Annotated in this window: 39 protein-coding genes and 3 tRNA genes; 12 read left to right on the top strand and 30 right to left on the bottom strand. The window is 73.8% G+C overall.

The features are described 5' to 3' along the window. Positions 1–520: 520 nt before the first annotated feature. A complete protein-coding gene (locus ACLIBK_RS15165) occupies positions 521–793 on the bottom strand; it encodes a hypothetical protein (RefSeq protein ID WP_415388115.1) in 273 nt (90 codons plus the stop codon). A gap of 453 nt (positions 794–1,246) precedes the next feature. Between ACLIBK_RS15165 and ACLIBK_RS15160 the strand changes: the two genes are divergently transcribed. After that, complete coding sequence (locus tag ACLIBK_RS15160) at positions 1,247–1,987, top strand: class II aldolase/adducin family protein (protein WP_415388114.1); 741 nt, start codon at positions 1,247–1,249, stop codon at positions 1,985–1,987. A 106-nt stretch (positions 1,988–2,093) separates the two neighbouring features. Here the strand turns inward: ACLIBK_RS15160 and ACLIBK_RS15155 are convergent, their stop codons facing one another. The 5 genes from ACLIBK_RS15155 to ACLIBK_RS15135 form a co-directional block, all read right to left on the bottom strand. Then, positions 2,094–3,062 (bottom strand): Bug family tripartite tricarboxylate transporter substrate binding protein, encoded by a 969-nt coding sequence (locus ACLIBK_RS15155; RefSeq protein WP_415388113.1) that lies wholly within the window; start codon positions 3,060–3,062, stop codon positions 2,094–2,096. 417 nt (positions 3,063–3,479) lie between these two features. Then, positions 3,480–3,570, bottom strand: a tRNA-Ser gene (locus ACLIBK_RS15150). A 115-nt stretch (positions 3,571–3,685) separates the two neighbouring features. Further along, a complete protein-coding gene (locus ACLIBK_RS15145; protein ID WP_415388112.1) occupies positions 3,686–4,246 on the bottom strand; it encodes a nucleoside 2-deoxyribosyltransferase in 561 nt (186 codons plus the stop codon). Between the two features lie 143 nt (positions 4,247–4,389). After that, positions 4,390–6,042, bottom strand: a complete 1,653-nt coding sequence (locus ACLIBK_RS15140) for an ABC transporter permease (protein ID WP_415388111.1) — start codon at positions 6,040–6,042, stop codon at positions 4,390–4,392. Positions 6,043–6,143: 101 nt separating this feature from the next. Further along, positions 6,144–7,166, bottom strand: coding sequence for a Bug family tripartite tricarboxylate transporter substrate binding protein (locus ACLIBK_RS15135; RefSeq protein ID WP_415388110.1), 1,023 nt, complete (start codon positions 7,164–7,166; stop codon positions 6,144–6,146). Positions 7,167–7,410: 244 nt separating this feature from the next. Between ACLIBK_RS15135 and ACLIBK_RS15130 the strand changes: the two genes are divergently transcribed. Next, a complete protein-coding gene (locus ACLIBK_RS15130; protein WP_415388109.1) occupies positions 7,411–8,787 on the top strand; it encodes a CoA transferase in 1,377 nt (458 codons plus the stop codon). Positions 8,788–8,898: 111 nt separating this feature from the next. On the opposite strand, the gene ACLIBK_RS15125 is transcribed toward ACLIBK_RS15130, so the two are convergent. After that, positions 8,899–9,549, bottom strand: coding sequence for a flavin reductase family protein (locus ACLIBK_RS15125; RefSeq protein WP_415388108.1), 651 nt, complete (start codon positions 9,547–9,549; stop codon positions 8,899–8,901). Positions 9,550–9,567: 18 nt separating this feature from the next. Further along, positions 9,568–10,533, bottom strand: coding sequence for a 2-hydroxyacid dehydrogenase (locus ACLIBK_RS15120; protein ID WP_415388107.1), 966 nt, complete (start codon positions 10,531–10,533; stop codon positions 9,568–9,570). A gap of 404 nt (positions 10,534–10,937) precedes the next feature. On the opposite strand from ACLIBK_RS15120, the gene ACLIBK_RS15115 reads away from it, so the two are divergent. Continuing rightward, on the top strand, positions 10,938–11,726 hold the full coding sequence (locus ACLIBK_RS15115) for an SDR family oxidoreductase (protein ID WP_415388106.1): 789 nt from the start codon (positions 10,938–10,940) through the stop codon (positions 11,724–11,726). Positions 11,727–11,949: 223 nt separating this feature from the next. Here ACLIBK_RS15115 and ACLIBK_RS15110 read toward each other — a convergent pair whose 3' ends face one another. Further along, positions 11,950–12,435, bottom strand: a complete 486-nt coding sequence (locus ACLIBK_RS15110) for a YcxB family protein (RefSeq protein WP_415388105.1) — start codon at positions 12,433–12,435, stop codon at positions 11,950–11,952. 140 nt (positions 12,436–12,575) lie between these two features. On the opposite strand from ACLIBK_RS15110, the gene ACLIBK_RS15105 reads away from it, so the two are divergent. From ACLIBK_RS15105 to ACLIBK_RS15095, 3 genes are all read left to right on the top strand, one after another. Then, on the top strand, positions 12,576–13,094 hold the full coding sequence (locus ACLIBK_RS15105; protein ID WP_415388104.1) for a YaiI/YqxD family protein: 519 nt from the start codon (positions 12,576–12,578) through the stop codon (positions 13,092–13,094). Positions 13,095–13,330: 236 nt separating this feature from the next. Further along, positions 13,331–14,389: a serine hydrolase domain-containing protein gene (locus ACLIBK_RS15100; RefSeq protein ID WP_415388103.1), complete on the top strand. Its 1,059-nt coding sequence runs from the start codon at positions 13,331–13,333 to the stop codon at positions 14,387–14,389. Positions 14,390–14,774: 385 nt separating this feature from the next. Further along, the gene (locus tag ACLIBK_RS15095) at positions 14,775–16,784 is read left to right on the top strand and encodes a hypothetical protein (protein WP_415388102.1); all 2,010 of its coding nucleotides are present in this window, start codon (positions 14,775–14,777) and stop codon (positions 16,782–16,784) included. Between the two features lie 50 nt (positions 16,785–16,834). Here the strand turns inward: ACLIBK_RS15095 and ACLIBK_RS15090 are convergent, their stop codons facing one another. From ACLIBK_RS15090 to ACLIBK_RS15080, 3 genes are all read right to left on the bottom strand, one after another. Continuing rightward, positions 16,835–17,212 carry a DUF805 domain-containing protein gene (locus ACLIBK_RS15090; RefSeq protein ID WP_415388101.1) on the bottom strand — a complete coding sequence of 126 codons (378 nt, stop codon included), beginning with the start codon at positions 17,210–17,212 and terminating at the stop codon, positions 16,835–16,837. A 243-nt stretch (positions 17,213–17,455) separates the two neighbouring features. After that, the gene (locus ACLIBK_RS15085; protein WP_415388100.1) at positions 17,456–18,190 is read right to left on the bottom strand and encodes a transglycosylase SLT domain-containing protein; all 735 of its coding nucleotides are present in this window, start codon (positions 18,188–18,190) and stop codon (positions 17,456–17,458) included. Positions 18,191–18,664: 474 nt separating this feature from the next. Continuing rightward, positions 18,665–19,531: an N-formylglutamate amidohydrolase gene (locus ACLIBK_RS15080; protein WP_415388099.1), complete on the bottom strand. Its 867-nt coding sequence runs from the start codon at positions 19,529–19,531 to the stop codon at positions 18,665–18,667. A 93-nt stretch (positions 19,532–19,624) separates the two neighbouring features. Here ACLIBK_RS15080 and ACLIBK_RS15075 point away from each other — a divergent pair. The 3 genes from ACLIBK_RS15075 (at position 19,625) to ACLIBK_RS15065 (ending at position 21,856) form a co-directional block, all read left to right on the top strand. Beyond that, positions 19,625–19,699, top strand: a tRNA-Val gene (locus ACLIBK_RS15075). A gap of 67 nt (positions 19,700–19,766) precedes the next feature. After that, a complete protein-coding gene (locus tag ACLIBK_RS15070) occupies positions 19,767–20,672 on the top strand; it encodes an FkbM family methyltransferase (protein WP_415388098.1) in 906 nt (301 codons plus the stop codon). A gap of 77 nt (positions 20,673–20,749) precedes the next feature. Then, positions 20,750–21,856 (top strand): SAM-dependent methyltransferase, encoded by a 1,107-nt coding sequence (locus tag ACLIBK_RS15065; protein ID WP_415388097.1) that lies wholly within the window; start codon positions 20,750–20,752, stop codon positions 21,854–21,856. Positions 21,857–22,012: 156 nt separating this feature from the next. Here ACLIBK_RS15065 and ACLIBK_RS15060 read toward each other — a convergent pair whose 3' ends face one another. The 3 genes from ACLIBK_RS15060 to ACLIBK_RS15050 all read right to left on the bottom strand — a co-directional run bounded on the left by ACLIBK_RS15060 (position 22,013) and on the right by ACLIBK_RS15050 (position 25,085). After that, positions 22,013–23,686, bottom strand: a complete 1,674-nt coding sequence (locus ACLIBK_RS15060; protein ID WP_415388096.1) for an EAL domain-containing protein — start codon at positions 23,684–23,686, stop codon at positions 22,013–22,015. A 75-nt stretch (positions 23,687–23,761) separates the two neighbouring features. After that, positions 23,762–24,301, bottom strand: a complete 540-nt coding sequence (locus ACLIBK_RS15055) for a carboxymuconolactone decarboxylase family protein (RefSeq protein ID WP_415388095.1) — start codon at positions 24,299–24,301, stop codon at positions 23,762–23,764. A 229-nt stretch (positions 24,302–24,530) separates the two neighbouring features. Then, positions 24,531–25,085: a peroxiredoxin gene (locus ACLIBK_RS15050; RefSeq protein ID WP_415388094.1), complete on the bottom strand. Its 555-nt coding sequence runs from the start codon at positions 25,083–25,085 to the stop codon at positions 24,531–24,533. 132 nt (positions 25,086–25,217) lie between these two features. Here ACLIBK_RS15050 and ACLIBK_RS15045 point away from each other — a divergent pair, with 132 nt between their 5' ends. Beyond that, a complete protein-coding gene (locus tag ACLIBK_RS15045) occupies positions 25,218–26,153 on the top strand; it encodes a LysR substrate-binding domain-containing protein (protein WP_415388093.1) in 936 nt (311 codons plus the stop codon). A 106-nt stretch (positions 26,154–26,259) separates the two neighbouring features. After that, complete coding sequence (locus ACLIBK_RS15040; protein ID WP_415388092.1) at positions 26,260–26,841, top strand: NADPH-dependent FMN reductase; 582 nt, start codon at positions 26,260–26,262, stop codon at positions 26,839–26,841. A gap of 359 nt (positions 26,842–27,200) precedes the next feature. Here the strand turns inward: ACLIBK_RS15040 and ACLIBK_RS15035 are convergent, their stop codons facing one another. The 14 genes from ACLIBK_RS15035 to ACLIBK_RS14970 all read right to left on the bottom strand — a co-directional run bounded on the left by ACLIBK_RS15035 (position 27,201) and on the right by ACLIBK_RS14970 (position 40,202). Further along, positions 27,201–28,172 (bottom strand): class I SAM-dependent methyltransferase, encoded by a 972-nt coding sequence (locus ACLIBK_RS15035; protein ID WP_415388091.1) that lies wholly within the window; start codon positions 28,170–28,172, stop codon positions 27,201–27,203. 11 nt (positions 28,173–28,183) lie between these two features. Beyond that, the gene (locus ACLIBK_RS15030; protein ID WP_415388090.1) at positions 28,184–29,332 is read right to left on the bottom strand and encodes a glycosyltransferase; all 1,149 of its coding nucleotides are present in this window, start codon (positions 29,330–29,332) and stop codon (positions 28,184–28,186) included. Between the two features lie 227 nt (positions 29,333–29,559). Further along, complete coding sequence (locus tag ACLIBK_RS15025) at positions 29,560–30,492, bottom strand: lipid A biosynthesis lauroyl acyltransferase (RefSeq protein WP_415388089.1); 933 nt, start codon at positions 30,490–30,492, stop codon at positions 29,560–29,562. Positions 30,493–30,500: 8 nt separating this feature from the next. After that, a complete protein-coding gene (locus ACLIBK_RS15020) occupies positions 30,501–31,523 on the bottom strand; it encodes a zinc-binding dehydrogenase (RefSeq protein ID WP_415388088.1) in 1,023 nt (340 codons plus the stop codon). 25 nt (positions 31,524–31,548) lie between these two features. Then, a complete protein-coding gene (locus ACLIBK_RS15015; protein WP_415388087.1) occupies positions 31,549–32,805 on the bottom strand; it encodes a beta-ketoacyl-ACP synthase in 1,257 nt (418 codons plus the stop codon). Positions 32,806–32,810: 5 nt separating this feature from the next. Next, a complete protein-coding gene (locus ACLIBK_RS15010) occupies positions 32,811–33,977 on the bottom strand; it encodes a beta-ketoacyl-ACP synthase (protein ID WP_415388086.1) in 1,167 nt (388 codons plus the stop codon). Beyond that, entirely contained in the window at positions 33,977–34,609 is a 633-nt protein-coding gene (locus ACLIBK_RS15005; RefSeq protein WP_415388085.1) for a 3-hydroxyacyl-ACP dehydratase FabZ family protein, read from the bottom strand. The genes ACLIBK_RS15010 and ACLIBK_RS15005 overlap by 1 nt, the downstream gene beginning before the upstream one ends. A gap of 22 nt (positions 34,610–34,631) precedes the next feature. Further along, positions 34,632–34,913 carry an acyl carrier protein gene (locus ACLIBK_RS15000; protein ID WP_415388084.1) on the bottom strand — a complete coding sequence of 94 codons (282 nt, stop codon included), beginning with the start codon at positions 34,911–34,913 and terminating at the stop codon, positions 34,632–34,634. A 64-nt stretch (positions 34,914–34,977) separates the two neighbouring features. After that, positions 34,978–35,847 (bottom strand): ABC transporter permease, encoded by an 870-nt coding sequence (locus ACLIBK_RS14995; protein WP_415388083.1) that lies wholly within the window; start codon positions 35,845–35,847, stop codon positions 34,978–34,980. 376 nt (positions 35,848–36,223) lie between these two features. Further along, the gene (locus ACLIBK_RS14990; RefSeq protein ID WP_415388082.1) at positions 36,224–37,144 is read right to left on the bottom strand and encodes an ABC transporter ATP-binding protein; all 921 of its coding nucleotides are present in this window, start codon (positions 37,142–37,144) and stop codon (positions 36,224–36,226) included. Then, positions 37,141–38,367, bottom strand: coding sequence for an ABC transporter permease (locus ACLIBK_RS14985; RefSeq protein ID WP_415388081.1), 1,227 nt, complete (start codon positions 38,365–38,367; stop codon positions 37,141–37,143). Before ACLIBK_RS14985 ends, ACLIBK_RS14990 begins: the two co-directional genes overlap by 4 nt. 11 nt (positions 38,368–38,378) lie before the next feature. Beyond that, positions 38,379–39,320: an ABC transporter substrate-binding protein gene (locus ACLIBK_RS14980; protein ID WP_415388080.1), complete on the bottom strand. Its 942-nt coding sequence runs from the start codon at positions 39,318–39,320 to the stop codon at positions 38,379–38,381. A 146-nt stretch (positions 39,321–39,466) separates the two neighbouring features. Then, a tRNA-Leu gene (locus ACLIBK_RS14975) sits at positions 39,467–39,552 on the bottom strand. Positions 39,553–39,716: 164 nt separating this feature from the next. After that, positions 39,717–40,202, bottom strand: coding sequence for a cupin domain-containing protein (locus ACLIBK_RS14970; protein WP_415388079.1), 486 nt, complete (start codon positions 40,200–40,202; stop codon positions 39,717–39,719). Positions 40,203–40,402: 200 nt separating this feature from the next. Between ACLIBK_RS14970 and ACLIBK_RS14965 the strand changes: the two genes are divergently transcribed. Continuing rightward, entirely contained in the window at positions 40,403–40,633 is a 231-nt protein-coding gene (locus ACLIBK_RS14965) for a DUF4287 domain-containing protein (protein ID WP_415388078.1), read from the top strand. Positions 40,634–40,665: 32 nt separating this feature from the next. Here ACLIBK_RS14965 and ACLIBK_RS14960 read toward each other — a convergent pair whose 3' ends face one another. Next, the gene (locus tag ACLIBK_RS14960; RefSeq protein ID WP_415388077.1) at positions 40,666–41,958 is read right to left on the bottom strand and encodes an NCS2 family permease; all 1,293 of its coding nucleotides are present in this window, start codon (positions 41,956–41,958) and stop codon (positions 40,666–40,668) included. Positions 41,959–42,153 lie beyond the last annotated feature (195 nt).

The following is a 42,153-nucleotide window of genomic DNA, read 5'->3' as shown; positions in this document are numbered from 1 at the left end:
TTGCCTGGCACGGCCGACCACGGAGGGGCGGCCGCACGGTACTGTGTTGTGGAACAGTGCGTATCGCATCGCGGTTCAGCCGCGCAAGCCGGATTCGTCGCTGCACCTGCTCACTGCGCGGGGGCGCAGCACCCCTCCGGCTCGGCGGCCGGAAACTGCGGGACGTGCTTTTACGAATCGGCTGGATGCCCGGAGGCCGGGATAACCGCCTCGGTTACGCCGGGCCTGGGAAGGGGAGGAACGGCGCCGATGCCTCTCGGCCCGGTCCTGAACCGCCGTTGTTTCAACCGGGCGCTCGGCGAAGCCTGAACGCCGACCTCTCCGAGTTTGACGCCGCCGACTCTCAACCGGCGCGGTTCGGCGACAAGGCGAAGCGTGTGGAGCCGCACTGCAACCGAGCCCTGGAACTGGACTGTGCCCTAGCCGGCTCTCAGACCCTGCAACCCGCCCTGGAACCCCGTGCGGGCGCCATGAGCCGCGGCGCATCGCCCGCCCTGTAGCGTCACCACCGGCTCCCGCCCTAGGGCAAGGGTGGGGGCTGCTTCCCGGCTTCTCCCGCCGGATCCGACGCGTGGCGCAACGCCCACAGTCGCTCATGCGCCGCCACCAGCGGCCCGATGTTGCGGCGACGCTCGCCCAGATCGCTGCCCGCTGCCCGCTCATGTGCCACCTCCACCAGCGCCAGCAGCCGCCAGGCCAGGCTCAGCTCGTTCTGGTCGCAGGCATGGTGGAAGGCGAGGAGGAGCTTGTCGGCCAGCCGGCGTGACCGCCGCGGCGCCGGCGCGACCGCCATGCCCGGGCGTTCGGGAAGCCCACTTTCGCGGTTGCCGTGAAAGGCCATCGCGTGAAGTTCCGCGAATGACCTGGGCAATTCGATCGCCACCTTCGGATCCTTCCCCGTTGTTTTGCTGCGCACTACGGAGCGGCCGGCCTGCCGGATGACGTGGCGCCCTTCACAAACTGTTTCAGAAGCTGTTCTGTCCCGGTCGGATGGAGCAATCCTCGCAGCTCCGGCGTCGCCGTTCCGGGATGCGCCCGGCCTCCGTCGCCCCTGCCCAGCCCGGCAGTTGCCGCGGAACCCGGCCCACCGCACGGTGGTGCCGGTTCGAACGCCCGGCCTGATCGCCCGCTGCCTTGCCGGAAGGGCGCCGGCCGGGACGCCCACGCAGCCGGGGTTGAGGTCGCCCGCCGATCCTGGCAGGGGCGTGCGGTACGCCGCATCCGACGGCAGCAGGGAGAGAACGGCATGACCAACGACGCAGCGGTCGAGGCACTCATCACCGCGGGCCGCATCCTGGAGCATGTCGGCCAGGGCGACATGATCCGCGGCCATGTTTCGGTCCGGGTTCCGGGCAACGACGCGCATTTCCTGATGAAGCCGCACCTGGTCGGCTTCGACGAGATTACGCAGGGCAACGCCCTGACCATCGATCTCGACGGCAAGGTGGTCGCGGGGCACGCGCGCCGGCACGGCGAGGTGTTCATCCATTCCGAGATCTATCGCGCGCGGCCCGACGTGCGCGCGGTGGTGCACACGCATCCCACGCACCTCGTCGCCCTGTCGGCCACGGGCAAGCCGATGCGGCCGCACTGCCAGGGCGGCGCGGTGTTCGCGGGCGCCCTGCCGACCTATGACGACACCATCAACCTGATCCGCACGCGGGAACTCGGTGCTGCCGTGGCGCGCGCCCTGGGGCCGCATCGCGCGGTGCTGCTCAAGAGCCACGGCGTCGCCGTAGCCGGCACCACGCTGGAGGAGGCGGTGGTGCTCAGCGTCATGCTGGAAGAAGCGGCGCGGGTGCAGCTGTTGGTGGAAGCCGCCGGCGGCGCCGCACCGGAATTCCCGCCGGAGGACATCGCACCGCTGCGGCAGTTCCTCCTGTCGCCCGAGCAATGCGCGATCAACTTCGCCTATCTGGCGCGCAAGGTGATGGGCACGCCGATGCCCGCCGCGCTCGCCAACCCGGGTGCCGAGCGGGCAGGGTGAGGCGACATCGCACGCCCCGCGGCGACCGGCCGGCGGGGCGGATGCAGGGTGCCCCGCGTCCCGCGTCGCGGGACCGGCCCGCAGCCCCGGCGGGCCGCGCCCCGGATCACTCCACCCGGATGCCGATGTCCCGGATCAGCGCCCCGTATTTCTCGTAGTCGGCCTGGATCAGTGCCGCGAACTCCGCCTGCGTGGTGACCAGCGGCTCCAGCCCGCCGCCGGTTTCCAGCCGAGCCCGGATCTCGGGCTCTCCCAGCACGGCATTGGCGGCGTCCCGCAGCCGCTCCACCACGGGAGTCGGAACGCCCGCCGGTGCGAAGAGCCCGAGCCAGATCGTCAGCTCGTAGCCGGGATAGGTTTCGGCCACCGTCGGCAGTTCCGGGAAGTTCGCCGCCCGCCGCCGTCCCGTCACCGCCAGGCCGCGCAGCTGCCCTTCCCGGATCAGCGGCAGGGAAGAGGCGCCGGCGAACAGCGCCGCCGTGTCGCCCGCCACCGTGGCCGTGGCCGCCGGTGCCCCGCCGCGAAACGGCACGTGCAGCAGGGTGATCCCCGCCCGGCGCATCAGCATCTCCATCGCGAACTGGTGCTGGCTGCCCGTGCCGAGCGAGGCATAGGCGAGCGGCGGATCGGCGCGGCGCGCCAGCTCCACGAATTCCGCGAGGTTTCGCGCCGGCTGCCGCGGGTTCACCGCCAGCACCAGCTGGTTGGCCACCAGCGAGGCCACCGGCATCAGCTCCGTCGCGACGTTCACCGCCGGGCGTTCGTAGAGCCAGGGATTGGCGGTGAACATCGTGTCCTGGCCGAGCAGCAGCGTATAGCCGTCCGGCCGCGACCGGGCCGCCGCCTCGGCCCCGATCTGCCCGTTGGAGCCGCCGCGATTCTCCACCACCACGGGCTGCCCGAGCCGCTCGCCCAGGCGGCCGGAGATGATCCGCGCCAGCACGTCCGCGGCACCCGCGGGTGGGAAGGGAACGATGATCCGCACCGGCCGGTCCGGGTAGCTGCCCTGGCCGAGGGCCGGGTGCCCCAGGACCGGCAAGGCGGCCGTGGCCGCGACGAGGCTGCGCCTGCGCATGGTGAAGGTTCCTCCCGGCGGCCCTGTTGGCAGGCCGTCACGGGCGACAGGGTCGGCCCGCTCTCCGCGTCCTGCAATGGCCGGGGTGGCCGTGCCGTGAAGCCCAGCCCTCGGCGAGAAGGCTCCTGCTGCTCGCTGCCCTGGGCGCCCCGCGCCGCTGTGACCGCTCCCCTCCGGGAAGCCCGGGATCGTCTACTGTTTCCGGCATGGCGGCTTCCGGGGCAGCGGTCACGCACAGCCCTGGGACACGGCCGACGTGACCGTTCTGGCGCTGTGCAGCCGGAGGTGCGGCGTTTGGAGGAGCCCTGGCGGCCCCCTCAGCGCGACCTCACCTCCGCGAGGCGCAGTTCCGCCGCACGGGGACGATCGACGGTTCGTCCGGTTCTGCGCTGAACAGGGTGTTTCGGAACAGGGTCATGGCGGATGAGGTGGGATTCGAACCCACGATACGCTTTTGACGTATACGCACTTTCCAGGCGCGCGCCTTCGACCGCTCGGCCACCCATCCTCCGGCCCGTTGCCGGGCGAGGGGCCGGGACATAAACCAGACCGCCGAGCGGGGCAACCCGGCCGCGCTGCAGCCCGTGGAAACCCTTGTGCTACCCGGGCATCCGCCGCGCGGCTCAACCCTCCAGCAGCAACCGCAGCGCTGCCTCGAAGGCCACCAGGTCGCGCCAGCGCTCCGCCTCGGGCACGGCCCGCGCCACGAAGGGCCCGCCGGCGGCGCGGATGCCGCCGTCGATCATCAGGTTGTCGTGGCAATCGAAGTTCTCGAGGTGCAGCCCCTCCGCATCCTCCCAGGACCCATCCGCGCGCCGGCGAACCTGTTCGCCCAAAAAGTCCAGCGTGCGCGACGCGAAGGGGCGCGGGTCGTTGCTGTAACCCGCCACACGCCGGCCCAGGGCGCGCATGAAGCCCACCTCGTACACCGTGCCGGCATCGGCCGAGGGGCCGCGAAAAGGCGTCAGATTGGCCAGCACGGCGTCGCAGGCGCGCAGATGCGCCTCGTTGCGCAGGTAGATCGCCAGGAAGGGCTCGGCGGCCGCATCCGCCTCGGGGCAGTGGACGGGATCCATGGGAAACACGCCCTCGGCGCCGAAGCGGGCGCAGACGGCCTTCTTGGCCGCGGCGGCGGCCCAGGGATCGGGCAGGAAGACGTCGGGTCCGGCGAGGTAGATCCGCATGCCCGCATCCTAACGGCAGATCGCCGCCCGGAGGAACGCCGGGGATGAGGTGCGTGCCGTTCCGATCTGCGGCCCGGCCGCGCTCCGGCCAGCCGCGCTCTGGCCCAACCGCGCTCCGGTCCGGCCGGGCTTGCGGCCTTGGCTCAGCGGCGCCGCATCGCCCGCACCAGCACCAGCACCGGCAGCAGCCCCACCGCCACGATCAGCAGCGCCGCCGTGCTGGCCTCCGCCAGGCGCTCGTCCGAGGCCAGCTCGTGCACCCGCACCGCCAGCGTGTCGAAGTCGAAGGGCCGCACGATCAGCGTCGCCGGCAGTTCCTTCATGGTGTCCACGAAGACCAGCACGGCGGCCGTCAGCAACGCCCCGCGCAGCAGCGGCAACTCCACCCGGCGCACCGCCTCGCCTGGACCCGCGCCCAGGGTGCGCGCCGCGGCGAACAGGGAAGGCCGCAGCCGCGCCAGCCCCGATTCCACCGAGGACAGCGCGATCGCCAGGAAGCGCACGCCGTAGGCGAAGACCAGCGCCGCCACCGTGCCGGACAGCAGCAGCCCCGAGCTGATCCCGAAGTGCTGCCGCAGCCAGCCATCCAGCGCGTTGTCGAAGATCCCGAAGGGCACCAGCGCCCCCACCGCGATCACCGACCCCGGCACGGCGTAGCCCAGCCCGGCCAGCCGGGCCGCGATCCGCGCCGGACGGGTGGGATGCAGCCGCACCCCCCAGGCCAGCAGGGCGGCCAGCGGCGTGACCAGGGCCGCCGTGAGGGCGGCCAGCAGCAGCGAGTTGGTGGCGAAGGGCAGGAAGCGCTCCGGCGCCAGCGGGTCGCCCACCGTGGCCGCCAGCCACAACAGCGCCCCCGCCGGCACGGCGAAGCCCAGCAGCACCGGTGTCGCGCAGCACAGCGTCGCGGCCCAGGCGGCGAGGCCGCGCAGCGGCGCCGGCTGCAGCGGCACCGGCCGGGTGGTGGTGGCGTGGAAGCGCCGGTCGCCGCGCGACAGCCGCTCCCCCAGCAGCAGCAGCGCCACCAGCCCCATCAGGCAGGCCGCCAGCTGCGACGCGGCGGGGCGGTCGCCCATGCCGAACCAGGCCTCGTAGATGCCGGTGGTGAAGGTCCGCACGGCGAAGTGCTGCACCGTGCCGAAATCCGCCAGCACCTCCATCAGCGCCAGCGCCACCCCGGCCGCCAGGGCCGGGCGGGCGAGCGGCAGCGCCACGCGCCAGAAGGTTCCCGCCAGCCCGTGGCCGAGGGTGCGCGACACCTCGATCAGGCAGGAGGATTGCTGCAGGAAAGCGGCGCGGCACAGCAGGTACACGTAGGGGTACAGCACCATCGCCAGCACCGCCGCGGCCCCGGGCAGGGAGCGCATCTCGGGAAAGGGATACTGCCCCCAGCGCAGCCCGGTGACGTCGCGCAGCGCCGTCTGCACCGGCCCCGCCACGTCCATCAGCCAGGTGTAGACGTAGCCGCACACGTAGGCGGGCATGGCCATCGGCAGCAGCAGCGCCACCTCCAGCACCCGGCGCCCGGGAAAGCGGCAGGCGGTGACCAGCCAGGCCGTGAGCGCCCCGGCCGAGCCCGCCAGCAGCCCCACGAGGAGGCTCAGCAGCAGCGAGTTGAGCAGGTATTCCGGCAGGTTGGTGGCGGCGATGTGCCGCCAGGTTGCGCCCGCCGGGCCGATCGCCGCCGCCAGCACCGCCAGCACGGGGGCGGCCACCAGGGCGGCGATGGGCAGCGCGGCCCGGGCCCAGGGCGGCACCCGCCGACGCGGGGGAAGGGGAGCGGCGGGAAGGGGGAGCATGCCCTCAACTGCGAATTCTTCGCAGCCGGCGCTATCACGCACGCCCCTCGGCGTGAAGGGTTCCGGCCCGCCGGGCCAGCCTGCCCGACCAGGCCGCCGGCCTATTCCGCCCGCAACCCCGCCGCGCGGATCAGCTCGCGCCAGCGCGGCTGGCTTTCCCGCATCAGGTTGCCCAGGGTTTCCGGCGGGCCGCCCACCATTTCGAACCCCGCTTCCGCCAGCACCGCCCGCACGCGCGGCTCGGCCAGCACCTCGTTGGTCCAGCCGTTGAGGCTGGCGATCACCGGCGCCGGGGTGCCGGCCGGCGCCAGCAGCCCGTACCAGTTCGGCACGTCGTAGCCGGGCAGGGCGATCTCGGCCACGGTGGGCACGTCCGGCAGCAGCGCGAAGCGCGCCGGGGTGGTAATGGCCAGCGGGAGGAGGTCGCCGCCGCGCACCTGGCCGATCACCGCGCCCAGCGTCACGAAGGCGGCGTCCACGTTGCCGGCGATCAGGTCGTTGATCGGCGTCGCCCCGCCGCGATAGGGCACCACCGACCAGCGCACGCCCGTCTGGTGCTGGATCAGTGCCCCCGCCAGGTGGCCGCCGCTGCCGTAGCCGGAAATCGCCACGTTGAGCCGCCCCGGCTCGCGCCGCGCCATCTCCATGAAGGCGGCGAAGCTCTTCACCGGCCCATTTCGATGAGTGACCAGGATGTGCGGGATGCGCGCCATCAGCACGATCGGCGCGAAGTTGGTGGTGGGGTCGTAGTTCACCTTGGCAAACAGGCTGGGATTCACCGTCAGGGAATCCACCGCCACCAGCAGCGTCAGCCCGTCGGCGGGGGATTGCGCCACCAGCTCATAGGCCAGGTTGCCGCCGGCGCCGGGCCGGTTCTCCACCACGAAACTGCCCCGGTGCCGCCGGACGAACTCGTCGGCCAGGACGCGGCCGATGGTGTCGGTGGAACCGCCCGGCGCCACCGGCAGCACGATGCGCACGGGACGGCTGGGATAAGCCTCCTGCCCGAAGGCGGCGGAGCCGGTGCCGAGCACCAGCCCCGGAAGCGCGAGCCCCAGGGCGCGCCGCCCCAGCCCGGGCAGGGTGTCGATGCCGCCGGGCGCGGCCGCTGCTTTGGCGTCCATGGATGCTGCTTCCTCCCGATCGCCCGTTTCGGACGATGTTCTTTCCCGAGTCCCGGCGGCGCGCCGCAACGGACTGGATTTCGGGCCAGTATGGTGACCTCCCGCCGGTTCTGTCGATGAAGGCGTCCCCGCGCTGCCCAGCGGGGCAATGCGTCCCGGGCAGGGGTGCCCTGCCGCGCCGCCGCGGTGACCGGCGTGGCGGCGTTGCTAGGCTGCTGCGCGGCAGCATCGCGCGGAGCAACCCATGCCCAGCACCACCCGGACCGTCGCCCGTGACCTGTGGCAGGCGCTGGGCGGCGCGGCGCCGGTGGTCGAGCGGCTCGTGCTGAGCGGGGAGGGCGCGCTGCCCTCCGCCTTCCGGGTCACCGACCTTGCTGCCGCTTCCGTGGCCGTGGCGGCGCTGGCCCTGGCCGAGCTGCTCGGCCAAGACGCCGCGGCCATCCCGGAGGTGGCGGTGGACCGCCGGCTCGCCGCCTTCTGGTTCGGCACCTCCCTGCGGCCGGTCGGCTGGACGCTGCCGGCCGCCTGGGACCCGATCGCCGGCGACTACCGGGCCCGGGACGGCTGGATCCGCCTGCACACCAACGCCCCGCACCACCGCGCCGCCGCGGAGGCCGTGCTCGGCCGCCACCCCGGCAAGCCCGGCATGGCCGGGGCCGTGGCCGCCTGGGACGCGGACGCGCTGGAAGCCGCGGTGCTCGGCGCCGGCGGCTGCGCGGCCGCCCTGCGCACGCCCGCCGCCTGGGCGGCGCACCCGCAGGGCCGCGCCGTGGCGGCCGAGCCGCTGGTGGCCGCCACCGCCGGGGACCGCGCGCCGCTGCGCTGGCAGCCGCGGCGGGACCGGCCGTTGGCGGGGCTGCGGGTGCTGGACCTCACCCGCGTGCTGGCCGGCCCCGTGGCCAGCCGCTTCCTGGCCGGCTTCGGGGCGGACGTGCTGCGGATCGACCCGCCCGGCTGGGACGAGCCGGGGGTGGTGCCGGAGGTCACGCCGGGCAAGCGCTGCGCCCGCCTGGACCTGCGCGACGCCGCCGACCGGGAACGCTTCGAGGCGCTGCTGGCGCGGGCGGACATCCTGCTGCACGGCTACCGTCCCGGCGCGCTGGACGGGCTGGGCTACGACGCCGCGCGCCGCCGTGCGCTGTCGCCCGGGCTGATCGACGTGTCGCTGGACGCCTACGGCTGGACCGGTCCCTGGGCCGGCCGGCGCGGCTTCGACAGCCTGTTGCAGATGAGCACGGGCATCGCCCAGGCCGGCATGGCCTGGAAGGGCGCGGAGGTGCCGGTGCCGTTGCCCGTGCAGGCGCTGGACCATGCCACGGGCTACCTCATGGCCGCGGCGGCGCTGCGCGCCCTGGGGCGCCGGGCCGCGGCCGGGGAGGGCAGCGCGGCGCGCCTGTCCCTGGCCCGCACGGCGGCGCTGCTGACCGGCCTGGGGGAACAGTTGCCGGCGCCCCCGCCCGCGCCGGAAGACGCAGCGGACCTCCATCCGGTGCCGGAACACACGGCCTGGGGCGAGGCGCGGCGGCTTCGCCCGCCCGTCGCGGTGGCGGGGGCGCCGATGGCCTGGGACCGCCCGGCGCAGGAACTCGGCTCGGCGGCGGCCGCCTGGGGCGGTGCGTAAGCCGGGGGGAAGTATCCCCCCGGACCCTCTTCTATTTTCGGGAGTTTGCGGGTGCGCCCGTGACTGCGGGGGCTCTTCTACTCATGAAAGAAGGAGGGGGCCCGGGGGAGTTCACTCCCCCGGCCTTTCCCCCACCTTCGGCAACCGCGGATCGCCCGCGCGCAGCCGCGGCATCTCGAAGCGGTCACCCGTGCGCGTGTACCAGCCGCCGCCGCCCAGCCGCCCGACCAGCCGCAGCTTCGGCGTGTCCACGCGGAAGCGCGCGGGGTCCTGCATGCAGTCGTCGCGCAGCTGGATCGCCAGCACCTTGCCCAGCACCACCGTGTGCTCGCCCGCCGGCACCAGCTGGAACAGCTCGCATTCCAGTGCCACCGGACTTTCCGCGATGCGGGGCGGGGCCACCGTCGCGGAGGGCGCGGTGTGCAGCCCGGCGGCGGCGATCTCGTCGACCCCGGGCGGGAACTCGGCGGCGGTGACGTTCATCGCTTCCGCCAGGTCCTCGCTCACCAGGCACAGCACGAACTGCCCGGTTTCGCGAATGTTGGCGACCGTGTCCTTGAGCCCGCCTTCCGGCCGGGCGCCGCAGCCGATGCCCACCAGCATCGGGTCGTTGCTCAGCACGTTGAAGAAGGAATAGGGCGCGGCGTTGTTCACCCCCGCTGCGCTGCGCGTCACCATCCAGGCGATCGGCCGCGGCACCACCACGGAGGAAACGACCTTGTAGCGGTCCTTCGGCGCCGTGGTGGCGAAGTCGATCAGCATGTCGTTTGCGCGTCCCGCTCAGGCCACGCGGTGCAACGGGTCCTCGCCGCGCAGCAGCACGGCGTCGAGGTTGTCGAGGCAGCGCATCCCCATCGCGTCGCGCACCTCCGTCGTGGCGCTGCCCAGATGCGGCAGCAGCGTCAGGTTGGGCGCGGTGTGGTAGCCCTCGAAGATCGCGGGCTCACCGGCGAAAACGTCCAGCCCCGCCGCGCGCACGTGGCCGGAGATCAGCGCCGCACAGAGCGCCGCATCGTCCACCGTGGTGCCGCGGCCGGTGTTCACCACGATCGCGCCGGGGCGCAGCAGCGCGATGCGCCCGGCATCCAGCCAGCCCGCGGTGTCCGCGCCGCCGGGGATGTGCATGGACAGTACTTCGATCGCGCCCAGGAAGCCGGCATCGTCGTCGTGGAACACCGCCCCCGCTTCCTCCGCGGGCGTGAGGCGCGTGCGGTTGCGGTAGTGCACCTCCATTCCGAAGCCGCGCGCCATGCCGGCCAGGGCGCGGCCGATGCGGCCCATGCCCAGCACGCCCAGCCGCTTGCCTTCCAGCGTTACGCCCAGCAGCTGCGTCGGCGCCCAGCCCGTCCACTTGCGGTCGCGCAGGGTGCGCTCGCCCTCACCGGCGCGGCGGGCGCACATCAGGATCAGCAGCATCGCGATCTCGGCGGTGGCCACCGTCAGCACGTCGGGCGTGTTGGTCACGGCGATGCCGCGGGCGCGGGCGGCGTCCAGCGCGATGTGGTCGGTGCCGACGCTGAAGCTGGCCAGGATGCGCACGCTGTCGGGCAGCAGGCGGATCGTGCCGGCGTCCAGCGCGTCGCCGGCGGCGCAGAGCACGCCGGCCGCGCCCTCGGCCGCGCGGGCCAGTTCGGCGCCAGTGAAGGGCAGGTCGTCACGGCGCAGCCGGGCGTCGTAGTCGCGCTTCGCGCGGGCCTCCACAGCCGGGGGCAGTTGCCGGGTGAGCAGGAGGATGGGCTTCGCCATAGGAGGTGTCTTTTCCGGATCGTCGCGCCAGGATGACCGCACCGCCCCGGCTTGCCCAGGGTGCGGGGGGCACGACCCGGGGCGCGGCCGCCGGGAGCCGCCGCGGCCTGCTGCCCGGCCGGCAGGGCGCTTCGCCTTACTTCCTTACCATCTTACTTCCTTACCGGCAGACGTCCCGGCAAGCGGTTTTTCAGAATATAATCCTACAACATCAGGAGCTTGGCGGTCAAGCACGGCGCCGCTCGTGTCAGATTCTACGATTTCTGCCACTTCCCGCGATTTCTGCCACTTTCGGCGCTTCGTGCCATAACCCGGCCTGGCCGCCCCCCGCCCATCCTCGGGGTTGTCACCCCGGGCGCGCCGGTTCAGGGTCCGCCCCCTTTTCGGGATGGTGTGAGGGCGAAATGGATCTGGGCCTGCGGAACAAGCGCGCGCTGGTGATGGGCGCCTCCAAGGGGCTGGGCCGCTCGGTGGCGGAAGCCCTGGCGGCCGAGGGCGTGGCCCTGGCGGTGTCCGGCCGCGAGCAAGGCAGCCTGGACACGGTGTGCGACGCCCTGCGGGCGCTGGGCGCGCCCCAGGCGGTGGGCATCCCCGCCGACACCGGCAGCGGCGAGCAGATGGCCGCCCTGGCGCAGGGCGCCATCGACGCGCTGGGCGGGGTGGACATCGTGCTGCTCAACCACGGCGGCCCGCCGCCGGGCACCGCGCTGGAGCTGACGGAAGCGGCGCTGCAGACCTGGTTCCGCCACGTCGTGCTGACGCCGATCCAGGTGGCCAACGCGCTGCTGCCGGGCATGCGCGAGCGCCGCTGGGGCCGCATCCTGACCGTGGGCAGCATGGGCATGGAACAGCCCATCCCCAACCTGGCGCTGAGCAACGTGCTGCGCGCCGCCATCGTGGGCTGGAACAAGTCCCTGTCGCTGGACGTGGCGGCGGAGGGCGTCACCTGCAACATCCTCGCCCCCGGCGCTTTCGCCACCGACCGCACGCTGAACGTCGCCAAGGCGGAGTCCGCCAAGACCGGCCGCAGCGTCGAGGAGATCCGCGCCGAGCGGTCCAAGACCATTCCCGTCGGCCGCTACGGCGAGCCGAAGGAGTACGGCCCGATGGCGGCCTTCCTGGCCTCCGACCACGCCGCCTACATCACCGGCAGCATCGTCCGCGTGGATGGTGGGGCCGTGCGCAGCATCTGACGCCGCCGAGCCGGTGGGCTGACCGGAGGGGGCAGGGAAGGCCGGGGGAGTGAACTCTCCCGGACCCCCTCCTTCTTTCGGGAGTCTGGGGGTGCCTTTCAGGGCACCCCTAAACCCCCGAAAATAGAAGGGGGTCCGGGGGGATACCTCCCCCCGGCTTGCTTCCTTCACCGGAGACGGAACGAGCGCCGGACGCCGATGGTCAGGCCGGGGCGGCCGCGCTTCAGCGGGGCGTCACGCGGCTGCGCAGAAAGGCCATCGCCGCCGCGGGCACCTCGGCCGTGGGCAGGGTGAAGAAGTTGTTCGGCGCGATGAACAGCATCCAGTAGCCCGGCTGCGCCCAGGTTTCCGTGACCGCCGACCAGGGCATGGCGGAATGGCCGAGGCTGGAGGTGACGGCGATCCCCGCCTCGTCCAGCACGAACTCCGCCCGCTGTTGTTCCATGCGCCGCACCCGCCCCGAGGCTTCGCGCAGCCGCAGCCGCCACACCGCGGCCACCAGCAGGAAGCCCAGCAGCGGCACCGTCACGGTCACGCCCAGCACCCAGGACCGGTCGCCCGTCGCCAGCAGCACCCCGGCCATGGCCATCACCAGCGCGCCGCTGAGTACCAGCCGCCAGGACAGGCCGCGGCGCAGCATGAAGCGCCGCACGGCGCTGCGCGCGATGGCCTCGGTGTAGTGCACCTCGAAGCGGTGAATGGTGTCCACGCGGCGCTCCCCTTCCGACCCGGGCGCCCCCGCCGCGGCGCGCCCTTATCGGGGAGGGCCGGGCGGGTGAGAAGCGCTGTGCCCTGGCGAGGCCCGGCGCGGCTTGCTAGGGCATGCCCCGGCCGCGAGGAGGGCCGCCCGTGTCCGATCCGCCAGCCCCGTTCCGCCCCGAAATCCACGTCGACGGCGATGCCTGCCCGGTGCGCGACGAGGTGTTCCGCGTCGCCGAGCGGCTGGGCCTGCAGGTGCACGTGGTCAGCAACGGCGCCCGCGGCGTGCGCCTGCCGGACGCGCCCAACATCCACCGCGTGCTGGTGACGGAAGGGGCCGATGCCGCCGACGACTGGATCGCCGAGCACATCCGCCGCGACGACGTGTGCGTGACGCAGGACATCCCGCTGGCGTCGCGCTGCCTGGCCGCCGGGGCGCACGCAATCGCGCCCAACGGCCGGGTCTGGGACGCCAGCAACATCGGCAGCGCCCTGGCGGGGCGCGAAGTGTCGCGCCACCTGCGCGAGATGGGCGCCATCACCCGCGGCCACGGCACCTTCGGCCAGAAGGAGCGGTCGCGCTTCCTGCAGGCGCTGGACACCGTGCTGCAGGCGGCGCTGCGGGGCGGGGCGCCGCCGCCGCGGCCCTTGCCGGACTTCTTCGGGTAAAGCAGCAGGGAAGGTCGGGGGAGTGAACTCCCCCGAGCCCCCTCCTTCTTTCGGGAGTTTGGGGGTGCCTTTCAGGGCACCCCCAAACTCCCGAAAATAGAAGGGGGCCCCGGGGGATACCTCCCCCCGGCTTGCTGCTTCCCGGAGGTTCGACCCGCTCGGCGCCGCGTTGCCGGACGGCGACCCCGGCCCCACCTGCCTCGGCGATGCCGACCAGCCCCATCGGACGACGGCCCGTGCTGGCCGCCCTGTCCGCGGCCAGCCTCGCCGCACCGCGCGCCGCCGCCGCGCAGACCCCGCCCCCCGTTCCGGACCCCGCCGCGCTGGAGGAGGTGCTGCGCCGGGCCGCGGCGCTGCCGCGCCTGCACGCGCTGATCATCGCCCGCAACGGCGTGCCGTTGGCCGAGCGGGCGTTCCGCGGCCCGCCGCTCGACCGCCCGGTGAACATCAAGTCCGCGTCCAAGACCGTGCTCTCGGCGCTGGTGGGGGCGGCGATCGCGCGCGGCGTGCTGGACGGGCCGGATCAGCGGATCGCGCCGATCCTGGGCCGCCTGCTGCCCGCCGGCCTCGACCCGCGGGTGGCGGAGATCACCGTCGGCCACCTGCTGTCCATGCGCGCGGGGCTGGAGCGGACCTCCGGCGCCAATTACGGCGCCTTTGCCGGCAGCCGCGACTGGGTGCGCTTCATCCTGACGCGCCCTTTCGTCGACGAGCCCGGCGGCGGCATGCAGTATTCCACCGGCAGCACGCACCTGCTCTCCGCCGTGCTGACCCGCGCCAGCGGACGCTCCACGCTGGAGCTCGCGCGCGCCTGGCTGGGCGAGCCGCTGGGCATCAGCATCCCGCCCTGGACGCGCGACCCGCAGGGTATCTTCTTCGGCGGCAATGACATGCTGCTCTCGCCCCGTGCCCTGCTGCGCTTCGGCGAAATGTACCGCGCCGGTGGGGTGTTCGGCGGCGCCCGCGTGCTGCCGGCGGAGTGGGTGCGCCAGTCCTGGACGCCGCGCGCCCGCTCGCCCTGGAGCCGCCAAGTCTACGGCTACGGCTGGTGGATCGCCGAGGCGGGCGGCCTGCCCGTGTTCTTCGCCTGGGGCTACGGGGGGCAGATGCTCTACCTCGTGCCCGAGCTGGCGCTGTGCGTGGTCATGACCTCCGACCCCGCCGGCCCGCGCGCGCCCGAACACACCGCCGCCCTGCACGCCCTGCTGTCCGAAACCATCCTGCCCACCCTGGGCGCCGGCAACGGCGCGCGCGGCACCCTGCTCGACAACGGCCGCGTCGCGGTGCCGGACTGACCGGGGAGGGCCAGGGGCGGTGGATTTCGGGTGGGTCTGGGTGACTCTGACCGTGGCCAGGGGCGCCGCCCCTGGACCCCGCCGGGGAGTTTAAACTCCCCGGACCCCACGTTGAGTGCCTCCGGCGGGGGCGGGTCGGACAGGGCGGTCCATGATGACGACCGTCTGCCATCCCGCCCCCGCCGGAGGCACTCATGAGGTCGAGGAGCCTAAGCTCCTCGCGGGGTGTCCAGAGGGGCAGAGCCCCTCTGGCCCAGGCCCGAACAGCCAGGCCCACCCAAAGCCACGGCCCTAGCTCTCCTCGGTCAGCCCGCCCGCGCTGGACCGGCGACGGGGCGGGCGGGTTCCGGTAGCGTCGGGCGGTTCGTCCGGGAAGGGAACCACCATGCGCCGCACGCTGCCGTTGCTGCTCCTGCCGGGGCTGCTCGCCCCTGCCGCGGCGGAGGAGCTACCGGTGCGCGCCGTGACCCTGTCCTCCGGCGGGCTGGCGCAGGTGGAGCGGGCCGGCACGGTGGGCCCGAACGGCTCCGCCACGTTTCGCGCGCCGACGGAGGACGTGGACGACCTGCTGAAGAGCCTGACGGTGGCCGACCCGGCCGGGCGGGTGGTGGGGCTGCGGCTGCCGGCGCGCGACCTGGCGGCGGAGGCGTTTCGCGGCCTGCCGCTGCAGCCGGAGGATTTCGCCGGCCAGGCGGCGCTGCTCAACGCCCTGCGCGGGCAGGAGGTGGAGGCCGCCGGCACCACCGGCCGCATCGCCAGCGCGGCGGAGGGGGAGCGCGGCACGCGGCTGACGCTGCTGACGCCGGGCGGGCTGACCACGCTGCTGCTGGCGGAAGGGGCGGCGGTGCGGCTGACCGACGCGGCGCTGGCGGCGCGCGTGACGCGCGCGGCGGAAGCGCTGGCGGCTTCGCGCACCGACACCGAGCGGCAGGTGGAGATCCTGCTGCGGGCCGACCGGGCGCGGGAAGTGTCGGTCACCACCGTGACCGGCGCGCCGCTGTGGAAGCCGTCCTGGCGCCTGCTGGTGCCGGAGGTGGGCGCGTCCGGCGTGCCCGCGCGCTTGCAGGGCTGGGCGGTGGTGGAGAACCGCTCGGGCGCCGACTGGGACGGCGTGCGCCTGACCCTGGTGGCGGGCGAGGCCGCGGCCTTCCACCAGCCGCTCTACGACCCCATCCGCGTGCCGCGCCCGGAACTGCCCGTGCGCGTGGCGGAGGCGGTGCAGGTCCGTCCCGACACCGGGCCGCGCCCGGCCCCGCCGGCGCCGGCCGCCCAGGCGCTGCGGCAGCGTTCCCTGGCGCTGCCGGCGCCCGCCCCCGCCCTGGAAGCGCCCGCGGCCCCGCCGCCGCCGTCCGAGCCCGCCGCCCCGGCCCTGGCCGCGGCCTCGGCCGGGCGCATCGCCTTCGCCCTGCCCGAGCCGGTGACGCTGCGCGGGGGCGAAACCGCCAACCTGCCCTTCCTGGACGCGCCGCTGGCCGCCGAGCGGGTGTGGTGGGTGCAGGACCTCGCGTCCCGCCACCCGCTGCAGGCCGTGCGGCTGACCAACTCCACCGGCAACACCCTGCCGGACGGGCTGGCCACCGTGTACGGCACCGCGGGCGCCGAGGCGGGCGGCTTCCTGGGCGACGCGGAAATCCGCGCCCTGCCGGCCGGCGAAACCCGGCTGATCGCCTTTGCCCGTGACCGCGACGTGCTGCTGACCGCCGGCGGCGGGAACACCGACCGGGTGGACCGCGTCGAGACCGGCGGCGGCCGCGTGGTGCTGTTCGCCACCCGGCTGGAGGAGGTGGCGCTGGCGTTGGACCCGCGCGGCGCCCGCGGCCGGCTGGTCCTGGACCTGCCGCGCCGCGCCGGCGCCACGCCGCGCTTTCCCGTGGCGGCGGAGGGCGATTTCGGCCTGCGGCACGAGGCGGTGCTGGACGGGGCGGCCACCACGCTGCGCCTGCCCTTCGAGCGCCCGGCGCGACAGGAGATCCCGCTCTGGGACCCCGGCCTGGGCGACCCCGTGCTGCTGAGCTGGCGGAGCATCGACGTGGAGCGGGAGGCGCGGCGCCTGCCCGGCGGCCCCGGCACGCTGGAACGGCTGCGCGAGGTGCTGGAGCGCCTGCCTGCCGGTGCCCCGGGCCGCCCCGGGCTGGTGGCCGTGGTGGACGGGCTGGCGGAACAGCGCCGCCTCCTGGAGCTGTTCCGGGCCGCCTGGCGCGGTTCCGTCACCGCGCAGGCCGCGCTGGACCGCGCCCGCGCCGCGGCGGAAGACCGCACCGGCCCGGCGCGGGAGGAGGCGCGGCAGGCGCTCAACCGTGCCTCGGTGGCGGCGGAGCGTGCCGGGGCAGCGGCCGATGCCGCTTGGGAAAACTGGCAGCGCGGCGTGTCGGCGCTGCTGGCCCGCGGCGGCTGAACGCCCGGGCGGTGCCGCGGGCCCGGTTCGGACCCGCGGCGGCGCGCCGTTCAGCGCGCGGCGGCGCCCATCGATGGGGCGAAGGCGTCGCCGCCCAGCGGGTCCGGCCCGAATCGGTTGGCGCCGAGGGTGCCGCGCAGGAAGCCCAGCTCCACCAGCAGCCAGACGGCGCCCACCACCGGGATCAGCGAGATCAGCAGGAACCAGCCGCTGTGGTCGCGGTCATGGCAGCGTTTCACGCCGCCGGCCAGGCTGGGCCAGAGCAGCACCAGCGCCACGATCGGCCCCAGCACGCCGAAGCCGCCCTCGGCCATGGTGTTCATGTCGATGGCGCTGGCGATCAGGTTGATCACGGTGAACGGCACCACGTAGTGCAGCCAGTAGGTTTGCCGCCCGATCCGTCCGCCGAAGCTCAGGTAGTTGCCCATCGAATCCGCTCCGTTGCTGGTTCGTTATGATACCGCGATCCGCCGCGGCCGTCAGCCCGAGGGCGCCCCGGGTCTCGTCGCCACCGGTCGCGACCGGGCCTTTTGCGGCCGGCTTCGCCGGGCTTGCGCGGCCGGTTCCGCCCGGGCTTGCGCGGCTGGCGCCGCCCGGGCTCGGCGTGGCCGACCCCGCCTGGGCCTGCGCGGCCGGTCCGCCGCGGTGTCCCTGCCGCGGCCTCGCCTGGTTCAGCCGGGCCCGCGGGGCAGGGCCGGCATCCGCCCCGCCAGCGGGATCGGCATGGCGCGATAAGCGTCCAGCCCGCGTCCCCGCCCGGCATCGGCGGCGGCCAGCGTGCGCGTCACCGTGGCCGGCATGCCGCCGCCCGGCACGCCTCCGGGCGAGCCGCCGAAGCCACCCCCGGCCAGCGACGGCATCGCCGCCGGCCGGCCCGGCGGCGCCCAGGCCGGGGGGGAAGCGGCGGGCGGCGCCGCGGCCAGCTGCTGCTGCACCCGCGGCAGGGCGGCGGCCACCGCGGCGCGATAGGAAGCGGCGCGCTCGGGCGTGTTGCTGTGGTAGTTGCCGGCCGACACCATCCAGTCGTTGCGGCTCGCCTGCAGGGTGCTGAGGAAGCGCGCGGCGTAGCGGGCGTTGCTCAGCGGGTCGAAGGCCTCCTCCAGGCTGCCGAAGGCGTCGGGGTGGTGGTGCAGGTTGATCTGCATGCAGCCGACATCGATGATCCGCATCCCGCCGGCGCGGAGCTGCCGCACCTCGGCAACCGCTTCCGCCTTGCCCGGGAAGAATTTGCCGCGTCCCTCCGCGTTCATGGTCCAGGGCCAGGGGCCGCTCTCGCCGGTGTCGGGGTTGCGGCGGCCGGATTCCACCTGCCCGATCGCCGCCAGCAGCCCCGAGGGCAGCCCGTATTCCCGCTCCGCCGCGCTGATGGCGATGCGGCACAGCTCGGTGGGGGAGGGTGTCGGCATCCCGGGCGCCGGGCGCTGCTGCGCGGCCGCTGGGGCGGAACAACAGAACAGGAGCAGGGCGAGCCATCGGCGCATGGGTCCCGCCACTGCGACGGGCGTGCCAAACCCGGCCGTCGCCCCGGCGCCCGGCGACGCCTCGCCACCCCTGCCGTGGGCGGGAGGCTGCCTTGCCGGGGTGGCATGCTGCACTGCGGAAGAAGCCGTTGCAAAACCCCGGCCCTCATCCTAACTTGTGCGCCGCAGCAACACGGCCTTGCCGGGTTGTCTGCCTTTCTTGGACGTTTCCTCCCTAAACTCGGCGGTGCTCTCGGGCACCGCCTTTCTTTTTGTCCGCGCTCCGGGGTCGTGGCGAAGTGGGTCGCCTCTCGTGCCGCCGGGAGCCGGGCCGCGTTCCGCGTCGTGGGGAGACGGGTCGCGTTTCGCGCCGTGGACGAGCGGGCCGTGCCTGAGTGCCGCGGCGAAGTGGGCCGCGCCTCAGCGCCGCAGGAAGCTCCAGTCCACCGCCGCCAGCGCGGCCAGCAGCCCGGACATTTCGCCGCGCAGCCGCGCCATCTCCGGCAGCGGGCGGATCGCCCGCTCATCCATGTAGAGCGCCCGCGCCACCTCGATCTGCAGCGCGTGCACGCCCTCGCGCGGGCGGCCGTAATGGCGCGTCACGTAGCCGCCGGCATAGGGCTCGTTGCGCCGCACCTGGTAGCCCAGCGCGGACAGGCTTTCCTCGATTAGCCGCGTCGCCCGCGGGGCGCAGGTGGTGCCGTGCGCATCGCCCAGGATGAAGTCCGCCCGCACCGGCCCCGGCAGGCCGGAGGGCATGGAATGGCAGTCCAGCAGCAGGCAGGTGCCGAAGGCGGCGAAGGTTTCCGCGATCAGCGCCTTGAGCGCCTCGTGGTAGGGCTGCCACAGCCGCCGCACCCGGTCCTCGGCCTCGGCGAAGCTCAGGCGGCGGTCGTAGACCGGCTCCCCCGTCGCCACGATGCGGGCGATGGTGCCCAGCCCGGCGCAGACGCGGGGGGAGGCGGTGTTCACCCAGTCCGGCAGCGGCCCGTCGAACATCGCCGGGTCCAGCTCCCAGGCTTCCCGATTCGCGTCGCAGTAGACGCGGGGAAAGGTGGCGGCCAGCAGCGGCGCGCCGTGTGCGGGCGCATCGGCGAACAGCTCGTCCACGAAGCTGTCCTCGGACCGCCGCAGGTTCAGCGGGTTGAGCCGGCTGTTGGCCAGCAGGTCCAGCGGGTAGTTCCGCCCCGAATGCGGCGAGGCGAGCACCAGCGGCATCGTTTGCCGTTCCGGCCGCACGACGGTGTAGGGCAGCTCGTCCGGCGTCCTTGTCCGCGCGAATTCCATCGCCGCCTTCCATACCGGTGCTCCGCCCCGCCGTCACCGTCCGGGGTGCTTGCCGGATGCGGCCCGGCGCGATACAGGAGCCGCCTCGCGAGCGGGCGCGTAGCTCAGCGGGAGAGCGTCCCCCTGACACGGGGAAGGTCACAGGTTCAATCCCTGTCGCGCCCACCACCGCCCGAGACGACCCCGGCCGGCCCCCGCAACAATGGGACGGCCCCCTCCGACCGGAGACTCGCGCGTGCTCGGACCCTGGAAGTTGTCGCGCAGCGGGGGGGATGCCGCGCCGCTCGACGCCGGCGAGCCCGACCAGCTCCACCTCCTCACCCTGCCGCAGCTGCGCGCCACGGTCAGCCGCCCGCTGATCGAGGCCGCCATCCGCGGCCGCTGCACCACCGTCCCGGTGGACGCCCACACCGTGCTGTGCCGGGTGCTGGGCCGCTACAAGTTCTTCGTGGATTCGCGCGACACCGGCTTCGCGCCGCACCTGATGCTGGACGGCTTCTGGGAATACTGGGTGTCGGACTTCATGTGGCGCAACCTGGAGCCCGGGCAGACCGCCTACGACGTCGGCGCCAACCACGGCTACTACAGCGTGCTGCTGGGCGACCTGGTGGGCTCGGGCGGGCGGCTGCGCGCCTTCGAGCCCAATCCGCGCCTGGCCGACCTGCTGCGCCGCAACCTGTCCATCAACGGCCTGCTGCGGGCCGATACCGTGTCGGAGGCGGCGGTGACCCAGGAGTCGGGCAACACCGTGTCCTTCGTGGCCTCGCTGTCCGATCCCAAGAACGGCCACATCGCCCCCGCCGCGGTGCCGGACCGGCCGGACCTGCTGCAGGTCACCGTGCCGACGCTCTGCCTGGACGATTTCGCCGGCGAGCGGGTGGACTTCATCAAGGTGGACGTGGAGGGCGCCGAGGAGATGGTCTGGGCCGGCATGCAGCGCCTGCTCGACGGCAGCCCCGGCGTGCGGATCCTGTTCGAGTTCAACGCCAGCCGCTGCGCCGACGCCGACGGCCTGCTCGCCGGCATCCGGAGCCGCTTCCCGCTGCGCTTCCTCGACACCGATGCCCAGGTGAAGCCCTGCACGGCGGACTACCTCCTCGGCCAGTCCGAGGACGTGATGCTGTTCCTGCACGCCGACTGAAACGCGCGGCGGCGGCGGTTTGACAGCGCCGCGCGGGGGGTGCGAAGCAAACCCGACCAGCAGTGAGGCTCCGGAGCATGAAGCTCAACCCGCTCCGCCTACGGCGCGCCCTGCGTTGGACCCGCCGGCTGGCCGGGGCCGGGGTGGACCCGGAGGCCACGGCCTGGGCGATGCGCCTGTTCATCGGGCGCGAGCCGCACAACGACGCGGAAGTGGCCTTTCACAGCCAGCACGGCGACCTGCATTCCCTGCGCGTCGCCTTCAGCCGCACCCATGAGTTCCGCGCCTTCCTGGACGCCTACGGCCACGACAAGCGCAAGGAATACGCCGCCCCGCTCTGGCTGCTGCGCCCGCCGGCCGACCCCGAACTGCGCTGGCGCTTCGAACCGCCCAGCCTGGCGCAGCCGACCTGCCAGCTCTGCACCGCCGAGCAGTTCGCCGAGCCCGCCTATGCCGCCTGGTGCGTCGCGCTGGGCGTGGAGCCCGTGCAGCACCGCAAGCAGTGGGAGTTCTGCTGGCTGCTCGCCGCGATGCAGGCCGCCGGGGTGCTGCGCCCCGGCCACCGCGCGCTGGGCTTCGGCACCGGCAAGGAAAGCATCCCGTCCGTGCTGGCCGCGCGCGGGCTGCACGTGGTGGCCAGCGACGCGCCGATGGAGCTGATCGAGGGCCAGGGCTGGACCACCACCAACCAGCACAGCCACGACGTGATGGACCTGCACTTCCCCAACCTGCTGGACGAGGCGGTGTTCCGCGAGCGCGTGTCCTTCCGCCCGGTGGACATGAACGCGATCCCCACCGACCTGCGCGGCTTCGACCTGTGCTGGTCCTCCTGCTCCTTCGAGCATCTCGGCTCCATCGAGCACGGTTTGCGCTTCGTGGAGAACAGCCTGGAAACGCTGCGCCCCGGCGGCCTGGCCGTGCACACCACCGAGTTCAACCTGAGCTCCAACGACGACACGGTGGAAACGCCCACCGTGTCGCTGTTCCGCCGGCGCGACTTCGAGGCGTTGCTGTCCCGCCTGCGCGCCGCCGGGCACGAGGTCTGGCCGCTGAACCTGCACCCCGGCTATGCCGAGGTGGACGCGCATATCGACGTGCCGCCCTATGGGCTGCCGCACCTGAAGCTGGCGCTGGCGGAATACGTCACGACCTCAATCGGCATCATGGTTCGCCGGGGCGGGTGAAGGAAGGGAAGGCCGGGGGAGGGAACTCCCCCGGACCCCCTCCTTTTTTCGGGAGTAGGAGTGCTCCCGGTGTCACGGGCGCTCCCCCAAACCCCCGAAAATAGAAGGGGGTCCGGGGGGATACCTCCCCCCGGCTTGCTGCCTACACCACGGACCTCACGCCCAACTCTCCGTCACCGCCGCGGCCCGGCCGCGCCCGGCATCCGGCAGGCCCGGCAGGGGGGCGGCGCGGCCGAACAGGTAGCCCTGGCCGTAATGCACGCCCAGGGACTGCATGACGCGGGCATCCTCCTCCGTCTCGATCCGCTCGGCGATGACCTCGGCCCCCACGGCCAGGGACAGGTCCACCATGGCGGCCACGAAGGAGCGGTCTCGTTCCGTGCGTACGGCGTTGCGGACGTAGAGCCCGTCCACCTTGACGTAATCCACCCGGAAAGTCCGCAGGTAGCGGAAGGCCGCGGCACCCGCGCCGAAATCGTCGATGCAGACCTGCATGCCGCGCTCGCGCAGCGCCGCCAGCGTGGCCTGGGCTTCGGCTTCGTCCTCGATCTCCGAGGATTCCGTCACTTCCACCATCAGCCGCTTGGCCGCGCCCCCCGCGGCGTCGATCTGCGCCAGCAGCTTGCGCCGGAAGCCCGGGCTCTGCACGGACTGGCCCGACAGGTTGCAGGCCAGCGGCACCGGGCTGCGTGCGGCGGCGCGCAGCACCCGCTCCGCCACCGCCAGGTCCAGGTTCTCCGCCAGGCCCACCGTTTCGGCCAGCAGCACGAAGTCCTGCGGCGTGGCGAGGTCGGCATCCACGCCGGCATGCGGCCGGATCAGCGCCTCGTGGTGGTGCACCTCGCGCTTGGCGAGGTGGACGATGGGCTGGAAACCGAGGTCGAAGCGCCCTTCCTCGATCATCCGGCGCAGCACGCCGGCGCGGGTGGACACCTTGGCGACGCAGGCCGCGAGGCCGTTGCCGAAGCCGCGCTGCTCGGTGCCGGCGGTGCCTTCGCGCGCGAAGGTGCCCAGGGCGTAGCGCAGCGCCCGCACCGCCTGCACCCCCGTCAGCCCGTCGGCGCGCAGCGGCACCTGCTGCGCCACGATGTCGCAGCTCACGCCCTGCGAGCGCAGCAGCAGCTCGACCCGGGCAGCCAGGGAGGCGAGGTCCGGCGCCTCGCCGCCCTGCGGCAGCACGCCGTAGCGGCCCGGGCCGAGTTCCCCGGCCAGGGCGCCGCTGCGGTCGGCGATAAAGGTTTCGCCCACCTCCGCCGCCAGGGCGGGCCGCCCCAGCAGCGCCGCGGTGGCGGCGGGGCCGAGTTCCAGCAGCCCCATCACGTCGGCCGCGGGACCCCCCGCCACGCCGGCGCGCACGCGCAGCTCGGCCTCGCGCAGGAACACTTCGGGGGCGCAGAGGGAAGCGCTCTCGGGCAGGGCGGGGACGGGGCCGAAGGTGAGGCAGAGCCGGCCGCCGATGCCGGTGCCCAGCGGCGCCAGCCCGGCCATGGAAAAGGCGCTGCGCTCGGCGTCGCTCAGCCGGATGCCCAGCGGGGCCAGCCGTCCGCGCGCCAGCAGCAGGTTGATGGCCATGGCCAGGGTGCCGTGGTCTTCCGCCGCCACCAGGCAGGAGAGCGGGCGGCCGGTGAAGGCTTCCGGCGCCTGGCCGAAGCGGGACCGGAAGGCGCCGGCGGCGAAGGTGATCCGCCCGGCCATGTCGGCTTCCACCAGCAGGTCGGCCGCCGCGAAGGCGAAGGCCAGGAACCGGTCCCGCTGCTCAAAGGCTGCCGCCCCACGGGGCGGCAGGGCGGTGGCCGCGGAAGGATCGGTTGGCGAACGGGTGAAAGGCATCGGGGCCAGCCTAGGCCGGCCCCGCTTGCCCTGCCGTTAATGCCCGCCGCGGGTCGCGGCGGGCATTAACGGAATTCAGGCCGCCGCGGCGGCCATCGCGTCCTCGCCGTCCAGCGTGCTGGCCACGGCATGCACCACCGCCGCGATGCGGACGGCCGCCTGCACCTGCTCCTGGGTCACGCCGTGCTGGCGCAGGATCTTCTCGTGGCTTTCCATGCACATGCCGCAGCCGTTCACGGCGGACACGGCCAGGGACCACAGCTCGAAATCCACCTTCTCCACGCCCGGCTTGGCCATGACGTTCATGCGCAGCCGCGCCGGCAGGGTCTGGTAGTCGCCGACCACGAGGTGGGTGAAGCGGTAGTAGATGTTGTTCATGCCCATCACTGCGGCCGCGGCCTTGGCCGCCGTCAGCGCCTCGGGCGACAGCTTGGGGCCGAACTCGGCCAGCACGGCCTGGGTCACGGCGGCGTTGCGCGAGGCCAGGGCGGCCACCACGAAGGTGCCGTCGCGCTGCTGCTCGCTCAGCACCGTTTCGGTGGCCAGGCTGCCCAGGTTCAGCTTCAGGTCGCGCGCGTAGTCGGGCAGGCGGGCACGCAGGGCTTCGAGGGACATCCCGGGATCTCCGTGGGTCGTTTGGGGGGAAAGGGTCAGGGGCCGTCCGGCGACGGGCGGAGCGGCGGTTCGCGAAGCGAAGCGGCTCGAAACGCCCCGCGCGGCTGGCGGGAAAGCGTCGGGCAGGGAAATGCCCGGAGCGCCGGTGCGGCTCCGCCCGGATCGGGCGAGGTCGCGCCGGCAGGGGTTGCGGCCCCGCGCGAGGCGGGGCCGCAACCAGGTCGGGCAATCAGGCGGCCGGGCGGAGGACGTCCTGGCCCTGCTGCCAGTTGCAGGGGCACAGCTCGTCGGTCTGCAGGGCGTCCAGCACGCGCAGCACTTCCTGCGGGTTGCGGCCCACGGACAGGTCGTTCACCGAGGCGAAGCGGATGATGCCGTCCGGGTCCACCAGGAAGGTCGCGCGCAGCGCCACGCCCTCGTTGGGGGCCAGCACGCCGGTTGCCGTGCTCAGCTCGCGCTTGATGTCGGCGAGCATGGCGAAGGGCAGGTCCTTCAGGTCGGCGTGGTGCAGGCGCCAGTTCATGTGCACGAACTCGCTGTCCACGGACACGCCGTAGATCACGGTGTCGCGGTCGGCGAACTCGGTGTTCAGCTTGCCGAAGGCCACGATCTCGGTCGGGCAAACGAACGTGAAGTCCTTGGGCCAGAAGAACACCAGCTTCCACTTGCCGGCATCCGTGGCGTCCGAGATTTCCTCGAAGGCGGTGTTCATGTTGAGCCCCTCGGGGCCACCCTTCACGGCGGTGAGCTTGAAGGAGGGGAACTTGTCGCCAACGGTCAGCATGCGGTGTTTCCTTTAGACGGGCAGGATCATGACGCCGGAACGGGCAACCCGCCCCGGCTCGCTTCCGAGATATGCTGCACTGCGATGAGGGCTTCCAATGAATAGTTTTTGAATGAATGATCGAGGTCGCCGATGATCGCCCTCCCCAGCCCGCAGCAGCTCCGCTACCTCCTCGCCCTGGCCGACCACGGGCATTTCGGGCGTGCCGCAGCCTCCTGCGCGGTGACGCAGTCCACCCTGTCGGCCGGCATCATCGCCCTGGAACGCCAGCTGGCGACGCCCATCCTGGAGCGCGGCCCGGCCAAGCGCCCGGTCTTCACGCCGACGGGGCTGGAGATCGTGGAACGCGCCCGCGGCGCCCTGGCCGCCCTGGTGGCCGTGGTGGAAACCGCCGAGGCCGCGCGCGACCCGCTGGGTGGGCCGCTGCGGCTGGGGGTGATCCCCACCATCGGCCCGTTCCTGCTGCCCCGGCTGATGCCGGCGCTGCGCCACGCCTTTCCCCGGCTTCGCTTGTGGCTGCGGGAGGACCTGACCGGCAACCTCGCTGCCGACCTGGAGGACGGGCGGCTGGACCTGCTGCTGCTGGCGCTGCCGGCCACGCTGCCGGGCATGGACAGCCTGGCCCTGGCCGAGGACCCCTTCCTGGCCGCGCTGCCCGCCGGCCACCGACTCGCGGCGCGCGACAGCATCCCTTCGGCCGCCTTGGCAACCGAGCGCCTGCTGCTGCTGGAGGACGGGCATTGCCTGCGCGAGCACGCGCTCAGCGCCTGCCGCCTGCCCAGTGCCGGCGCGCCGGGGGAAGGCTTCGCCGCCACCAGCCTCCACACGCTGGTGCAGATGGTGGCGGGCGGGCTGGGGGTGACGCTGCTGCCGCGGTTGGCCGTGTCCGGCGGGGTGCTGGCCGGCGCCGCCGTGGAGCTGCGGCCGCTGGAAGACGCGTCCGGCCGCACGCTCGGCCTGGCCTGGCGCGCCCGGTCGCCGCGGGTGGCCGAGTTCGCCGGCCTCGCCGACGTGATCCGGGGTGCCCTGGACGAAACCGCCGCGGAAGGGCAGCCAGGCGCCACCTGACGCGCCCGCCGCCTCATCCATGCCGGGGATCGCGGATATCCACGGTCCCGATGTGGCGGGCCGCGCTGCGCCTGCCCAAACTCGTTCCAGAATCGAGGATTGCCGCATGACCGATGCCACCACCCCCGTCCGCCTCCTGGGCCTGTCCGGCAGCCTGCGCCGCGGCTCCCACTGCACGGCGGTGCTGCGCACCCTGGGCGAAACGCTCGGCGGCCGCGCGGCGCTGGAGCTGTTCCCCCTTAACGAGATCCCGCTCTACGACGGCGATCTCGACGGCGAGGAGCAGCCCGCCCCCGTGCGCGCGCTGAAGGCAGCCATCGCCGGCAGCGACGGGCTGGTGGTGATCTCCCCCGAATACAACTACGCCATGTCCGGGGTACTGAAGAACGCCATCGACTGGGCGTCGCGCCCCAATGGCAAGTCGCCGCTGGTGGGCAAGCCCGCCGTGATCATGACCGCCTCGCCCGCCACCACCGGCGGCGTGCGCGCCCAGCACGGGATGCGCGAAGTACTGAGCGCCTGCCAGTGCCGCGTCCTGGCCCGGCCCCAGGTGGTGATCGCCGCCGTGCACCAGAAGGTCACCGAGGGCCGCCTGACGGACGAGGCCAGCCTGCAGTTCGCCGCCGCCGCCGTGGACGACCTGCTGCGCGAAATCCACCTCCTGCGGCAGGTCCCCGCCGCGGCCTGAGCATCGCGATGGCCGGTCTGGGGTGGGCGGTTGCGCTTGGGGTGGCTGGCCTTGGCCAGAGGGGCTCTGCCCCTCTGGACACCCCAGGGCGAAGGCAAAGCCTTCGTCCCGCGCGAGGAGCTTAGGCTCCTCGACTCATGAGTGCCTCCGGCGGGGGCGGGCTCGGACAACGTGTGCCACTCGGACGACGTGTGCCAACCCGCCCCCGCCGGAGGCACTCAACGCGGGGTCCGGGGAGTTCGTAACTCCCCGGCTCGGGACAAAGGCTTCGCCTTTGCCCTGGGGTCCAGGGGCAGCGCCCCTGGCCTCGGCTCAGGCCTCCAGGACCAACCGACACCACCCGGAACCGCCACCGCGGATCACCCCGGCTTGCGGGCCACCAGGAAGGCGTCGATGGAGCGGGCGCCGCGGGGCAGGGGGGTGCCGCGCCAGCGCAGCAGGGGGCGCGTCACCAGCCCGGCCGCGATCAGGGCGGCCCACCAGGACAGGGCGTGGCGGAAATAGCGGTCGCCGCCGGTGCGGCGCGGCAGCAGGCGGTGCAGCCAGAACAGCGGCGCGGCGTGGCGCGGCGGCGGCAGGGTGTCGGCGCGCAGCACCTCCAACCCCAGGGCGCCGGCCAGGGCGCGCAACGCCTCTGGGTTCCACCAGCTCAGGTGATGTGGCGGCGCGTTGATGGCGAGGTTGGGCGTTTCCGTCAGCGGCGAGGGCCAGAGCGGCACGCAGAGCACCAGCAGCCCGCCCGGGCGCAGGCAGCGCAGCATGTCCTCCGCGAAGCGGCGGGGCTGTTCGACGTGTTCCAGAACCTGGAAGGCGCAGACCATGTCGTAGGCGCCGGGGTGCTGGGCCGCGTGCTCCTCCAGCGTTTCGCGCGCGATGTTGGGAGCCGCTTCCTCGCCGAAATGCGGGTCGAGGCCCTGCCACACCGCGCCGGGCGGCAGCAGCGTGTCCAGCCCACCGCGCCCGGCGCCGACATCCAGCACCCGGTCGCCCGGCCGCACCTGCTTCGCGGCTTCCACGAATTCCGGCCGGCTGCCGGCGTCGTAGGACAGGCTGCCGCAGGCGCCGAGCTTGCGGTACAGCGCGTGGTAGAAGGCGTTGTCGCCCGCGATCGGCGGGTGGAAGAACATCAGCCCGCAAGCCGAGCGCCACAGGCCGATGGCGGGCCCGTTGCGCGCGATCGGCGTCGGCACCACCCCGTGCGAGCCGCGCCACAGCAGGTGCAGGAAGCGCCGCGACACGCGCTGCACCAGCACGGGGCTGCGGTCGCCGGTGATCGGGCAGCGCGGCGTTTCCACCCCCGCCGCGCCGGCGTCGGGGGTGGCGACGGGCAAGGCTGCGCTGTTCAGCGGAGCGTGGCCCGGCTCAGCACCCGGACTTCCAGCGGGCCTGCCACATGGTAGGTGACGTGCCGCCACACCACGCGGCGCGGCCAGGCACTCGCCCAGCAGATGCAGGCGTTCAGCAGTTCGGGCAGCGGGGTCACTCCCAGCAGCAGTTGCGCGGCGCGGGTGGCGGGCGCGTCGGGCGCCCCGACCCGCCGCCCCGCCGCGTCGTTCACCGCCCAGCGTACCGCACCCGCCGCGGCCGGCACCAGCAGCCAGGCCGGGTGCCGCAGCAGCAGCCAGCCCCAGAACAGCAGCACCGCGTGGCTGGACAGGGTGGCGGCCCACCACAGGGCCGGCCGGTACAGGTGCACGATCCGGTACTGGCGCGCCAGGAACCGCAGCAGCGCGAGGGGGGAGCCGTCCGCAACCGTGGGCAACAGCAGGATGCGGCGGGTCAGCAGCCGCAGCTTGCGCTTCGCGGCCATCTCGGCCAGCGATAGGTCGTCCGACAGGGTCCGGTGCAGCGTCCGCTCCACCTCGCCGCCGGCCAGGGCGCGCGGGCCCAGGGCCAGCGACCCGCCCCAGGCGATCGGCATGCGGTCCGACCGCGGCAGGGCGGCGTAGCTGCGGTCGGTCCAGGCCACCAGATGCGCGGCCAGCGACCCGGACGGGCGCAGCCAGCGATAGCCCGTCACCATGTCGGCCGTGCCGTCCAGCACCGGGGTGGCGAGCGTCGACAGCCACCAGGGCTGCGGCAGGATATCGGCGTCCAGCAGCACCGCGGCTTCATCTTCGGGCACCAGATGCGCCAGCCCGGCCACGAGGTTGGCGCATTTCTGGCTGCAATGGATGGCCGGCGGGGCGGTCACGACCTCCACGGGAAAGGGCAGGGCGGCACCGGCCACCGCCGCCGCAGCAACCGAATCGCCGCGCTCCACCGCCAGGATCAGCCGGGCGGGCCGCAGCGTCTGCGCCGCCAGCGCCTCCAGCAGCACCGGCAGTCCCGGGGGATGCCCAGCCAGCGGCAGGATCAGGGTGACCCGGCCGGAGCGCTGCACCGCGGCCGGACGGCTGCGGCGCGCCCAGACCAGGCTCGCCAGCACCCAGAACAGCAGCACGGTCGCCCCGCCCAGGCCGATCAGCCAAGAGCCCACCGAGGCGATCAACGCGGACCCGCCACGGCCTTTGCTGATACCCCGGACAGCGGTGCAACGGCCGATCGGCGCGGGGGTAGAGGATTGGGCAAGGGCGAGGAACTTTACGGGAAGGGCGGCCTACCCTTTGTCCGCTGTACCGAAGAATTTCAATAAAAAAAGACGCTACGCCGCGGTATCGGAGCCGATTAAATCTGAATGATCGCATTTTTGAAACGGATGGCGGCTCGGTTCCTCGCTCAGCGCCAGCGCCAGCGCCGGTGCATCCACAGCCACTGGCCGGGGTGCTCGCGGATCCAGCCCGCCACCACGTCGTTGATGCGCTGCGTCGCGGCGTCCACGTCCAGCCGCCCTTCGGCGTCCCGCGGCATTTCCAGCGGCTCCGTCAGTTCCAGCCGCAGCCTGCCGTCGGGCAGGCGGATGGCGCGGGCGCCGCGCACGGGGCAGTCGATGCGGCGCGCCAGGTTGGGCAGCAGCGGGTTGGCGGCGGCCGGGCGGCCCAGGAACTGCACCACGGGGCCGCGGCCGAAGCGCTGGTCCACCAGCATCCCCACCACGGCGCCGCGGTCCAGCGCCTTGGCCAGCCGGGTCGGGGCGGTGATCCCGGCCGGCACCAGCTCCCCCATCAGGCCGCGGCGGAGCTCCAGGATGACGCGCGCCACCGCCTTGTTGTTGGGCGTGCGGTACAGCACCGAGGCCGGCAGCCCGAGCTGCCCCGCCGCCACCGCCGGCAATTCCCAGTTTGCCAGGTGCGCCGCGAAGACCAGCACCGGCCCGCCCGATGCGCGCAGTTCGGCGAAGCGCGCCGCCGTGGCGTCGTCCACGGTGACCCAGGCGTCCGGCCGGCGCTCCTCCGTCAGGTCCCACAGCGTGCCGAGATGCGGGTACTCGCAGGCCACGCGGCCGAGGTTGTCCCAGGCCTGCCGCGCCACATCGGCCCGCCAGGCGGCGGTCTGCTCGGGAAAGGCGGCGGCGATGTTGGCGGCGGCGATGCGGTGCGCGGGTGTCAGCGGGCCCAGCGTGCGCGCCACCGCGGCGCCGACGCGCGGCGCCAGTTGCGGCCCCAGCAGGCGCAGAAAGCCGAAGAAGCCGCGCACCAGCAGGGCGGGAACCGTGTCCCGGGCGCGGGCGAAGCGCAGCCTGGCCCGCAGCCGCGCTTCGCGGAGTGTCATGACGGTTTCTAGAGCGTGACCACGATCTTGCCGAAGACGCGGCGGCTTTCCAGCCGGTCCAGCCCTTCGGCGAAGCGTTCCAGCGGCACCACGGTGTCCAGCACGGGCGTCATGCCGCCGGCCATCTTCGCCAAACCGTCGGCGACGTTGCGCATGGACGCGCCGAAGGAGCCGAAGATCCGCAGCTGGCGCTGGAAGACCATCATCAGGTTGGTTTCGGCCGAAACGCCGGAGGTGGAGCCGCAGGTCACGAGGCGCCCGCCCATCTTCAGGCTGAGCAGCGAGCCCGCCCAGGTGGTGGCGCCGACGTGTTCGAACACCACGTCCACGCCGCGCTTGCCGGTCAGCCGCCGCGCCACGGTGGGGAAGTTCTGCGTGGAATAGTTGATGACGTGGTCGGCGCCGAGGGCGCGCGCCTTGTCGCACTTCTCGTCGTCGCCGGCGGTGGCGATCACGGTGCAGCCGAGCGCCTTGGCTTCCTTCACCGCCACCGTGCCGATGCCCGAGCCCGCCGCCTGGATCAGGATGGTTTCACCCGCTTCCAGCTTGGCATTGTCGAACAGCATGTGCTCGACGGTGGAGAAGGTGATGCTGGCGCAGGCGGCGTCGTCCGTGGCGACGCCCTCGGGCACGCGCACCAGCAGCCGCGCGGCCATGTTCAGCCGGTCGCGCGCGAAGCCGTCGAGGTGGAAGCCCATCACGCCCGTGACGTTCTCGCACAGGTTGTCGCGGCCTTCCCGGCAGGCGCGGCAATGGCCGCAGGTCTGCGCGCCGTAGGGGGCGACGCGGTCGCCGGGCGCCCAGCCCGAAACGCCCTCGCCGACCGAGACCACCTCGCACACCGCCTCGGCGCCGGTGCAGATCGGCAGCTTGCGCTGCGCGAAGGCCATGCCGCGCCAGCCCCAGACGTCGATGTGGTTCAGCGCCACCGCGAGCGTGCGCAACTGCACCTCGCCCGGGCCGGGCGGCGGCGGCTCGGGGACCTCGTCCAGCCGCAGGTCGCGGTCGCCGTGCAGGCGCAGCGCGCGCATCAGCGGTGGCCTCCCGGACCGTGCATCACCGCGGTTCCGCCGAGAGCACGAGGCAGGTGTTCTGCCCGCCGAAGCCGAAGGAATTGGACATCACGTGCTTCACCTGCGCCGGTCGCGCGACGTTGGGCACCACGTCCAGCGTGATGGCCGGGTCGGGCTCCTCGTGGTTGATGGTGGGCGGCAGCATCCCATCGCGGATCGTCAGCAGGGAGAACACCGCTTCCAAGGCGCCTGCGGCCGACAGCGTGTGGCCGATCATGGACTTGTTGGAGGAGAGCGGCGGCGCGGCCTCGCCGAACACGGCGCGCATGCCGAGATTCTCCATCTTGTCGTTTTCCGGCGTGCCGGTGCCGTGCGCGTTGACGTAGCCGATGTCCGCGGGCTGCAGGCCGGCATCGGCCAGGGCCACGCGCATGGCGCCGATCACCGCGTTGCCGTCGGGGTTGGAGCGGGTGCGGTGGAAGCTGTCCGCCCGCTCGCCGCAGCCGGACACGATGCCCAGGATCGCCGCGCCCCGCGCCACGGCGTCGTCGTAGTTTTCCAGCACCAGGGCGGCGGCACCCTCGCTCATCACGAAGCCGTCGCGGTGCTTCTCGAAGGGGCGGGACGCGCGGGCGGGATCGTCGTTGCGCGTGCTCAGCGCCGAGAGCAGCGAGAAGCGGATCAGCGATTCCGGCTGCACCGTGCCGTCCGCGCCCACCGCGAGGCAGGCCGAGGCCTCGCCGCGCTGGATCGCTTCCACCGCGAGCTGGATGGAGGTGGCCCCCGTGGCGCAGGCGGTGGACACGCTGACCGGCGCGCCCCGCGTGCCGAAGCGGTCGGCCAGACGCTCGCCGATACCACCCATCAGCACGGTGTCGTGGATGTCGCGGCGCTCGCCGGCGGCGGCGGTCATGGCGGCGTAGGTCGGGCCGCCGGCGCGAGCGAGGGAGAAACGGTCGGGCCATTCCACCTCCACCGGCGGCATGCCCAGGAAGAGCGGGCCGGGGAAGTCCCCGGGCGCGCCCAGGGCCGCCATGTCCAGCGCCTCGGCGATGGCCAGCGTCGCCAGCTTCTCCACCCGCACGGGGGAGGTGAAGGGCTCGCGCCCGGCTTCCTCCGGCAGGTCCACCGTGCCGGCGATGGTGGTGCGCAGGTGCTCGATGGGGAAGCGGGTGATGCGGCGGATGCCGGAACGCCCGGCCAGCAGCGCCGGCCAGGTTTCCGCCAGGCCGAAGCCCAGGGGGGTCACGGCGCCCAGGCCGGTGACGGCCACCACGCGCCGCCCGAAATGGTCCTGCACGGCTTTCAGCCCTCCGCGCGCGACAGGCTGGCCAGCGCCTCGCCCCGCCATTGTCCGAAGCCCGTCACCAGCACGCGGTCGGGCGATGCGGCCTCGCCGGCATCGGCCGGATCGAGCGGCGGGAAGAAGCCGCCGCGCGACAGCGCCAGGGCGCCCAGCGCGACGTGCACGGGAAACGCCGCTTCCACCCCGTGGCCCAGCAGAGAGCCGGGGCGGCGGATCGCGGCGCCATCGAGTTTGGCCAGGAAGCCCTGCTCCTCCGCCCAGGCTTCCGGCGCGCCGGAAGCCGCGGAGATCACCGCCGGCGCTGGCCCGCCCACCGCGGGCAGCAGCGCCTCGGCCGCGGCGCGCGCTTCGCCGGGGGCGCGGCGGCGGGACGCGTCGGTGGCCACGGCGTCCAGGCGGGCCAGCGGCGCGGCGCCACGGGCGCGGGCGTGCTCGGCCGCTTCCAGCACCAGGAAGGCGGCCATGCCGCCGAACACGATGCCGCCCGCGCCGCGCTGCGACAGCGGGGCGAAGGGGCCCTGCCACATGCCGCCGCCGCCGCGGTACAGGATCAGCATGTCCCAGCGCGCCGCCACGAAGGCGCCGCCCACCAGGGCGATCTCGCCGCGTCCCTCCGCCAGCCGGGCGCGGGCGATGCGCAGCGCGTCGGCCGCCGCGGATTCCTCGCCCATGAAGGTGCGCGAGGAGCCGGTGACGCCGTGCACGATGGAGATGTTGCCGGCGACGAGGTTGGAAAGCTGCGCCAGGAACAGGGTGGGGCGCAGGCCGGTGGCGAGCCGCTCGTTCAGCCGGGCGCCGCCGTCGTTGCTGTCGGCCAGCTCGGCCGTGACCTTTTCGTCCAGCGCGATGTCGCGCTCGCCGCCGCCGGCCGCCACCATCAGGTGCATGTCGGACACCAGCCCACGCGCCCCGGCATCGTCCAGCGCCAGCCCGGCCGCATAGGTGCCCAGGCGCTGCCAGGGCTCCATCTGCCGCTGGTCGCCGCGCTTGGGGATCTGCTTGTCCAGGTCCAGCGGCGGCAGCGGATGCACGGGCCAGGGGGCGAAGCTCGCCTCGTCCACCACCGCGTGGCGGTCGGGGGCGCGCAGCGCGTCCCAGTGTGCGTCGCGTCCCTCGCCGAGGGAGGACACCAGGCCGATGCCGGTGATGACGACGTCGCGGGGCATCAGGCCAGGCCCTCCAGCGCACCATCGGCCGCGGGCGCCGGCCGTGCGGACGCGCCCGCCGCGGCAACGGCGGCCGGTTCGGGCGCGCTCGCCGGTGCGGTCGGTCCCGCCGCCACGGGCGGCGTCGCCGCCGCGGATTGGCCGGCCTGCCCAAGCAGGTCCGAAGGGCCAGCCAAGCCCACGACCCCGGGCAGGCCGATCTGCGCCGCGCGCTGCCGCATCGCCGCTTCCAGTTCGGGGGCGGGGAAGGGGCTGATCCGCAGCATGATCTCGGCGTCGCAAAGGCGCTGGCCGCCGCTCTCGATCCGCGTTGCCGCGACCGCGTAGCCGGACCCGTCATGCGTCAGCCGCGCCGTGATCGCCAGCCTGGCACCGGGGCCGACGAAGCGGCGGAACTTGGCTTCCTTGACGCTGGCCAGGAAGGGCATCGCCGTCAGCCCGTTGCGGCCCAGCACCAGCCAGCCCGCGGCCTGCGCCATGGTTTCCACCAGCAGCACGCCGGGCACCAGGGGATGGCCGGGGAAATGCCCCTCGAACACCGGGGAAGCGTCCGGCACGGTGCTTTCGGCCGCGATGGTCTCGCCATCAAAGGCGACCACGCGGTCCACCATCAGGAAGTATTCGAGGCGCACGGCTGCACGATCCGCCCTGTTGTCAGGCGCCCTTGGCGGCCACCAGCTCCTCGACGCGGTCGGCGAGGTTCTTCATGACGAAGTAGTGCTCCGCCGGCGCGGTGCCGGCGTTGACGTCCTGCGTCCACTTCTCCACCGGCACCTTGATGCCGAACTCCTTGTCGATCGCGAAGACGATGTCGAGGAAGTCCAGGCTGTCGATCCCCAGATCCTCCGTCACATGGCTGTCGGGGGTGATGCTGTCGCGCGACACGTCCGAGTTGGCGGCGATGATGTCGGCGATGCGCTCGAAGGCCGAGGCCATGGGAAGGCTCCTGGAAGCGGCAGGCATGGGGTCGCCACCCGCGCGGGAGGGCGCGTGGGGCGGATCAGGGGCGGGGTGATGGACCGGAAACGGCCGCGCTGTCCAGAGCCGGCCCGCGCCCGGACGGCCCCACTCGTTGCGGTAGCGATCCTGCCCGGTTCGCGGGGCCGGCCGGCCTCGCCGCGCCCGGCGGGGCGTTCGCGCCCGCCCGGCCGGGAAGCGCCGCCGGTTCCAGCAGCCGCAGCGCCCGGTCGCAGAGCAGCGCCAGCCAGGCGGTGAAGATCGCCCCCTGCAGCACCCAGGCCGGGTTGCCGTTGGCCAGCCCCACCACGATCGGGGTTCCGAGGCAGCGCGTCCCCGCCACCGCCCCCACCGCCGCCGTGGCCACGGCCAGCACCGCCGCCACCCGCAAGCCGGCCAGGATCACCGGCCGCGCCAAGGGCAGCTCCACCCAGAGCAGCCGTCGCCAGGGCCCCAGCCCCATGCCGCGCGCCGCGTCCAGCACCCCCGGCGGCACCGCGTCCAGCCCCGCCACCACCCCGCGCAGCACCGGCAAGGCGGCGTAGAGCACCAGCGCCAGCAGCGTCGGCGCCGCGCCGAAGCCCAGGATCGGCAGCGCCAGCGCGATGGCCGCCACCGGCGGCACTGCCTGCGCCAGCGAGAACACCGCGTCCAGCAGCGGCCGCAGCGACCGCCCCGCCCTGCGCGTCGCCGCCACCCCCGCCGCCAGCCCCAGGGCCGCCGCCGCCAGCGCCGCCCCCAGCGACAGCGCCAGGTGCGACAGCAGCAGCGCGAGCCAGCTTTCCGAGGTCCAGGCCGGCCGCGACACCTCCGGAAACAGCGTCCCCCACAGCCCCCCGAGCCGCGGCGCCGCCCACAGCGCCAGCGCGAACCCCGCCGCCTGCGCCAGCAGCCAACCCACCCGGCGCCTCATGCGGGGAACCGTGGTCCCAGGGGCGTGCGGGGTCCCGGTCCGGGTGGGGTGGTTGTTCTCGGGTATTCCGGCGTTGGCCAAGGGCTCTGCCCCTGGACCCTCAGGGCAAAGGCGGAGCCTTTGCCCGAGCCGGGGAGGCACGGCCTCCCCGGACTCCGCGTTGAGTGCCTCCGGCGGGGGCGGGGTGGCTGACGGCAGTCATGAGGGACGACGTGGGCCACCCCGCCCCCGCCGGAGGCACTCATGAGGTCGAGGAGCCTAAGCTCCTCGCGGGGGCTCCAAGGGGGCAGGGCCCCCTTGGCCACGGCCCGAACACCTGGAACAACCGCTCCACCGGACCGAAACCGGCATGTTTCCAGGACCACGGCCACCCGCATCAGGCTGCGGCCAGCAGGTCGGGCAGAGCCAGGACCCGGGGCGGGGGGCCGGGCAGGGCGACGCGGCCGGTGCCGCGGTCCAGCATCAGCAGCAGCGCGTCCTTCAGGCTCGCGTCATCCGGCAGGACGGGCAGGCCATCCGCGTCGCCGGCCCGGGCCAACGGGGCGGCGGGCAGGGTGGCGAGGCGGTGGAAGGCCAGCGTGTTCTCGCCCAGCAGCTGCCGCACCGGGGCGGCAGCGTCGCGGCCCAGCACGGCGGCCGGGCAGCCCTGCGCCAGGATGCGGCCGCGGCCCAGCACCACCAGCTGGTCGGCCAGGGCGAGGGCTTCCTCCAGGTCGTGGGTGACGAAGACCACCGTCTTGCCGGTGCGGGCGTGGATGCGCCGCAGCTCCGCCTGCAGGGTGCGGCGGGTGCCGGGGTCGAGGCCGGAAAACGGCTCGTCCAGCAGCAGCACCGGCGGGTCGGCGGCCAGGGCGCGGCCCAGGCCCACGCGCTGCGCCTGCCCGCCGGACAGCTCGTGCGGCCAGCGGTGACGATAGGTGGCGGGGTCCAGCCCGACCAGCGCCAGCAGCTCCTCCGTGCGGGCGGCGATGCGGGCGGCGTCCCAGCCCAGCAGCCGCGGCACGGTGGCGAGGTTGTCCGCCACCCGCCAGTGCGGAAACAGCCCGATGGACTGGATCACGTAGCCGATGCCGCGGCGCAGCGCTTCCGGATCGGCCGCCGCCACGTCGCGCCCGTCCAGCAGCACGCGGCCGGCGCTGGGCTCGGCCAGCCGGTTCACCAGCCGCAGCAGCGTGGACTTGCCCGAGCCGGATTCGCCCAGCAGCACGCAGAAGGACCCGGCCGGCACCACCAGATCCACGCCGTCCAGCACGGGGGCGCCGCCGTAGTCCTTGCGCACGCCCTCAAAGCGGATCACCGGCCGCCCCCCGGCGTCAGCGCCTTCTGCCAGGCGCCCAGCACGGCGTCGGCCAGCAGGCTCAGCGCCACCACGGGCAGCACGCCCAGCAGGATCAGGTCGGCCGCCAGCTGGCCGATGCCGGCGAACACGATGCTGCCCAGGCCCCCGCCGCCCACCAGCGCCGCCAGCGTGGCCAGCCCCACCGCCTGCACCGCCGCGGTGCGCACCCCGCCCAGGATCACCCCGGCGCCGAGCGGCAGCCGCACCCGGCGCAGCACCTGTTCGGGGCTGAGCCCCATGCCGCGCGCCGCGTCCAGCACCGGTGCCGGCGCCGCGCGCAACCCGGCCAGGGCCGCGGCGGCGATCGGCAGGACGAGGTAGCCGGCGATGGCCAGGACCGCCGGCGCCGGCCCGATCCCCGCCAGCCCGATGCCGCGCAGGGTGGGCCAGGCATTGGCCAGCGCCGCCAGGGGCGCCATCAATAGCCCGAACAGCGCGATGGAGGGGATCACCTGCACCGCATTGGCCGCTCCCAGCAGCACCGCTTCCAGCCGCGGCCGAAACAGCGCCAGGGCGGAGAGCGGCAGCGCCACGAGGAGGGCCAGCGCTAGGGCGGCCGCGGCGATCAGCCCGTGCTGCCACAGGGCTGCGCGCAGTTCCGCGCCGCGCGATGCGGCCTCGTGCAGGATGGACAGCGGCGCCAGCGCGCCCGCCCAGACCAGCGCCGCCGTGCCCAGCGCCGCGACCGCCGCGAAGCGCCCCAGCCCGGCCCCGCGCCCCGCGGCGCAGCACCCGGCCGCCAGCGGCAGGGCCAGCAGCGCGACCCAGACCCCCGCGGCCGGCGCCGCCCGCGCCAGGCGGGAGGCCCCGTCCAGCGCCGCCCCGGCGGCCAGCCCGGTGGCCGCCAGCAGCGCCACCGCCGCCAGCGCCGCCGCGACCTCCGCCCAGGGCAGCAGCGCCGCGCGCCGGGCCAGCAGCGCGGTTGCGAGGCAGGCGAGCAGGAACAGCGCCACCGCCAGTGCCGTGCCGGTGTTCACCGGCAGCGTCACCGGGCGCGGCGACACTAGCCGGTTGGCCGCCACCGAGATCCAGCCGAGCAGGAAGGGCGCCGCCGCGGACACCGCCGCCAGCAGCGTCGCCGCCGTGGCCTCGCGCGGGACGCTGCCCGAAACGGCGCGCCGCCCCTCGGCAGGGTGCGGCACGGCGCCCGGCGCTGCCGGCCCGGCCGGCTGCCGGCGCATCGGCGCGGCGCCTAGCGCCCGATGCCGAGGCCCCGCAGATGCGCCTGCGCCACCTCGCGCAGGTTGCGGCCTTCCACCACCGCCTGGGCGTTGAGGGTTTGCAGCGTTTCCAGCGACAGGGAGGCGAAGATCGGCTTCAGCCAGTCGCCCATGCGCGGGTTGGCGCGGAACACCTCGCCGCGCACCACGGGGGCGGGCTGGTAGACGATCTGGGCGCCCTTGGGGTCGCCCAGCACCTTCAGCTCCAGCGCCGAGATCGCGCCGTCCGTGCCGTAGACCATGGCGGCGTTGACGCCGTTCAGCCGCTCCGCCGCCGCGCGCATGGTCACCGCCGTGTCGCCGCCGGCCAGCACCAGCAGCCGCTCCGGCGGCAGGGTGAAGCCGTAGGCCTTCTGGAAGGAGGGCAGCGCCGCCGGGCTTTCCACGAACTCGGCCGAGGCCGCCAGCTTGAAGGCGCCGTTGCCGGCCAGGTGCCGCGCCAGGTCCTCCAGCGTGTTCAGCCGCGCGCTGTTCGCCAGGTCCTGCCGCACCGCGATGGCCCAGGTGTTGTTGGCCGCCGCCGGGTCCAGCCAGACCAGGTCGTTGCGCTCGGCATCCTGGGCGCGGACCTTGGCGGCACCCTGGGCGGCGTCGTGCCAGGCGGGGTCGTCCTCCTGCTGGAAGAAGAAGGCGCCGTTGCCGGTGTATTCCGGGTAGACGTCGATTTCCCTGGCCAGGATGGCGGCGCGGAGGATGCGGGTCGGGCCGAGCTGCAACCGCCGCTCCACCGCCACGCCGTTGCTCTCCAGCGCCAGGGCGATCATCTGCCCCAGCAGCGCCCCTTCCGTGTCCAGCTTGGAGGCCACCACCACCGGCTTTCCCTGCGCCCGGGCAGCGTTGCGTGGCAGGGCCGCCAGCGCCAGGAGCGCCAGGGACGCGCGCAGCAGCGTGCGGCGAGACGGGCTGGCGGACATGGGCGGACTCCTCGGGTGGCGAGCCGAAGCTTCGGCCACATCACCCATCCGGTCCAGCGAAGGCGGGGAGGTTCCGTGCTGGGGCGCGGTGCCGTGTCGCGGACAGGTCACGGTGCCGGGTGCGAAGGTCGCGGAACAGGCCGGGCTGGTAGGGGTGGGGGGACTCGAACCCCCATGTTCTTGCGAACGCTCGATTTTGAGTCGAGTCCGTCTACCGTTCCGGCACACCCCCGCAGGGCTTCGCCCTTAGCATGGGCCGGCCGGGCAGGCGAGGCGTCGCGACGACGGCAGCGTCCCGAAACGCGGAGCCGGACCGCCCGCCCGGCCAATCCCGGAACACCGCGGACGCCAGCGACCGAGGGCCCGGCGGCCACCGCTCCCGCGGGAGCGGTGGCCTTACGGAACCGGATGCGTGTCGTTCGCCCGCTGCGGCGGCAGCTTGATGGCCAGGGCCCGGAACCGCCCGGTGGAGGCGCGCGACCCGGCATGCACGGTGCCGCGGGGGATGATGATGAGGTCGCCCGCCCGGACCTGCACCTCCCGCTCGCCCAGCCAGAAGGAGCCGGCGCCGTCCAGGACGAGCTGGATCTCGTTGGCATCGGCGTGGAAGTGCTTCAGGACGTTGCCGCTCTGCACCGCCACGGTGCCCTGCTCGGTCGCCACCAGCGTGCGCGAGCGCAGGTCGGTGTTGTTCACCAGCGGCCCGATCTCCTCCTCGCTCAGCGCGAGGAGGTTGATGATCTGTGGGGTCAGCGCCGGCGGGGCGGGCTGCGCCGCGGCCGGGACCGAGGGCTGCGCCTCGGCCGGGGGCGCCACCCGCGCGGCCAGCAGCCCCGCGGCAAAGGCAGCCACGAGGCTGCCGCACAGAACGGAACGTCGCATGGCGTTTGTTTCCCCCGAGGGTGGTCGTGTTCGCGTCGCCCCTGGCCGTTGCCGGGGCGGAGCGATGTTTGCACCCGGTTCCGCGAAGTTCCAGGCGGGGGAAAGGGCAGGATGCAGGACCGCCTGCCACAGGCCCTAGCGGTCCCGGAACCGCCGGGCGACCGTTCCGCCGGATTGCCCGAACCGGACCATTCCCGACCGTGGCTGACGGACCGACCCAGGGCCCCGCTTCCAGTTTTCCGGCCATCGAGAAGAAGCACGGCAGGCCCATCGCGGCATGGCAGGCGCTGATCCACCGGCACCTGCCGGCCCGGCACATGGAAGTGGTGGCCCTGCTGAAGCACGGGCACGGGATGGGCCACGGCCATGCCAATGCCCTGGTGGCGCAGGTCCTGGCCGCCGGGAAGGACCGGACCGCGCTACCGGGATGAACCGGGCGGGGCCGCGCCCGCCCGGTCGCGCCTCACCCCGCGCCGAGCGCGAACTTCAGCACGCTCAGGCCGGCGATCAGCCACACCGCGCCCGACACCTCGCGCCCGCGGCCGGCGATGGCCTTCACCACCGCGTAGGTCACGAAGCCCAGCCCGATCCCCGTGGCGATGGAGAAGGTGAAGGGCATCGCCAGCGCGGTGACGATGGCGGGCAGGTAGTCGGTGGTGTCGTCCCAGTTCACGTCGCGCAGCGACTTGGCCATCAGGCAGGCCACGAACAGCAGCGCCGCCCCCGTGGCGTAGCCGGGCACGGAGGTCGCCAGCGGCGCCAGGAACAGCGTCAGCAGGAACAGCCCCGCCACCACCAGCGCCGTCAGGCCGGTGCGCCCGCCGGTCTGGATGCCCGCCGCGGATTCGATGTAGCTGACGGTGGTGGAGGTGCCGAGCACCGCCCCCAGCATCGCGCCGCAGCTGTCGGCCAGCATGGCGCGGCCCAGCCGCGGCACCGTGCCGTCCGGGTTCATCAGCCCGGCGCGGTGGGTGGTCGCGATCAGCGTGCCGGCATTGTCCAGCAGGTCCACCAGGAAGAAGGTGAACACGATCCCCACCAGCCCGATGCCCAGCGCACCGGGAATGTCGAGCTGCAGAAAGGTCGGCGCCAGGGAGGGCGGCAGCGACACCACGCCGTTGAAGGTGGTCAGCCCGAAGGGAATGCCGGCCAGGGCGATGATGATGATGCCCAGGATAATCGCCCCCGGCACCCCGCGCGCCACCAGCCCGGCGATCAGCAGGAAGCCCAGGCAGGCCAGGATCACCTTGGGGTCGGACAGGTGGCCCAGCCCCACCAGCGTCGCCTGGTTGGCTACCACCACGCCCATGCCCTGCAGGCCGATCAGCCCCAGGAAGAAGCCGATCCCCGCGGCGATGCCGAGCTTGAGCGAGAAAGGGATGGTGTTGATCAGCCATTCCCGGAACCCCGCCACGGAAACCAGGAAGAACAGCAGCCCCGACACGAACACCGCCCCCAGCGCCACCGGCCAGGGAATGCCCATGCCGCCCACCACGGCGAAGGCGAAGTAGGCGTTCAGCCCCATCCCCGGGGCTAGCGCGATCGGGTAGTTGGCCAGCAGCCCCATCAGCGCCGAGCCGATCGCCGCGGCGATGCAGGTGGCCACGAAGGCCGCGCCCTGGTCGATGCCGGCGGCCGCCATGATGCCGGGATTGACCACCACGATGTAGACCATGGTCAGCCAGGTCGCGAGGCCGGCCATGACCTCCGTGCGCGGCGTGGTGCCGCGCTCGCGCAGCCCGAAGAACGTGTCCAAGTCCCGAGTCCCCCTCGACGATGCCCCGCACTGTGTAACAGCGCGCGCGGGAACCGAAGCCGGGCAGCGCCTGGATGCTGCGCGGTTCCGGGTGGTGCGGGTTGGTCTCGAATGTTCGGCCGTGGCCAGGGGTGCTGCCCCTGGACCCCGCCGGGGAGTTTAAACTCCCCGGACCCCACGTTGAGTGCCTCCGGC

This window comes from Roseomonas sp. BN140053 (assembly GCF_047690175.1).
Taxonomy (GTDB): Bacteria; Pseudomonadota; Alphaproteobacteria; order Acetobacterales; family Acetobacteraceae; genus Roseomonas.
This window is presented reverse-complemented; position numbering and strand designations above follow the sequence as displayed.

Bases quoted from the DNA above. Each gene is read 5' to 3' on its own strand.
- ACLIBK_RS15165 (WP_415388115.1), bottom strand. From the start codon at position 793: ATGGCGGTCGCGCCGGCGCCGCGGCGGTCACGCCGGCTGGCCGACAAG.
- ACLIBK_RS15140 (WP_415388111.1), bottom strand. From the start codon at position 6,042: ATGCTCCCCCTTCCCGCCGCTCCCCTTCCCCCGCGTCGGCGGGTGCCG.
- ACLIBK_RS15025 (WP_415388089.1), bottom strand. From the start codon at position 30,492: ATGACACTCCGCGAAGCGCGGCTGCGGGCCAGGCTGCGCTTCGCCCGC.
- ACLIBK_RS15120 (WP_415388107.1), bottom strand. From the start codon at position 10,533: ATGGCGAAGCCCATCCTCCTGCTCACCCGGCAACTGCCCCCGGCTGTG.
- ACLIBK_RS15135 (WP_415388110.1), bottom strand. From the start codon at position 7,166: ATGGACGCCAAAGCAGCGGCCGCGCCCGGCGGCATCGACACCCTGCCC.
- ACLIBK_RS15020 (WP_415388088.1), bottom strand. From the start codon at position 31,523: ATGCGCGCGCTGCGCCTGCACGGCGACCGCGACCTGCGGCTGGACGAG.
- ACLIBK_RS14980 (WP_415388080.1), bottom strand. From the start codon at position 39,320: ATGTCCGCCAGCCCGTCTCGCCGCACGCTGCTGCGCGCGTCCCTGGCG.
- ACLIBK_RS15115 (WP_415388106.1), top strand. From the start codon at position 10,938: ATGGATCTGGGCCTGCGGAACAAGCGCGCGCTGGTGATGGGCGCCTCC.
- ACLIBK_RS15055 (WP_415388095.1), bottom strand. From the start codon at position 24,301: ATGTCCCTCGAAGCCCTGCGTGCCCGCCTGCCCGACTACGCGCGCGAC.
- ACLIBK_RS15145 (WP_415388112.1), bottom strand. From the start codon at position 4,246: ATGCGGATCTACCTCGCCGGACCCGACGTCTTCCTGCCCGATCCCTGG.
- ACLIBK_RS15045 (WP_415388093.1), top strand. From the start codon at position 25,218: ATGATCGCCCTCCCCAGCCCGCAGCAGCTCCGCTACCTCCTCGCCCTG.
- ACLIBK_RS15095 (WP_415388102.1), top strand. From the start codon at position 14,775: ATGCGCCGCACGCTGCCGTTGCTGCTCCTGCCGGGGCTGCTCGCCCCT.
- ACLIBK_RS15080 (WP_415388099.1), bottom strand. From the start codon at position 19,531: ATGGAATTCGCGCGGACAAGGACGCCGGACGAGCTGCCCTACACCGTC.
- ACLIBK_RS15090 (WP_415388101.1), bottom strand. From the start codon at position 17,212: ATGGGCAACTACCTGAGCTTCGGCGGACGGATCGGGCGGCAAACCTAC.
- ACLIBK_RS15010 (WP_415388086.1), bottom strand. From the start codon at position 33,977: ATGCCCCGCGACGTCGTCATCACCGGCATCGGCCTGGTGTCCTCCCTC.
- ACLIBK_RS15155 (WP_415388113.1), bottom strand. From the start codon at position 3,062: ATGCGCAGGCGCAGCCTCGTCGCGGCCACGGCCGCCTTGCCGGTCCTG.
- ACLIBK_RS14970 (WP_415388079.1), bottom strand. From the start codon at position 40,202: ATGCGACGTTCCGTTCTGTGCGGCAGCCTCGTGGCTGCCTTTGCCGCG.
- ACLIBK_RS15125 (WP_415388108.1), bottom strand. From the start codon at position 9,549: ATGCTGATCGACTTCGCCACCACGGCGCCGAAGGACCGCTACAAGGTC.
- ACLIBK_RS15160 (WP_415388114.1), top strand. From the start codon at position 1,247: ATGACCAACGACGCAGCGGTCGAGGCACTCATCACCGCGGGCCGCATC.
- ACLIBK_RS14995 (WP_415388083.1), bottom strand. From the start codon at position 35,847: ATGAGGCGCCGGGTGGGTTGGCTGCTGGCGCAGGCGGCGGGGTTCGCG.
- ACLIBK_RS15050 (WP_415388094.1), bottom strand. From the start codon at position 25,085: ATGCTGACCGTTGGCGACAAGTTCCCCTCCTTCAAGCTCACCGCCGTG.
- ACLIBK_RS15065 (WP_415388097.1), top strand. From the start codon at position 20,750: ATGAAGCTCAACCCGCTCCGCCTACGGCGCGCCCTGCGTTGGACCCGC.
- ACLIBK_RS15000 (WP_415388084.1), bottom strand. From the start codon at position 34,913: ATGGCCTCGGCCTTCGAGCGCATCGCCGACATCATCGCCGCCAACTCG.
- ACLIBK_RS15085 (WP_415388100.1), bottom strand. From the start codon at position 18,190: ATGCCGACACCCTCCCCCACCGAGCTGTGCCGCATCGCCATCAGCGCG.
- ACLIBK_RS15040 (WP_415388092.1), top strand. From the start codon at position 26,260: ATGACCGATGCCACCACCCCCGTCCGCCTCCTGGGCCTGTCCGGCAGC.
- ACLIBK_RS15130 (WP_415388109.1), top strand. From the start codon at position 7,411: ATGCCCAGCACCACCCGGACCGTCGCCCGTGACCTGTGGCAGGCGCTG.
- ACLIBK_RS15060 (WP_415388096.1), bottom strand. From the start codon at position 23,686: ATGCCTTTCACCCGTTCGCCAACCGATCCTTCCGCGGCCACCGCCCTG.
- ACLIBK_RS14985 (WP_415388081.1), bottom strand. From the start codon at position 38,367: ATGCGCCGGCAGCCGGCCGGGCCGGCAGCGCCGGGCGCCGTGCCGCAC.